We start from the raw sequence: 55,777 nt of genomic DNA, 5'->3' as shown, positions 1-55,777 counted from the left end.
GGTGAGTGGAAGTTCCGCGCGGTGGGCCAGGGGTACGCCTCGGGCCTGCGCGGGATCGCGCTCGACTTCGGCGTCAACGTACAGTGAGGCCGTAAAACGGACTTATCGCACCGATCAACGATCAGATGATCAACGATCAAACGATCAAGAGAACAGAGGGCAGTGCGGGGGTGACCTGACCGGGCCCGGCCCGGTCAGCCGTCTCGGGACCAGGCCGCCCCCGACACGGCCAGAACCCGAAAGGTAGCCAACTCCCGTGTTCCTCCGCACATTCGGCTGGTCGTTCGCGATCACCGCCCTGGGCCTGATCGCGGCCGGACTGCTCTGGGGGGCCCAAGGCTTCGGCATCGTGCTGATCCTCTCCATCCTGGAGATCTCCCTGTCCTTCGACAACGCGGTGGTCAACGCCACGGTGTTGAAGCGGATGAACCCGTACTGGCAGAAGATCTTCCTGACGGTCGGTGTGCTCATCGCCGTCTTCGGGATGCGTCTGGTCTTCCCGCTGCTGGTCGTCGGCCTCACCGCGAAGCTCAACCCCGCGACGGTGATCGACCTCGCCCTGCACTCCAACGCGACCCACGACGGCCTCACCTACGGCCAGTACCTGGAGGCGGCCAACCCGGCCATCGCGGCCTTCGGCGGCGTCTTCCTGCTGATGATCTTCCTCGACTTCGTGTTCGACGAGAAGGAGCACAACTGGCTCGGCTGGCTGGAGCGCCCGCTGGAGAAGGTCGGCAAGCTGGACGCCCTGTCCAGTGTCGTCTCCCTGGTCGCGCTGGTGCTGGCCTCGCGCTTCTTCGCGGCGGAGCACGCCGAAACCGTTCTGCTGGCCGGTGTGCTCGGCCTGATCACCTACCTCGTCGTCGGCGGCCTCTCCTCGATCTTCGAATCGGGCCTGGAGGAGGAGGCCGAGCGCGAGGAGGAGGCGGAGAAGTCCGGCAAGTCGGTCGTCCAGGTGGCCGGCAAGGCCGCGTTCTTCCTCTTCCTCTACCTGGAGGTCCTGGACGCGTCGTTCTCCTTCGACGGCGTGGTCGGCGCCTTCGCGATCTCCAACGACATCTTCCAGATCACCCTGGGCCTCGGCATCGGCGCCATGTACATCCGCTCGCTGACCGTCTTCCTGGTCCGCAAGGGCACCCTGGACGACTACGTCTACCTGGAGCACGGCGCCCACTACGCGATCGGCGCGCTGGCGGTGATCCTGCTGGTCGGGATCAAGTACCACATCCCGGAGATCGTCACCGGCCTGATCGGCGTCGCCTTCATCGGGCTGGCGCTCGCCTCCTCGATGCTGCGCAACCGGCGTGAGGCGGCGGAGGGGGAGAAGGAACTCGTGGGCAGCGGGCAGTAGTCCGCCGCCCCAGCCACCCCCTCGGCCGTAGGGCCGGGGAACGCGACGGCCGCCTCCGGGGATCCGGGGGCGGCCGTCGCGTTGTTCCTGCGGGGGATGTGTGGGCGGGGGCGGGGGTCAGCCCAGCTGCTGCTCGATCGCGCGCAGCTTGCGCTCCAGCGAGTCCAGCTTCGGCATCGACAGGGTGTCGTCGTCGGCCGTCAGGTCGACGGTCGAGCTGCGGTAGGACGAGGTGGAGCCGCTCGTCGAACCGGTGGTCGAGGAGGAGTACGAGCTGTCGGTCGAGGAGTAGGAGCTGCCGGTCGAACTGCTCGCCGAGGACAGCGAGGAGGACGACAGCGAGCTGCTCGCGGAGGAGGTGTAGGACGACCCCACGGCGGCCCGCGGCCGACGGCCGGCGTCCAGCGCGGTGGCGGAGGAGGTGTACGGGTCCTGCGTGGTCGAGGCGGTGCGGTCGCTCTCGGCGGCTAGGGCAGGCTCCGTAGCGGTCTGGCCGTCTCCGGCCGCCGTGAGCGCGGGCACCTGACGCCCGCCGCGGGCCCGGGCGAGCATGCCGCCCTGGCGGGAGATGGCCTTCAGCTCGGCCCGCTCGCGGCGGTCGGCGGAACGGGCGCGCACCTTGGCGTCCAGCTTCGCCTGGCGCTCCTCGCGGACCTCCTCGACCGCCTCGTCCAGGCTGCGGACGTTCTCCAGCAGCATCAGCGACCAGGCCGCGTAGGTCTCGCGCGGGGCGCGCAGCCAGCGGACGATGCGGATCTGCGGCAGCGGACGCGGCACCAGGCCCTGCTCGCGCAGCGCGGCCTTGCGGGTCTGCTTGAGCGCGCGGTCGAACAGGATCGCCGCCGAGATCGACATGCCGGAGAAGAACTGCGGGGCGCCGGCGTGGCCCAGGCCGCGCGGGGCGTGCACCCAGTTGAACCAGGCCGAGGCGATCGCGAACACCCAGACCAGCAGGCGGGAACCGAGCGCGGCGTCACCGTGGCTGGCCTCGCGGACGGCGAGCACCGAGCAGAACATCGCGGCGCCGTCCAGGCCGAACGGGACGAGGTACTCCCAGCCGTTGGACAGGCCCAGGTTCTCGATGCCGAAGCCCACCAGGCCGTGGAAGGAGAGCGCGGCCGCGACGCCGGCGCAGCAGAACAGCAGGGTGTACGAGGAGATTCCGTAGATCATCTCCTTGCGGCGGCGGCGCTCCTCGCTGCGCTCCCAGGAGTCGCCGGCCTCGTCGTTCTTCGAGCTCTTGAATCGCAGCGTCGCCATCAGGATGGCGACGAACAGCAGGGCTGCGCCGCCGACGACGGTCCAGACCAGCTGTATGGAGGTCAGGTTCATTGCGGGTCGGGCCTCGGGTTTCCGCAGGGGACAGGTTCACAGCGCGACACAGGTGGTCAGGTCCCGCGGGGCGGGTACCGCCTGACGGTTCGTTCGTCGCCGCACGACGTGCCCACCGCGCCCGCGCAGGGGCGGACGGGACACCTGTGCGGCTAGACGATATCGCGTCCGAAGGGGCGGCATGTTACGGGAGGGCGGCTTCCGCGGGCCAATCGACCCACCGGTTCGGGTCACGGGCGGGAATCACGGGTGGGCGTCAACGGCTGGGCAGGGTAGGGAAAGAAGGAGTCCGGGTATCCGTCGGCCCGGTCGATGCCCGATCATGGACCGGCGGATCGTCAGACCGCCGCACGGAGGCAGGGGGAGAGGACTGGATGGTCTCGATCTGGGAGTACCTGCGCGGGGACAAGAGCTACACCTTCGACAACCCGGGCGGGCAGCACAAGGTCACGCTCACCAAGTCGGCGCCGCAGCACGCGATCACCGGCTCCGCCGCCACCACCGGCTACCTCTACGTCAACCTGCACTGGACCATGCGCTCGGGCGCCGTCCGGCCGAGCACCCGGGACACCCTCAAACGGCTCTTCAGCCCGCGGATCCTCAGCCCGCTGGAGCCCGACTCGCCGGGGGGCAACGAGCAGCTGAACGTCGACCTCGACCTCGCCTGCATGTACGAACTCTCCGACGGCACCCGGGGTGTGGTGCAGCCGCTCGGTGAACTCTTCGGCGACCTGCGGGAACCGCCGTTCATCAAGCTCAGCGGTGACGACCAGTACGGGGCGCCCTCCGGCGAGACGATGTACGTCAACCTGGAGAAGAAGGACAAGTTCAAGCGGCTGCTGATCTTCGTCTACATCTACGACGGCACCCCGGCCTTCGAGCAGACCCACGCGGTGATAACGATCGTGCCGCAGACCGGGCCGCGGATCGAGATCAAGCTGGACGAACGGGCCCGGGCGGCGCGCTCCTGCGCGGTGGTGCTGATCGAGAACGCCGGGGACAACCAGCTGACCGTGCGCCGCGAGGTGCGGTACGTGAACGGGTTCCAGGCGGACATCGACCGGCTGTACGGCTTCGGGATGCAGTGGCAGCGGGGGTACAAGGGGCAGAAGCCGAGCGGGGGCGGGGACTGAGGTCCCCGGCGGGGCCGCGGGGGTGCGGTGACCGTGGGTGGCGGGGCTGCGGTGCTGGGGGCGTCGGCCCCGCCGGGCGTCGGGCTCGGCGGGGCGGTTCGGTGTGCGGTGATCCGGCGGGGACGGCTCAGTGGGGCTGGAACTGCGGGCCCTGCGGGGGCAGCGCGAACTCCTCGGCGGGCTGGGCCTGGGCCTGGGGCGGTACCGGTGCCGGGGGCTGCGGCGGGACGGGCGGCTGCTGGCCGGTGCCCGGCTGGGGCTGCGGGTAGCCGTATCCGGTGCCGGGCTGGGGGTAGCCGTAGCCGCCGGAGTGGGGGCCCGGCTGGGGCTGCTGGGGCGGGTACGGCTGGTTGGGCTGCGGGTAGCCGTAGCCGGTCGCGGGCTGGGCCTGCGGGTAGCCGTACCCGGTGCCGGGCTGGGCCTGGGGGTAGCCGTAGCCGCCCGATTGGGCGGCCGGCTGGTGGGTCGGCGGCGCGGGCGGGGCCGGCGGGATGTTCGGGGGCACGGTGGGCGGGGCCACCGGCGGGGGCGGGGTGGCCGGCGCGGCGGACGGCGGGGTCGCCGGGCCGTTGGCGGCGGCAGCAGCCGGGGCCGGGGTGGCCGGAGCGACCGGGGGCCGGGCCGGAGGCTGCGCCGGGGACTGCGGGACGGCCGGGCTCAGGGTGAAGGTGCCGGGCTCGGGCCGAGCCTCGGAGCGCGGGTCGGGCAGCGGGGTGGCCCGCGGGTCGACCGCGCCGGTGGGGGTGGCGGTGGAGGCGGGCGCCGGGGTCGGCTGGGCAGCGGCGGCTGCGGCTGCGGCGGCCGCTGCCGCCGCGGCGGCCTCCGCCTCGTCGTCGACCGTGATGCCGAAGTCGGTGGCCAGGCCGATCAGTCCCGAGGTGTACCCCTGGCCGATCGCCCGGAACTTCCAGGAGCCGTTGCGCCGGTACAGCTCGCCCGCGACCAGCGCGGACACGTTCTCGGCGTCCACGATCGCGAACTCGGCGAGCGGAACCGCGCCGTCACCCGTGGCGGCGTCGAACAGCAGCAGCCGCAGCCCCGGGACGGCGCGGAACGAGCCGCCCTCGGAGGAACCGGCCAGCACCACCCGGTCCACCTCCACGGGCAGCTTGGCCAGTTCGACCTCGACCGTGTCGATGATCTCGGCGCCGCCCGCGGTGTGCTGCTTGGGCAGGTGGCGGACCAGGCCGGAGGGGTGGCGGGGCTGGTTGTAGAAGACGAAGTCGGCGTCCGAACGGACCTTGCCGTTGGTGCCGAGCAGCAGCGCGGACGCGTCCACGTCCGGCGCACCGGGCGTGGCGCTCCAGCGCAGCACGGCGCGGACCGCCGCCGCCGGCAGTGCGATGTTGGCGCCCTTGGCCATCACGTGCGTCATAGCGGACCATCCTGCCCGTTCGCCACCCCTTCGGACAACGTGACCGGGACGGTCGGCGTGGGGGCGGACTTTGCCAAGACTTGCGTCGGACCGAGGTTTGCGGCGGGCCTTCCGGTGGGTGGCGGGTGGCCGGTCGGAGTCGGGCGGGGGCTGGGTGGCCGCCGGGCGGCGCCTGCCGGTCGTCCGTGGGGCGATCGCCCCGGGCGGGCCCCGGCGCCCGCCGGATGTTCCGGGAGTTCAGTGCCCCGACGCCGGGAACGGCCGGAACCCGTCCGTACGATGGGCCTTCGAACAGGCCCCCGGAGGCCGGTGGGGGGAGTCCGCCGGCGGTGCGTCCAGGCGGGAAACCGCTGGCCGGAGGCCGTCCGTCCGGTCGGTCAGCCCGCCGTCCAGCCCCGAGGAGAGCACCGTGCGCCATTTCGGCCACCTCGTCGACGACGTCCGTGCCCGGCTGTTCCTGGAGCAGCCGCGGACGTTCACCGCGGCGAGCGAGCCCGCGGTGCTCGCCACTGCCCTCGGCGGCACCCTCTACAGCCCCGCGACCAGGCCCGTACTGGCCGCCGACATCCGCAAGCTGGCCGGACAGGGCGTGGTGTCGATGGTGCTCTGCCTGGAGGACTCGATCGCCGACCACGAGGTGGGCGCGGGCGAGCGCAACCTGGTCGAGCAGTTGTCGGACCTGGTCAATGATTTCACCGACTGCGCACAGGATCACCCGCTTCTCTTCATCAGGGTTCGCACTGCCGAGCAGATCCTCGACCTGGTCGAGCGACTCGGTCCGGCCGTCGGGCTGCTGAGCGGCTTCGTCCTGCCCAAGTTCACCCCGCAGGTCGGCGGCGCCTACCTGGCCGCGCTCGCCGCCGCCGAGGCCGCCACCGGGCGGCGGCTGTTCGCCATGCCCGTCCTGGAATCGCCCGAACTCGCCCACCTGGAGACCAGGCGCGAGCAGCTCTTCGGCATCGCCGAGCTGCTCGCCGAGCACCGCGAACGGGTGCTCGCCGTCCGGCTCGGCGTCACCGACCTGTGCTCCGCCTACGGGCTGCGGCGCTCACCCGACCTCACCGCCTACGACGTGGCCCTGGTCGCCGCCGTGATCGGCGACGTGGTCAACGTGCTCGGCCGGGCCGACGGCACCGGGTACACCGTGACCGGGCCGGTCTGGGAGTACTTCCCGGTGCAGGAGCGGATGTTCAAGCCGCAGCTGCGCCGCACCCCGTTCGCCGCGACCGCCGGCACCGCCCGGGCCTCCGGCGAGGAGGTCCGCCGGAAGATCATCGAGCACGACCTGGACGGGCTCATCCGCGAGGTCGAACTCGACCGCGCCAACGGCTTGTTGGGCAAGACCTGCATCCACCCCAGCCACGTCCCCGCCGTGCACGCGCTGTCCGTGGTCACGCACGAGGAGTACTGCGACGCGCGCGACATCCTGCGGCAGGAGCAGGACGGCGGCGGGGTGCTCCGCTCGGCGTACACGAACAAGATGAACGAGGCCCGGCCGCACCGCGCCTGGGCGGAGCGGGTGCTACTGCGGGCGGAGGTCTTCGGAGTGGCCCGGGAGGACGTGAGCTTCGCGGAGCTGCTGTCGGCCTGCCTGTGCGGCTGACCCCGGCCCCTCGACCCGACGACACGAGCGAACAGATCGATCAGCACCACCGAAGGCGGGACCAGTAGTGAAGAGAGCAGAGACGGCGACGGCAGCGACGGTGACGGCGGTAGCGGGCGGGGCGGGTGCGGCCGGGGCGGGTACGGCCGGTGTGGTGGAGGGCGGCTGGACCGGGCGCTGGGTCGCCGAGCGGGCCGGGATCGCGCTGACCGGATCGGAGCGCCTGCCCGAACTGGTCGGCCTGGCCCTGCGGTCCGGCAACCCCAGGCGGGCCCACCTGCTGGTCTCCAGCGTGCTCGGCAAGCACGTCCCGCAGCGGCCCGCCGTCGTGCACGGCGCCGGGCTCGAACTCGGTCGCCGGGTCCGGGAGTTGCTCGGCCCCGCGGCGGCCGGCCGGGCCGTCGTGCTCGGCTACGCGGAGACGGCCACCGGCCTCGGTCACAGCGTCGCCGACGGCCTGGACGCGCCCTGCCTGCACTCCACCCGCCGCCCCGTCCCCGGGGTGCCCCCGCTCGGCGGCTTCGAGGAGGAGCACTCCCACGCCACCGGCCACCTGCTCCTCCCGGCCGACCCCGAACTCCTCGCGGGCGACGGGCCGTTGGTGCTGGTGGACGACGAGCTCTCGACCGGCCGGACCGTCCTCAACACCATCCGCGAACTGCACCGCCGCCACCCGCGCGGCCACTACGTGGTGGTCGCCCTGGTCGACCTGCGCTCCGCCGAGGACCGGCACCGGCTCGCCGCGGCCGCCGCCGAACTCGGCGCCCGGCTCGACGTGGTGGCCACCGCGAGCGGTGGCGTCGACCTGCCCGAGGACATCGTGGCGCGGGCCGAGCGGCTGATCGCCGCCGTCCCTCCGGCCGCCCCGCCGCCGGCCGTCGAGCCCGCCCCGCTGGTCCGGGTCGAGCTGGACTGGCCCGCCGGGCTGCCGGACGGTGGGCGGCACGGCTTCACGGCGCGGGACCGCGAGCGGCTGGACGCCGTACTGCCCGCACTGGCGGGGCAGGTGGCGGAGGCGCTCGGGGACGGCGCGGGGCCGGTGGGCGGTGCCGGCTCGGTGGATGGTCCTGGCTCTGAGCAGCAGCGGGTTTTGGTGCTCGGCTTCGAGGAGCTGATGTACGCGCCGCTGCGGCTGGCCGAGGCGCTCGCCCAGCGGCTCGGCGGTGACCGCGTCCGCTACTCCACCACCACCCGCTCGCCCGTCCTCGCCGTGGACGACCCCGGCTACGCCATCCGCACCCGGCTGGTCTTCCCGGCCCACGACGACCCGCAGGACGGCGGCTCGCGCGAGCGCTACGCCTACAACGTCGCCCCCGGTGCGGACGGGGCCCGCCGCTTCGACGCCGTGGTGCTGGTGGTGGACGACGTGGCCGACACCCCGGCGCTGCACCAGGGGGAGTACGCGCTGCTGCGCCAGCTGCGGCAGGTCACCGACCGGGTGGTCCTCGCGGTACTCCCCTCGCACCGCCCGGTGCTGCCCGCCGTACCGTCCTCGGTGTCGTCCTCCGTGCCGGCCGCCGCGTCGCCGGCTCCGCTGCCTGCCGCGCTGCCGGCTCCGCTGTACGGGCCGGAGTTCTCCTCCTACCGCCCGGAGGAGGTCGCCTGGCTGCTCAAGGACCTCTCCGACGTGCCGCTGGAGGCCCCCACCGAGGAACGGGAGGAGGCCGTCCAGCACGGCGGCGCCCACTACGCCGAGTCGCTGCCGGTCGAGTACCGCCCCAGCCCCGAGTACCAGGAGCTGTTCCACCAGGCGCTGCGCGGTTCGGCCCGCCGGATGGCGCTCGCCGTCGGCACCGTCGCCGAGACCCTGCTGCGCGAGCGCGGGCCCGGCCTGGTGCTCGCCTCGCTGGCCCGGGCCGGCACGCCGGTCGGCATCCTGGTCCGCCGCTGGCTGGCCTTCGCCCACGGCCTGTCCGTGCCGCACTACGCGGTGTCCATCGTCCGCGGTCGCGGCATCGACCAGGTCGCGCTGCGCTACCTGGCGGCCCACCACCGGGCGTCCGACGTGGTCTTCGTGGACGGCTGGACCGGAAAGGGCGCGATCACCCGCGAGCTCACCGACGCGCTGGCCGGCACCGGCTTCGACCCGGACCTCGCGGTGCTCGCCGACCCGGGCCGCTGCGTCCGGACGTACGGCACCCGGGAGGACTTCCTGATCCCCTCCGCCTGCCTCAACTCCACGGTGTCCGGGCTGGTTTCGCGCACCGTGCTGCGGGCCGGACTGATCGGTCCCGGTGACTTCCACGGTGCCAAGCACTATGCCGAACTCGCGGGCGGGGACGTCTCGGAGGCCTTCCTGACCGCGGTGGCCGACCACTTCGGGGAGGTCCGCGCCCTCGCGGTCCAGGCGGCCGACCGGCTCGCCGCCGACCCGGACCGCACGCCCGACTGGGCCGGCTGGGCCGCCGTCGAGCGGATCAGCGCCGAGTACGGCATCGACAACATCAACCTGGTGAAGCCCGGCGTCGGCGAGACCACCCGGGTGCTGCTGCGCCGGGTGCCCTGGCGGGTGCTGGCCCGGCGCGGCGCGGGCTCCGACCTCGACCACGTACGGCTGCTCGCCGCCCAACGCGGCGTCCCGGTCGAGGAGGTGGACGGGCTGCCGTACAGCTGCGTGGGCCTCATCCACCCCCGCTACAGTCGGGGGGCGACGGGGGAGAGCGGACGGGCCGTGACGGGGAGGGAGTCCTGATGGGTGCAGTGGAAGGTTCGGATGGTACGGGCGGTGCTGCCGATGGTGGCGCGGGTGGCTCAGGGGGCGCGGGTGGCGTGTTGGTGGCCAGCGACCTCGACCGTACGCTCATCTACTCCGAGCGGGCCCTGGCCCTGGGCGGACCCGACCGGCTCGCGCCACGCCTGCTCTGCGTCGAGGTGCTGGACGGGCGCCCGCTGTCCTTCCTGACCGAACGGGCCGCCGCTCTGCTGGTCGAACTGGGCCGCCGGGCCCGCTTCGTACCCGCCACCACCCGGACCGTCGAGCAGTACCGGCGGGTCAACCTGCCCGGGCCGACGCCGACTTACGCGATCTGCGCGAACGGCGGACAGCTGCTGGTGGACGGCGAGCCGGACCGCGACTGGCGCCGCGAGATCACCGCACGGATCGCCGCCGGCGCCGCCCCGCTGGACGAGGTGGTGCGTCGACTCGCCCTGAGCGCCGACCCGGAGTGGACGCACAAACGGCGGGTCGCCGACGAGCAGTTCGCCTACCTGGTCGTCGAACGCGACCGGCTGCCCGACGGCTGGCTGCCCGAGCTCACCGGCTGGTGCGCCGAACGCGGCTGGCGGGTCTCGTTGCAGGGCCGCAAGGTGTACGCCGTGCCGCAGCCGCTCACCAAGAGCGCCGCGCTCGCCGAGGCCGTCCGGCGCAGCGGCGCGCACACCGTCCTGGCGGCCGGCGACTCCCTGCTGGACGCCGACCTGCTGCTCGCCGCCGACGCCGGGTGGCGGCCCGGGCACGGCGAACTGGCCGACGGCGGATGGACGGCGCCCGGCGTCACCGCCCTGGCGGAGGTGGGGGTGGCGGCGGGGGAGGAGATCGCCCGCCGGTTCCTGGCGGCCGCGACCGTCGCCCCCGTCGCCCCTGTTGCCCCCGTCGGCACGGTGGTCGCCGGCTAGCTGTCGGTCAGCCGCCGGTCAGCCGCAGCACCCGCCGCCGCAGCAGCCGCCCCCGCCCCCGCCCCCGCTCGGGGCCTGCTGCGGCGCGCCGCCCGCCGCGCCGGTGACGGCGACGGTGGACAGCAGCTTCACGGTGTCCCGGTGGCCCTGCGGGCAGACGGCGGGGTCGTTGGCCTGGGCCATCGGGCGGCGGAGCTCGAAGGTGGCTCCGCAGGAGCGGCAGCGGAAGTCGTAGCGTGGCATACCGGCAGGGTACCGACCGCGCTCAGCGGTGCTGGCCCAGATCGCCGCGGATCATGTCGATCACCCGGGCCGCCGTCTCCCGTACCGCCGCCAGCTCGGTCAGGAAGTGCCAGTAGTCGGGGTGCCGGCCCGCGGCCTGGAGGGTCTCCAGTGCCCGGTCCAGCCGGGCCACCGCCTCGTCCAGCGGGCCGGCGTGCCGTGGGTCCGGCGCGGTGCGGCCCGCCATCGCCAGGCGCTGGGCGTCCCGGACGGCGAAGCGGGCGCGCTCCACCTCCCGGTTCGGGTCGTGCTGCACCTCGTTCAGCTGCCGCAGCCGGTCGTTCACGGCCTGCACCGAGCCGTCCGCGGTCTCCAGCAGCGCGCGGACCGTACCGATCGCGGCGGTGGCGTCCGCCCACCGTTGCTCGTCCCGGGCCCGGGCGGCCTCGGCGAGCTTGTGCTCGGCGGCCCGGCCCGCCTCGGCGACCTGCTCGGGCACCCGCTGGAGGTCCTGCCAGCAGGCCGTGCTGAACCGGCGGCGCAGCTCGCTCAGCGCCGGATCGACCGTCTCCGCCTTGGTCCCGAGCGCCTGGATCCGGGTCCGTAGGCTGGACACCCGGCGGTCCAGCTCCCGGGCCCGCTCGGGCAGTTGGGCGGCGTCGGCAGTGATCGCCTCCGCCCGCCGCTGCACGTCCTCGGCCCGCTGGAGGGTGGCCGCCACGCCGTGCCGTGCCGCCCCCTCGTTCAGCCGCCCCAGCTCCGGCGCCAGCTCGGCCAGCCGGGCCGCCAGGTCGTCCGCCCGCAGCCCGGCGCCGCGCACCTCGTCCAGCGTGGTGGTCGCCCGCAGCAGCGCGCGCTTGGCCTGCTCCACGGCCGGAGTGACCCGCATCAGCTGCTGCTCGGCGTGCTGGAGGGTCGGCTGGAGGCGGCGCAGGAAGTCGGTCAGCTCGGCGCGGGCCGAGCGGAGCTGGCCCTGCACGTCCACCAGCAGCCGCCGGGCCTGGGCCACCGAACCGGCGTCCAGGTCCTCCCGGTCCAGGTCATGGGCGTCGAGCGCGGCCAGGTAGTTCACCGTGACCTGCTCGACCCGGCCGGAGATCGCCGGCCACTCGGCCAACGCCCGCTGCGCCGCCGCACCCTCCTCGGCCGCCCGGACGGTCTCCACCGCCAACCGGAGCTCGCGCTGCGTCTCCTCCAGCTCGTAGAACGCCTCCTGCGCCGCGGCCCGCGCCTCCCGGGCCTCCGCCCGCACGCCGTCCCCGGCACTCCGCCGCCCCCACCAGCCGCCACTGCCCGCCGACGCCAGCCCGACCGCCCCCAACGCACCCGCCAGCACCACCGGCAACACCAGCGCGTCGCCCAGCGCACTCCCCGCCCGACGCCGCCCCCGCTGCCCGCTCCCGCCGGCCACCGCCACTGCGCGCTCCCTGCTCCGACCCGCTGATCCGCGCCCATTCTCCCCGATCCCCCCGCACCACGGGCAGCCCCCTCCCACCACCCCGCCCCGCCCGCACCACACCATCCCTCCGGACCAGGTACCCTAGGCACTCGTCGTACGCCCGAAGGGCCACGACCGGGGGCGCGTAGCTCAGTGGTAGAGCGCTGCTCTTACAAAGCAGATGTCGGCGGTTCGAAACCGTCCGCGCCCACCCCGTGAACAGCTGGAACGCACACTGCGGCCCAGGTCAGGAGCATGATCCTGACCTGGGCCGCAGTCGTTCCGGCGGTCTTGTCGCCGCCCCGGCCACAGGGCGGACGCGTCCTGGTGGTCGGGGGCTTTCGGCGTTTCGGGGTGGGGGGTTGGGGTGGGGTGGGGTCATTGGCGGGTGGGGGTGGTGCCGGTCATGGTGAAGCGGGGGGAGCACTGTTCGGTGGATCGGTTGTTGGCGTTCCAGACGCAGATCTGCAGGGTGTGGCCGGTGACGGGGAGGAAGCTCGTCTTCGCGGCGCCCCAGGAGGCGCGGAAGGTGTAGGTGAGGCCGTCGCTGCGGGAGAGTTCGGCGACGCAGGTCTGGTTGAGGGAGGTGTTGAGGACGCCTGCGAGGGAGCCGGTGCCGTTGTCGTCCAGCCAGGCGGAGCAGGCGGCGTCGTTGCCGAACCAGCTGGTGTCCGCCTCGGAGCCCTTGACCTGGGCGGGGTCGTCGCTGCCGTTGATGCCGCTGATCGAGGAGGAGGTGACGGTGGGGGCGGCAGCCGAGCGGGTGGCGGGGGCCGTGGTGGGTGGGGTGGCGGGTTTGGGGGTGGAGGCGGTGGAGACGGCGGAGGTGGTCGAGGGCCGCGGGGTCGGGGAGGAGGCCCGGGTGGGGTCGGCCGGGGTGGTCGACGGCGGGGGCGAAGGGTCGGCGGTGGGCGAGGGTGTGGCGCTCGGGCTGGTGGAGGGCCCGGGTGTCGTGCCGGCCAGGGGCTGGACGGTGACCGGCGTGCCGAGGGAGTCCAGGGAGGTGTGGTGCTGTGGGGATGTGTCGGGGCTGAGGGCGTACACCGTGACCGTGCCGAGGGCGATCACGGCGGCGATCGGTAACAGGAACAGGCGCTTGCGCCGGCGGCGGCGGGGTGGTGCGGGGGGAGGGGGCCCGGCGTCGGGTGGCGGGAGCGTCTCCAGCTTGCCGACCGGCGTTTCGGCGAAGGCGCGGCGCGCGTCGATGCGGGCCAGGACTTCGGTCGGCCAGGACGGGGGAGGGGCGGGCAGGTGCGCCTGGGCCGCCTGGACGACCTGGTCGGCGGTGGGGCGTGCGCCGGGGTCGGTGGCGAGGCAGGGCGCCAGGACGGCGGCGAGGTCGGCGTCCACGGCGCGCAGCCGTTCCAGGTCGCAAACGGCGCCGGGCGTGCGGGCCGAGGCGGCGTAGAGCAGGAGCGCCGCGAGTGCGTAGACGTCCGCGGGCGCTGCCACGTCCGCGTCCCCGGCCTGCTGCTCCGGCGCCGAGAAGCCCTGCGTCCCGTAGCCGTCACCGCTCCTGGTGAGCCGCGCCTGGTCCGCGGCGCGGGCGATGCCGAAGTCGATCAGCTTCACGCCGTCGTGCACCAGCATGACGTTGGCGGGCTTGATGTCGCGGTGGGCGATCCCGGCCGTGTGTACGGCCCGCAGTTGGGCGGCCGTCTCGGTCAGCAGGAGCCACAACACCTCGGCGGGCAGCGGCCCGTGCAGTCGCACCGCCTCGTCCACGGTGAGTCCGGGGACGTACTCGGTGGCGAACCACGGGCGTTCCGGCGTGCCGTCGCTCGCCAGCACCCGCGGTGCGACCCCGAACGGCACCCGGTAGAGGAGACCGACCTCCCGTTCGAAGCGCTCGCCGGAGACCAGCCGCGGCCGGACGAGCTTGACGGCGGCGTAGCCGCGGTCCGAGACCCCGAGGTAGACCTCGCCCATGCCTCCGGTGCCGAGCAGGCCGATGACGCTGAAGCTGCCGATCTCCTGCGGATCGCCCGGGCCGAGTGGTTCGGCGACCGCGCTGTCGATCGCAGCGGCTCGCCGGCTGATCGTGCTCACGGCGGGCAGGCTATCGAGCAAGGTCACGCCCGGCAAACAGAGTTGACGGTTCCGCAGATGCCACCCACGCATGCCGGAGGGAGGACCAGTCCTCCCGGAGCGCTCGTACACTCACTGGCGCGAGCCGAGGCGCAGGCATGTGAGCAGAGGTATGTGAGCGGAGGTATGTGAGATGGTGTACGGAAACTTCCCACCCCAGATGCTGCCGCCGGGCAGCCCCTCCGACCGGGTGCCCCCGGCGCCGCCCGGGACGATCTTCGTGATCGGCCCGGAGGGCGGGTACGCCGTGCCGCCGCGCCGGTACACCCTGCTGTTCGGGCGCGACCGCGAGGACGTGCACGTACCGGTCGGCGTCGACGACCCGACCGTCAGCCGTCGGCACGGGGTCTTCAGCTGCGCCGCCGCGGACGGCGACTGGTGGCTGGTCAACACCGGCAACCTGCCGATCGAGCTGCCCGACGGCGTGCTGATGCTCACCGGCCACAAGCGGATCATCGGGCCCGGGTACACCCCGCTGGTGATCAACTCGTCCAAGCGGCGCTCCCACCTGGTGGAGGTCCGGGTCGTGGACGGGGACGACCTGCACCCCCGTGCCACGAGCAGCGCCGAGACCGCCGCCCCCGAGACGGTCTACGCGCTCTCCCCACAGGAGCGGCTGGTGCTCACCGCGCTCGCCCGGCGGTACCTGGAGGGCCAGGAGGCCTTCCCGCTCCCGCTGGCCTGGGAGGACACCGCCCGGCTGGTCAACGCCTCGCCGTACGCGACCAAGTCCTGGACCTACAAGTCGGTCGCCAACACGGTCGAGGACGTACGGGAGCGGCTGCGCCGACGGGGCGTGCGCGGACTGACGCGCGACGAGGTCGGCGAGCCGGTCGGGTCGACGCTCAGCGTCAACCTGATCAGGGAACTGCTGAGAACGGCGACGCTGAACGCCCAGGACCTGGAGTTGTTGATCGACGGGACCTGAGTGGATGTGGAGGCAGGAGTGCGCGCCCCGGTCGACGGTTCGGCCGGGGCGCAACGGTGTTCATCGGGGCGGCTCGGCCTCGGCCTCGGGCTCGCGTTCGGGCGCGGGCTCGGGCGCGGCCTGGGCGTGGTAGGTCACGTGCATGGTGCCGTCCTCCATCGCGAAGACGGCGGCCCGGTCCTCGGCCCTGTTCTGCTGGCGCGGTTGGGGCTGTGGCTGGGGCTGGGGCTGGGGCTGCGGACTCGGTTGCTCGGGGCGATCCGTCGTGTTGGTCACCCGGTTGTTGTCGCCCACGATGAAGGTGCCGGAGACGTCTCCGGTGCGGATGGCGTCGGGGGTGGATTCCGCTGGCATGGGCGGGCCTTTCTCGGTCGGTCGTGCGGAGGTCATGTGCTGCAGTGGGTTTGCAGGCTGTCCAGGGCCGTGTTCGTCGCCGATGCCTGAGTCGACGTGTCGACCGTGTCGCTCTGCCCGTTGCGAAAGGACTGGTACTGGCTCACCATCTGCTGAACGGGACTCAGGATCCTGTTGAGGTCCGATGCTACGGATCTGTCCCGTGCGCGCGACGCGGCCGCCTGTGCCGTGGACTTGATGGAGCGCAGGTCCTTGATGACGGTGTCGATGGCGGAATTCGGCGCGCTTCGGTCGGGAGTGGCGGAGGTCCGTCCCGAGTTGTAGGCCTCCACGGCGTTGTTGTACGAGGTGACCGCACCGTGCGCGGTGGTCGCGTCGGTGTTGAACCGGCCGATCTCTCGGTCCAGCTCCGGCAGCACCGTTGCGCACACGGGATCGACGGATTTCGTCGGGACGACCGGAGGCGGGTACGGTCGTCCGCCGGCCTGGACGGAGCCGGACGTGGCGGCCGAAGACGAGCCGCGGTCCTTGTTGGCGTTGACCGCGGCCCCCACGCCCACCACGGCTGCCAGTCCGACCGCGCAGGCGATGGCGAGGGCGATGCCGCCCTTGGCGGTCGCCGCGCCGGCGGTGGCGAGTGCGGTGTGGCCCGTGCCGGTCGTGGCGGCGCCCGCGGTGTGTGCCGAATGGGCCGCGTGAGTCGAATGGGCCGCGTGCGTCGAGTTGGCCGCGTGAGTCGGGTGGGAGGCGTGCGTTGAGTGGGCGGTGGAGCTGTGCGAGCCCGAGAGGTCGACCTTCGGCGGCGTCGCCTGCGAGGCGGAATGCGCGCCGGGCAGGTGGGTGCCCGGCACCGGCTGTTGGGCGGTGTGGGACAGGTCGATCACCTTCGGTGGAGCCGGCGGGTGTACGGGCGCCGGAGCACCGGAGGCGGGAACCGGGTGGGTGACGGTCGGTGGCTGGACCACGGGGTGGGTGACGGTGGGCGGTTGGACCACGGGGTGGGTGACGGTCGGTGGCTGGACGACCGGGTGGGTGACCGTCGGCGGGCTGACCACGGTGTGTACCGGCCCGACCGGACCCACCGGCCCGACGGGCCCCACCGGCCCCACCGGCGCCATGGCCGTCGTCACCGCCGTGACGGCCTGATGGACCGCCGACTGCGCCTGCAGCGCCATGAGTTCCTGCCAGAGCACCCCCGCCTCGAGCACCAGCGTGGCCGTCTGCGCCACCCGCCCGATCGCCCTGCGGCGGGCGCGTGCCTCGCGCAGGAAGAACTCCTCGCCCGCGCTGTCGCCCGCGCTCTTCGCGGCGGCCCAGCCGGCGCCGAGCAGGCTGCCCCACGCGTCGAACTGCCGGGACAGTGCCAGCTTCGGCGAGGCGGCGCGGGCCAACGCGGCGCCGAGCTGCGGCTGTCCGCTCCGCTCCGCCCGCAGCACCGCGACGTCCAGGGCCTGGAAGTGGGCCGCGACCTGGTCCGGGGTGGTGTCCCGCGACTCGACCCACGCGGTGAGCGCCCGGCAGAGCGGCCCGGCGGGGAACTGCGTCATCCGGCTCTTCAGCACGCACTCGGCGACGTCCGGTGGACACCGGTAGCCGGTCTCCGAGGCGAGCAGCAGACCGTGTCGCACCAGGCCGTCGGCGAGCGCTTCGGCGTCCGGGCGGCCGAGCAGGGTGTCGAGCTGCGGGGCGGCCAACTCGGCGCCGGACAGCGAGCCGAGCAGGTGCAGCAGGTCGCGCTCCGGTGGCCGGAGCCGGTTGAGCAGCGCGGGCAGCAGGGCGGGGAGGTCGGCGATGCTTGGCAGGCGGTTGCCGGTCGCGGTGGACAGCGCGATGCGCCGCAGCCGGAGCGGGTTGCCGTGCAGGGCGTCGCACAGTGCCTCCACGGTCCGTGCTTCGTCGGGCAGCAGTCCGCGGGCCAGGACGGTCTGCACCAGGGTCACCCCGGCCGGGGCCGGCAGTCCGTCGAGGCGGATCGCGTGAACGCCGGTGAGCGCCGAGCGGTGCTGCGAGGTGAAGACGAACGCGGACTGCTCGGCCATGTCGGACAGCCGGCGCAGGTCCTTCTCGTCGAGTCCGACGTCGTCCAGGTAGATCCGTAGCCGCAAGGTCTTCAGGTGCTCCTTGAGCACCTCCAGCGACGGCTTGTAGTTCGGCGCCTCGAAGCCGATGTCGAAGATCGCCTGCGCGAGGTCGTCGGCCGTCCGCCCGCCGGCTTCGACGTAGGCCGCGCCGTCGGGTCCGCCGGGCAGGGTGCGGGCGAGGTGGCGCAGCAGCGCGCTCTTGCCGACGCCGGGGGTGCCCCAGATCTGCACCAACTGGCTTCTCCCGAGCGCCTCCTGCACCAGCCGGAGGTCCCGTTCGCGGCCGATCAGCGGCTCGGCGGCGGACCGTGGCAGGTGGGAGATCCACTGCCGTTTGACCGGATCCGGCAGCGGTCCGGTGTGGACGGTGACGGACGAACCGCTCTCGGCGGTGACGCTCAGGTTGGTCACGGTGTTCCGGTCGCCGACGATCATCGTCCCGGAGACGTCGCGCGCCCGGATCCGCGCGGGACCGCCCGGAGTGCCGTGACCACCGGGAGTGCTGCTACCGCCCGGAGTGCCACTACCGCCCGGAGCACCGTTGTTCTCTGGCATCTGCTTCCCCGGTCCTCTCCAACGCTCGGCTCCCGGCTCTCGGTCATGCTGGCGCCGAGCCGTCGGGGGAACCCGGCGCTTTTAGCTGTTTGGCGGGATCGCCCGCGGATCGGCTGCTCCGGCCGCGACGGTCGCACCGGTCGCGACGGCCGTACCGGCCGCACCGGCTTCCTCGGCCGCGACGGCGATCCGGGCGAGGTGGTCCAGGTCGAGGATCGTGATCCTGCGGTAGCCCGTGACGACCGCGCCCGAGTCCCGCAGCGCCCGCAGGGCCTTGTGGATCGACGACTCCGCCGCGCCGACCAACGTGGCCATCTCCGGTTGTGACAACGGGAGTTGGGCTTCCTTGCGGCCCGGTCGGCCGTAGGTGACGGCCAGGTGGTGCAGGATCCTGGCCAGCCGTCCGAGCACGTCGCAACCGGTGAAGTCGACGATCCGGCCGGTCGCCGTCCGCAGCTTGGCCACCACGCTCGCGTTGAGCGCGAGCCCGATGGCGGGGTGCTGCTTCGTGCACTCCAGCAGTTCGGAGGACAGGATGTAGCGGGCCAGCACCCGGCCGCAGGTCGTCACGGTGCCGCTGCGCGGCTGGCCGTCGATCCCGGCGAGCTCTCCGACCAGGTCCCCGGCCATCCGTACCGCCACCAGCGCCTCCCGGCCGTCCTGCGCGTGCGCGGTGACCTTCACCGTGCCGCCGAGCAGGAGCAGCGCGAAGTCCGAGGTGTCGGCCTCGTGGATGGTGATCTGACCGGCCGGGTAGACCACGCCGTGGCCGAGCCCCAGCAGGACCCGGCGGTCGGCCTCGCCGACCCGGCCGAGCAGCCCGGCCGGCGGCCAGTAGGCCTCGGCCCCGCGCACCCGTGTGTTGCTCATCGGTCACTCCTCCTCCTCGTCCGGCCGAAGCCGGACAAGCCGTATTAGTAGCCGTTCTACCCGAGGACCCCTCCTCTACGATCTCGTCAACCATCTTGTCGGCGCCTCCAGTTCGGCGCCGACGGCACATCGGTCTCCGAGTGCCGGCCCCTGGCGTGACCGCAGCGGGAAGCAGAGGGAACGTGAATCCGAGGTACGAATACCGAGCGCTGTTGGCGTGCGACATCGCGGCTTCCGCGGGCCGCGGGCAGCAGCGGCTGCAGGAGATCCGTGGTGCGCTGCGATCCGTGCTGTCCGGTGCCCTCGACGTCGCGGAGTTGGACCGGCGGGACGTCGCGTACCTGGACACCGGTGACGGCTGCCGGCTGGTCGCTCCGGCCGGGCTGCCCAAGGCCGAACTGCTGGTCCCGCTGCTGCCGGAGCTGAGCGCGCGGATCCGCGGGCACAACCGGCAGGCGGGCCCGGAGGCCCGGTTGCGGGTGCGGGTGGCGGTGCACGCGGGGGAGGTCCGGTTCGATCCGGACGGCATCGTCTCCGGCACTCCGTTCGAGGTGCTCGCCCGGCTGCTGGACGCGGCCCCGCTGCGGCGTGCGGCCGTGGCCGGTCCGGACGGTGCCCCGGTGGCCGCGATCCTTTCGCAGCACTACTACGAGGAGACGGTCGGGCACGGCTACGAGGGGCTCGAAGCCGATGCCTTCACCGCGGCCGAGGTGGTCGTGAAGGAGTACGCCGCGCGGGCGTGGCTCTGGTACCCGGGCAGCCCGGTCGGGCCACGACCCGAGGAGGAAGCGGGGCCGCGGACCGCGGAAACCGGACCACGACCTGTGGAAGCCGGGCAACAGCCGACGGAGGCCGAGCCGCGGACCGTGGAGCAGGTCGTCCGGGCCACCGGGCACGGCACGGTCTTCGCCGTCGCCCGCGGCGTCCAACACATCCGATCCAACGAACGGGGCTGAAACGCCGATGAACGAGGAACTCGCCGAGCTGGCCGCGAGCGGAGCCGCCGCTCTGGTCGCCGCGATGGGCACCGACCTCTGGACGGAGGCGAAACGGCTGATGAGCGGCGTCATCGCCCGGGCCCACGGAGGCCGCCGCAGGGAACTGGCCGCCGCACTGGAGCTGCCGTCGACCACCACGAGGGGAGTGGTCGACGGCGAGGTCGTGGGCTACTGGACCGACGCCCTGGTCCAGTTGCTCGACCGGAACCCGGGTCTCGCCCGGGACGTCACGGCCCTCGCGTCGCTGCGGATCCCGCACCAGCCGGACGTCGCGGTCCAGGTCAACTCCGCGACCGGTTCGGGTGAGGTGTTCGCGGTGCAGCACGGCAACCAGCACTTCGCCGGCGGGCCGAGGTCCCGCGACTCCGGGGACGGGCGATGAGCGGGGGCGACGGCCGGTCGGACGGTCCGACGGACGGCTGGGTGCGGGCGGGGCTGCTCGTCGCCGTCACCGTCGGGGCCCTCGTCGAGGTCGGCACTCCGCACCGGCACTACGGCTGGTTGGTGAACGTGTTGGCCCTCGCGGCGATGGGTGTCGTCGGTGCGGCGGCCGCGCTGGGATCCGAGCTCGCCGTGGCACCGGCCGGGCAGCGGGGTCGGCCCGAACAGGAGCCCCGGGGCTTCGAACGGGAACCCCGGTCCGACCCGGCGGCGCCGGCCTGCCGCTACGTCGCGGGGCCGACCGGGCCGACCGCGCCGACCGCGCCGATTGCGCCGACGGCCCAGCCGGGGAAGCCCCGGCCGTTCCTGCGCGAGCGGCCGACCGACCTGAGCGTTCCCCGCTTCGGTGACGGTGCACGGGCCCAGGGCTTTCCCTGGCTGCTGCCGGAGCGCACGGTGCAGAACGGGATCGCCGCCGACGAGGCCACGGTCGGCGCCCTCGCCATCCGCGCGGCCTCCGTGGTCGGGCCGGGCCACCGGTGCGATCAGCCCGCCGGGCCGCGACAGGACTCCTACCGGATCGGGCGCACCCGGGACAGCCGGTACGCGATCGTGGCCGTGGCCGACGGCCTGTCCAGCGCGGCGTGGTCCGACACCGGGGCCACCACGGCCTCCAGCCGGGCCGTCACCCTGCTGCGCGAGCAGATCGAGGCCGGCGGCTTCGACCGGCTCGACGTCAAGGAGTTGTACGGGCGGGTCGCGGAGTCGGTCGCCGGGCAGGCGGCCGGACGCGGCGTCGGCACCTCGCACCTGGCCACCGTGCTGATCACTGCGGTGATCGCCGAGCCGGACGCGAGCGGCGCGGCCCGGGCGTGGGTCGGGTGGCTCGGTGACAGTTCGGCCTGGATGCTCGACCCACGTGTCCCGCGGTGGCAGTTCGCCGCCGGCGAGGCGAAGGACCGCGAGGGCCCGGTGGTCTCGAACGAGGTCGCCGGCCGGCTGCCGGACACGCCGCACCTGGCCCTGGACGGCTACCTCACGCTGGCCCCCGGTGCCGCCCTGGCCCTGGTCACCGACGGGATCGGCGACGCGTGGGCGGACCGGGCGGGCAACGTCAACGAGTACTTCGCGAACGCCTGGCGCTCGCCGGTCCCGGCCACCCGGTTCACCGCCGACGTCGGCTTCGACGCACCGCAGTGCCTCGACGATCGCACCGCTGTCGTGGTGTGGAACGGCAGGGCGGCATGACCGACCTCCGTCCCGTCGCCGAGGGCGGCGGCGTCCCGGCGGTCGATCCGCGGGGCTGGTCGTTGCCGCGGGCCGTGGGCCTCGGCGATCTCGGACCGCTCGCCGAACCGATCTCCGAGCACAACGGTCAGGCCGTCGCGGTGCGGCCGTTGACGGATCATCCGGGCTGGCTGGCCAAGCTCTACCGGCCGGACCAGCACCCGGAGGACGCCCGGCGGATCGACCTGTTGATCTCGGCGCCGGACACCCTGCCGGAGGCGGAGCGGGCGACCCTGTACGCCGGGACGTGCTGGCCCGCGGCCCGGATCCACGGGCCCGGCAGTCCGGTCGTCGGGTGCGTGATCCCGATGGCGCCCGAGCACTACCGGGCCGAGCTGAGGCGTGGGAAGTTCAGCGAGCGCCGGTTCCTGGAGATCGACTGGTTGGCGAAGTCCGACGAGTCGATCCGGGGCGTCGGCCTGCCGCGTCCCGGTTTCGAGGACCGGTTGGCGGCCTGTCGCCGGCTGACCGAGCTCGCCGCGATTCTGGAGCGGCTGGGCCTGGTCTACTCGGACTGGTCCTACTCCAACGCCTTCTGGAGCCCCGACCGGCGTTCCGTCTACCTGATCGACGTCGACGGCTGCCGGCCGAAGAGGATGCCCGACACCCACCAGCCGAACTGGGCCGACCCGCTCACACCGCCGGGCTCCGACGCGGACCATTGCACCGACCGTTACCGGCTCGGCCTGCTCGTCGCCAAGTGTCTGACCGGCCAGCGCGATGCGCGCGCCTTCTACAGCGTCTCCCTGTCGCCCTGGCCGGACCAGCCCGCCCTCTCCGAGGTGCTGCTGGACATGCTGTTCGCGACCGATCGCGAACGACGGCCCACCGCAGCCCAGTTGAGCCAGGCGCTGAACAACGGGCCCTACCTCAGGCCCGTGCCGCGGCCGACCCGTGGCCCGCTGCCCCCGGTGCCTCCGCTGCCCACGCACCTGGTCCCGCAGCCCGCCGCCGACGCGGTCAGCGCCGACCCGGTCGGCGTTGGCCCGGTCAGCGTTGGGCCGGTCACCACCACGGCAGGCGCCGCCGAGTCGGGTACCGCCAAGGGCGCCCCGGGCGCCGCCGAGCAGAAGGAGGATCCCGCGACCAGCCGGAACGCCCAGTGGGCCTGGGTGGTCGTCATCGCCGTGATCCTGCTCATCGTCATCAGCCTCGCCTCCCATCACTAGCTCAGAGGTGCACACATGTCACTCTGCCTGCCCACCTACGTGGTGATCGACGCGTCCTCGTCGATGAAGCCGCACGAGGCAGTGCTCAACGCGACCCTCTCGCGTCTGCACTACAACCTGGCGACCAATCCGCGCGTCTCGGAGTTCGCCCGGGTCAGCGTGGTCGCCTTCTCCACCGACGTGCACGTGGTGATCCCGATGTCGGACATGGAACAGGTGCCCAACATGCCCGAGGTGATCTGCGGCGGGCGCACGGACTACGGCAAGACCTTCGACCGGCTGCGGGAATGCATCGAGCAGGATGTCAGCAGCCTGCGGGCGCAGCACTACAGCGTGCTGCGGCCGACGGTCTTCTTCCTGACCGACGGCGGTCCGACCGACGCGGGCTGGCGGCAGTCCTTCCGCGAGCTGGTGGACCGGAGCCGGCCGCGCTACCCGCACGTGATCGCCTACGGCTTCGGCGCCGCCGAGCGCGGGGTGCTGCAGGAGGTGGCGACCAAGGCGCTGTTCATCGCCGACGGTACGGACACCGAGTCGGCGCTGAGCGGGGCGATCTCCGGCCTGCTCAACACCCTGATCGCCTCGTCGCAGACCGGTCAGATGCAGATCGCCACCGACGTCAAGGGCTTCGAGTACGTCCAGGTCGCCCAGGAATACGTGGACTGAGCATGGCCACCGACCCCCGTACCCCGGCGCCCCGGGCGCTGCGCGCCTCCGTCGGGCTCTCCGTACTGGCCGCCGTACTGCTCGCCTGCGGCGGCGCGGTCGAGGCGGCGGGCAATCTCCTCGGCCCCTCGACGGCCGGGGGAGGCGGCGGCTCGCACCCGGCGACGCCGGCGCCGGCCCGGCCGAGCCCCGACGTCACCTCTTCCCCCGCTTCCCCGGCCTCCACCGCGGCGTCGTCGCCGAGTTGTCCGCCCTCGCCCTCGCTCTCGTCCTCGCCCCCGTCCACCCTGCTGCCCGAGCCCGCGCCGACCGCCACCACTCCGTCGTCGGCTGCCACCCCGTCGTCCGCTGCCACGAGGAGCCGTTCCAGGCACGAGACCGCCAGAGCGACGGTTCCGGTGCCGGAGAGCCCCGCTGAGTAGCTGCCGGGCTCCGGGCCCGACGGGGGCCGAGCAGTACGGCGGGCAGCACGGCGGGCGACGGCCGGAACACGCCGCACGGCCCGGGGCGGGAGCTCGATCCCGACCCGGGCCGCCGTCGTCCCCTCCCGGGTCCGGCACGGCCCGGCGTCGCTCGGTGTGTCCGCCTCGGTGTCAACGCGTGGTGTGGGCACCGACGTTGAGGTGAGGTCCGGCCGCGGCTTGAGGGTGCCCCGGGGTCCGGGGCCGGTGGCCTGCTGTGGTAGGAGGGACGGGTGACTACCAGGGCTTTCGATGCGGTGCTGTGTGATGTGGACGGTGTGATCCGGTTCTTCGACGGGGCCGGGGTGGCCGCGCTGGAGCGGGCCGCCGGGGTGGAGGAGGGGAGTACGGCGGCGGTCGGGTTCGCGCCGGTGAACGACCTGCCCTTGCTGCTGGGGCGGATCGGCCGGGCGGAGTGGGTGGACTCGATCGCGCGCGGGCTGGCCGGCCGGGTGTCGGAGGAGGCGGCCCGGGGCCTGGCGGAGGCGTTCGCGCACTCGCCGTTCTGGGCGGACGAGGTCGTGGTGGAACTGCTGCGGCGGGTGCGGGAGCACTGCCGGGTGGTGCTGGTGACCAACGCGACGGTGTGGCTGGACGAGGACCTGGCGCGCCTGGGGCTGACGGACCTGGCGGACGAGGTGGTGAACAGCTCCCAGGTGGGCAGCGCGAAGCCGGACCGCCGGATCTACGAGATAGCCGCCGGGCGGGTGGGGGCGAGGCCGGAGCGGTGCCTGTTCGTCGACGACCGGCAGGAGAACGTGGACGCGGCGGTGGCGCTGGGGATGACCGGGCTGCTCTACCGGGGCCCGGAGGACCTGCGGCGGGCGCTGGCACCGCTCCTGGGGTGACGGGCGCGGGAGACCCTGGCCGGTCTGCTGGGCGAGTGGCTCGCCGGCGGGTGGCGGGGCCGCAGGTGCCGGGCGAGGATCGGGGGGACCGTACGGACCCCTGAGGGCGGTGGGCGCGGATGGCGGAGCGGACGGGGGAGACGGGGGAGACCCGGGCGCAGCTGTCGGCGCGGTTGAACTGGCTGCGGGCCGCCGTGCTGGGTGCCAACGACGGCGTGGTCTCGACGGCCGGGATCGTGACCGGTGTGGCGGGCGCGGCCGGGTCCCGCGCCGCACTGCTCGCAGCCGGGGTGGCCGGGCTGCTGGCGGGGGCGATGTCGATGGCGGCCGGCGAGTACGTCTCGGTCAGCACCCAACGGGACACCGAGCGGGCCGCGTTGGCGAAGGAGCGGCGCGAGCTGGCCGAGGACCCGGAGGGGGAGCTCGACGAACTGACCGACTACTACCGGGACAGCGGGCTGACCGACGGGCTGGCCCGGGAGGTGGCCACGGCGCTGACCGAGCGGGACGCGCTGGCGGCCCACGCGCAGACCGAACTCGGCATCGACCCCGAGGCGTTGACCAATCCCTGGGAGGCGGCGCTGGCGAGTGCGGCCGCGTTCACGCTGGGTGCGCTGGTGCCGCTGCTGGCGGTGCTGCTGCCGCCGGAGTCCTGGCGGCTGGGGGTGACGGTGGCCGCGGTGGTGCTGGCGCTGACGGCCTCGGGGTGGGCGAGTGCCCGGCTCGGCGGGGCGGGGCCGGGGCGGGCGGTGGCGCGCAACGTGGCGGGCGGGCTGCTGGCGATGGCGGTGACGTACAGCGGCGGGGTGCTGTTGGACCGCCTCAGCAGCTGACGGGCTCTGCGGGCCGACGGGTTCCACCGGCCGACGGGCTTCACGGGCTCCACCGGCCGACGGGCGAGCCCAGGCCTCGGGCCGGGCCCCGGGCGGGATCCGGCTCGACAGGCGGCCCGGCGCGCCCTGTGTTTCTGTGGCTGCAAACCGCTTGGAAGAGGTGAACCACCGTGACGATGCCCCCGTTCGGATCGAGCGACCCGTTCTCCGACCTGCTCAGCCGGTTCTTCGGGATGAGTCCGCTGGCCTCCCCGCCCGCCGTGCAGCGGGTGCCGATCGGGCGGCTGCTCAGCGAGTCCTCCCAGGAGCTGCTGGGGCTCGCCGCGCAGCGTGCGGCCGAGGACGGCAGCAGCGACCTGGACACCGCGCACCTCGCTTGGGCGGCCACCCGGGTGGAGCCCTCCCGGCGGATGCTGGAGCGCGCGGGCATCGACCCGGACCAGCTCTCCGGGGACCTGGAGCACGCGCTGCCCTCCGGCAACCCGGAGGCGCTGGACGGGCGGCCCGCGCTGACCCCGTCGGCCAAACGCGCGCTGCTCGCGGCGCACGCCCGTTCGCAGGCGGCCGGCGCCTCGTACATCGGCCCGGAGCACATCCTCGGTGCGCTGCTGGAGCAGGAGCGGTCCGGTGCGGGGACGGCGCTGCGCAACGCGGCGCCCTCGCAGGAGGCGTTGAAGTCGGTGCTGGACGGGCGCGGCACGGGCGGCGAGCGCAGCAGCACGGGCGGGCACCCGAGCGACACCCCGACCCTCGACGAGTACGGGCAGGACCTCACCGAGGAGGCGCGCGGGGGCCGGCTGGACCCGGTGGTCGGGCGGGCCGAGGAGATCGAGCAGACCGTGGAGATCCTCTCCCGGCGGACCAAGAACAACCCGGTGCTGATCGGCGAGCCGGGCGTCGGCAAGACCGCGATCGTCGAGGGGCTGGCCCAGCGGATCGTCTCCGGGGACGTCCCGCAGAGCCTGCGGGGCAAGCGGGTGGTCACCCTGGACCTGACCGCGCTGGTGGCCGGCTCCAAGTACCGGGGCGAGTTCGAGGAGCGGTTGAAGAAGGTGATCGACGAGGTCACGGCGGCCGAGAAGAGCGTGATCCTGTTCCTGGACGAGCTGCACACCGTGGTCGGCGCGGGCGGTGGCGGCGAGGGGTCGATGGACGCCGGGAACATCCTCAAACCGGCCCTGGCGCGCGGGGAGTTGAGCGTGGTCGGCGCGACCACGCTGGACGAGTACCGCAAGCACGTGGAGAAGGACGCCGCGCTGGAGCGCCGCTTCCAGCCGGTGCTGGTGCCGGAGCCGAGCGTCGAGGAGACGATCGAGATCCTCCGGGGGCTGCGCGACGCGTACGAGGCGCACCACCAGGTGCGGTTCACCGACGAGGCGCTGGACGCGGCGGCGACCCTCTCCGACCGGTACGTCAGCGACCGCTTCCTGCCCGACAAGGCGATCGACCTGCTGGACCAGGCCGGCGCCCGGGTGCGGCTGCGCAGCCTGAGCGGCTCCACCGAGGCGACCTCGGTGCAGGACCGGATCACCAAGTTGAAGCGGGAGCTGGACGAGGCGGTCGCGGACGAGGAGTTCGTCCGGGCCGCCAACCTCAAGTCCGAGCTGCGGCGCACCGAGGACGAGCTGGCGGCGATCGCCGAGTCCCGCGAGGAGGTCGTCGACGTGACCGCCGACGACATCGCCCAGGTGCTCTCCTCCCGCACCGGCATCCCGGTCGCGGAGCTGAACGCGACCGAGAAGGAGCGGCTGCTCAAGCTGGAGGACCACCTGCACGAGAAGGTGATCGGCCAGGACGAGGCGGTCACCGCCGTCGCCCAGGCGGTGCGCCGCGGCCGCGCCGGGATGGGCGACCCGGACCGGCCGACCGGCTCCTTCCTCTTCCTGGGGCCGACCGGCGTCGGCAAGACCGAGTTGGCCAAGGCCCTGGCGGCGCTGCTGTTCGGCGACCCGGACCGGATGATCCGCTTCGACATGAGCGAGTTCCAGGAGAAGCACACCGTCTCCCGGCTGGTCGGCTCCCCGCCCGGGTACGTCGGCTACGAGGAGGCCGGGCAGCTGACCGAGGCGGTCCGCCGCAAGCCGTACAGCGTGCTGCTCTTCGACGAGGTGGAGAAGGCGCACCCGGACGTCTTCAACCTGCTGCTCCAGGTGCTGGACGACGGGCGGCTCACCGACTCCCAGGGGCGTACGGTCGACTTCCGCAACACCGTGGTGATCATGACCAGCAACATCGGCTCGCAGCGGATCCTGGACCACTCGGGCAACGTGGACGAGATCAGGGACGACCTGATGCGGGACCTGCGCCAGCAGTTCCGGCCGGAGTTCCTCAACCGGATCGACGAGGTGATCGTCTTCCACGCGCTCACCCGGAAGGACCTGCTGTCGGTGGTCGACCTGCTGCTGGAGCGCAGCCGGCGGCGGCTGCGGGCCCAGGACGTGCGGCTGGAGGTCACCGAGGCGGCCAAGGAGTACCTGGTCAACCGCGGCTACCAGCCGGAGTTCGGGGCCCGGCCGCTGCGCCGGACGATCCAGTCGGAGCTGGACAACCGGATCTCCAACCTGCTGCTGGACGGGACGGTGCGGGAGGGGGACACGCTGATCGCGGACGTCGAGGACGGGGAGCTGACGGTGACGCTGGCGCGGCCGGAGCCGTCGGCGACCTTCGCGGAGGCGGAGGAGAAGGCGCAGGCGGGGGCGGAGGCCGAGGGGTGAGGCGGAGCGGTGAGACGGAGGGGTAAGAGCAGGCCGACGGGTTCGGGCGTACTCCAGCGGGAGTACGCCCGAACGCCACTGGTGGAGGACGCGCCGGGGCCGGGCACGGGTCTAGCCTTCCGGGCATGATGCCGCCCACGTCCCCACCGCCGGAGCAGGGGCCGCCCTCCCCGGAGGCGCCGCCCGAGCCGTGGCGCCCGCCCTGGGCGCGCGGGGCCCGCTCGGGCCTGCCGGTGCGACTGGCGGTGGCGGCCGCCGTGGTCCAGGTGGTCGGGTCGGGAGTCGCCGCCCGCCACCAGGCGGGCCGGGCCCCGCTGGACGCCGTCGGCTACCTGCTGTTGCTGCTCGGCCCGGCGCTGCTGGCGGTGCTCGGGCGCCGTCCGGTCGCCGCGGTGGCGGGGACGTCGGTGGTGACCGCCGGGTACCTGGCCGCCGGGTACCCGTACGGCCCGGTGTTCGTGAGCTGGGTGATCGCCTGCTGCTTCGCGATCGGCTGCGGACACCGCCGGGCGGCCTGGACGGCGGTCGCCGGGGTGTACCTGGTGCACGTCCTGGTGTCCTTCGTCCTGCCGGACGGCTGGCTGCGCGCCGCCAAGCCCCGATTCGTCTGGCAGGTGGAACTCGGGCTGCTGGCCTGGCTGCTGCTGATGCTGGCGGTCGCCGAGCTGATCCGCTTCCGGCGCGAGCGGATCGCCGCCCACCGGGCCTACCGGCAGCAGCTGGAGCAGCGCCGGGCCAACGAGGAACGGCTCAGGATGGCCAGGGAGTTGCACGACATCCTGGCGCACAGCCTGTCCCTGATCAACATCCAGGCGGGGGTCGCGCTGGCGCTGCTGGACCGGCGGCCGGCGGAGGCCCGCACGGCGCTGGTCACCATCAAGTCGACCAGCAAGGAGGCGCTCGGCGAGGTCCGCCAGGTGCTCGCCACGCTGCGCGGGCCCGACGCGGCGCCGCGCGGGCCGGCCCCCGGGCTGGGGCGGCTGGACGAACTCACCGAGCAGGCCGACCGGATGGGGCTGACGGTCGAGGTGCACGAGGACGGCGTCCGCCGCCCGCTGTCCGCCACCGTCGACCTGACCGCCTTCCGGATCGTCCAGGAGGCGCTGACCAACGTGATCCGGCACTCGGTGGCCCGGGAGGCGGTCGTGGTGCTGGACTGGCGGGACACCGCCGTCCTGGTGGTCCGGGTCGAGGACCCGGGGCCCGCGGTGGTCGCGGACGCCGGCGGGTCCGGCAGCGGGCTGGTCGGGATGCGGGAACGCGCCTCCGCGTTCGGTGGCACCATCACGGCGGGGCCGCTGCCCGGCGGCGGCTTCCGGGTCCGGGCGGAGCTGCCGACACCGAAGGCGGAGAGCGATTGATTCGGGTACTGCTGGCGGATGACCAACTGCTGGTCCGGGCGGGCTTCCGGGCCCTGCTGGACCTCCAGGACGACCTCACCGTGGTCGGCGAGGCGGACGACGGCGAGGCGGCGCTGCGGCTCGCCCGCGAGCTGGTGCCCGACGTCGTGCTGATGGACGTCCGGATGCCCCGGATGGACGGGCTGGAGGCCACCCGGAGGATCGCCGGGGACCCAGCGCTGTCCTCCGTACGGGTGGTCGTGCTGACCACCTTCGAGCTGGACGAGTACGTCTTCGAGGCACTGCGCTCGGGGGCGTCGGGCTTCCTGGTCAAGGACACCGAACCGGCCGACCTGCTGCGGGCGATCCGGGTCGCGGTGGCCGGGGACGCGCTGCTCTCGCCGGGCGTGACCAGGCGGCTGATCGGCGAGTTCGCGGCCCGCTCCAAGGGGCCGGAGACGGCTCCGGAGGGGCTCTCGGACGTCTCGGCGCTGACCGAGCGGGAGCGCGAGGTGCTGGCGCTGGTCGGGATGGGGCTGTCCAACGAGGAGATCGCCCGGCGGCTGGTGGTCAGCCCGCTGACGGCGAAGACGCACGTCAGCCGGGCGATGGTGAAGCTCGGGGCCCGGGACCGGGCGCAACTGGTGGTGCTGGCCTACGAGTCGGGGCTGGTGCGGCCGGGCTGGCTGGGCTGAGGCCCCGCGGCCGGGGCGGGACGGATTTCGGGCGCGCTTTCGCGCGGCTACTTCCGGCCCGGCGTGGCGCGGGGCCTGCGTACTCTCCCGGGAGTACTCCAAGTGCCGCTGCTGGTAGGACGCGTGATGAGGCCCCTCGGCGGGACGCTCAAGGCACCTCGGGAAGACCCGGGGCCGTGGAGCCGACCGCGAGGAGATGAACCGTGATGAACACGCAGCTGGCGGAGCAACTGGCGGACTGGCACGGGCCGGGCGCCTGGATCCTGCTGGTGCCCCTGGTCTGGATCGCCGTGGTGGTCCTGGTGATCGCACTGCTGCGCCGGACGGTCTGGCGGCGGCGCGGCGCCTGCGGGTTCGGGGCCGGCGCCCCGGGCGGCGCGGAGCACCCGCTGGCCGTCCTGGGCCGCCGCTACGCCGAGGGCGACATTGACGCCGAGGAGTACCGCGCCAAGCGGGCGGTGCTCACCGAGCCGACGCGGGACGGCCCCCGGGGCGGTGGCGCCGCGTGACCACTCTCGACGCCGTGCGCGGCACCGCCGCCCGGGCCGCCGACGCCGTGAAGGTCCACGGCGTCGGCGGGGGCCGGCCGCCGGGGTCCGGCGGATCAGCCCACCGTGACCTGCGGGAACACCTCCCGCAGCAGCGGGTCCGGCAGCCCGCGCTTGCGCCACTCGCGCGGGTAGCCGAGCGAGACCTCCTCGAACGGGACGCCGTCGTAGGAGGTCTTGCGCGGAATGTGCAGGTGCCCGTAGATCATCGCCGCGGTGTTGAAACGGCGGTGCCAGTCGGCGGTCAACTCGGTGCCGCACCACTGGGCGAACTCGGGGTACCAGAGGACTTCGGTGGGGTGGCGGACCAGCGGGTAGTGGTTGACCAGGACCAGCGGGACGTCCGGGTCGCAGGCCGCGAGCCGCTGTTCCGTCAGCCGGACGCGCTCACGGCACCAGGAGTCGCGGTCCGGGAACGGGTCCGGGTGGAGCATCCGCTCGTCCGCGCAGACGATGCCGCTCTCGTACGCGGCTGCCAGGGACTCCTCCTTGGTGGTCGTCCCCGGGGCGCGGAAGGTGTAGTCGTACAGGAGGAAGAGCGGGGCGATCCGCACCGGACCGGCGGGGCCCTGCCAGAGCGGGTACGGGTCCTCGGGGGTGACGACGCCGAGGGCGCGGCACAGTTCCACCAGGTGGTTGTAGCGGGCCACGCCGCGGAGCTGGACCGGGTCCTCGGGGTGGGTCCACAGCTCGTGGTTGCCGGGGGCCCACACCACACGGGCGAAGCGGTCGGCGAGCAGGCCGAGCGCCCACTCGATGCTGGTGGTGAGTTCGGCGACGTCACCGGCGACGAGCAGCCAGTCGTCGGGGTGGGTGGGCCGGAGCTTCTCCACCAGGTCGCGGTTCTCCTGGTAGGAGATGTGCAGGTCGCTCACCGCGAGCAGCCGCCCGCCCCCGCCCGCCCCGATGGGCCTCGGCTGTGCGTCGCTGCGGATCTCGGTACTCACTCCTGCCCCCTGTGGTCACCCGGCCGATGTGGCCACCCTACGTGGCGGGCGGGGGTCGTGGGCAGGGTTGACATGATCGGCTGTCCGGCCCGGGGCGTCCGGGAGTTGAAGCCGGTCAGGAGCCGAGGTCGATGAGCACGCCGTGGGAGGTGGCGGTGGTGACGGCGAGGATGGCCAGCGAGGCGATGCCGAGGGCCAGTCCGAGGAAGGCGCGGCCCCGGCGGCTGGTGCCGCGGACCAGGGCCAGGGTGGCGAGGGTGACGGCGATCGGGCCCAGCACGAGGTTGAAGAGCAGCAGGCCCGGGAGGCCGAGCAGGAAGGAGGCGACGGCCAGGTTGTCGGCCTCGGCGGTGCCCTGACGCTCGTCGGCGGCGCGCCCGGCGGTGCGCTCGGTGGTGCGCTCGGAGCTGCTACGGCCGGTGGCGGCGCGGCTGGTGATGGCGCGGCTGGTGACGGCGTGGTCGGTGACGGTGCTCATGGCGGTGGCGGTCCTCTCGGCGGTCGACGGGAGTGGACGGTGCGGCGGACTCAGCGGTGCCGCAGGCGGGCGACGCCCTCGCGGGCGCCGAAGGCGAGCAGCCAGGCGGAGATGGCGGCGGAGGCGGCGAGGAACACCGGGAGGGGGAGGTGGGCGGCGGTGCCGATCAGGACTCCCATGGCGACCAGTGCGGAGAACAGGATCACGGCTGGCTCCTTCGGCTGCGGATGCGGCGGCTGCTGCTGCGCCGATTTCGGTTGACAAGTGTTCACTGACTTCGAGGCCCACTGTACGCCCGGCTGGCCAAGTTCGGCAAACGACTGTTTACTGAATGGCGTGAATCACACCGTGGGGGCCAGACAGGCCCAGAAGCAGCAGAGTCGGCGGGCCTTGCTGGACGCCGGACTGCACCTGCTGGCCGATCAGAACCTGGCGAGCCTGGGCGTCCGCGAGGTCACCCGGGAGGCGGGGCTGTCCCCGGCCGCCTTCTACCGGCACTTCCCGGACCTCGCCGCCCTCGGCGTCGCCCTGGTCGAGGAGTCGCTGGCCAGCCTGCACGTCATGATCCGCGCGGTGCTCGCCGAGGCCGGCGGCGCCGAGGAGCTGATCGACCGGGCGGTGGACGTGATCCAGCGGCACGTCCGCGACCACCAGCCGCACGTGCGCTTCCTGTCGCGGGAGCGGCACGGCGGGGTCCGGCAGGTGCGCGAGGCGATCGACGCCGAACTGGGCCGCTTCGCCGCCGAGGTGGGCTCCGCCCTGGCGCTCCAGCCGGTCTCGGCGGGCTGGAGCGAGCAGGACCTGCGGATGCTGGCCGAGCTCTACGTCGACCACATGGTGTCGACGGCCTCCGCCTTCCTGGAGGCCCAGGAGGCGGACCCCGCCCGCGAGCAGCGGATCGCCGCCACGGCGCGCTCGCAGCTGCGCCTGATCAGCCTCGGCCGGCGGTACTGGCAGGGGAGTTGACCGCGGCGGGGTCCTGACCGCCCGCCCGGGCGCCGGGGGCACGGTCCGGGCGCCGTCCGGGCTCCGGGCCGGCGGTTCCTGACCAGGGGTGTTCTCTTGGTCCGGTTTTGACTCTTGACAGTAAGTCATGTCCGCGACAGCTTTGGGGGACCCCCACACCGAGAGGTCTCTCATGAAGAAGCCGCTCATAGGCATGCTCGCCACGCTCCTGGTCGCGGGCGCCACCGCCCTCGGCGGTGCCGCCCCGGCGCAGGCCGCTGCTCAGGCGCAGGTCACCGCCCCGACGGAGGCCACCGCCCAGGCCGAGGGCTCCGCCCCGGCGGCCAAGGCGGCCGCGGTCAACTTCGCCGGGACGGTCGCGCTCAGCAACTGCTCCGGCTCCCTGGTGCGGATGCCCGGCTCGGCCGCGACCGACCCGGCCCTGGTGCTCTCCAACGGCCACTGCCTGGAGTCCGGCATGCCCGGCCCCGGCGAGGTCGTCCTCAACCAGCCCTCCAGTCGGACCTTCACCCTGCTCAGCTCGACCGGTGGCCGCCTCGCCACCCTGCGTGCGAGCAAGGTGGTCTACGGCGCCATGACCGACACCGATGTGTCGATCTACCAGCTGAACACCACCTACGCCTCGATCAAGTCGAAGTACGGGATCTCGCCGCTGACCATCGCCGACACCCACCCCACCCAGGGGTCGGACATCCGGGTCGTCTCCGGTTACTGGAAGAAGATCTACTCCTGCTCGATCGACGGCTTCGCCTACCAGTTGAACGAGGCCGACTGGACGTTCAAGGACTCGGTCCGCTACACCTCGGGCTGCAACGTGATCGGCGGCACCTCCGGTTCGCCGGTGGTCGACGCCTCGACCGGTCTGCTGGTCGCCGTGAACAACACGATCAACGAGAGCGGCGAGTCCTGCACCCTGGACAACCCGTGCGAGGTCGACGAGTCGGGCGCGGTCACGGTGCACCAGGGCATCGGCTACGCCCAGGAGACCTACGGCATCCCCGCCTGCTTCGCGCCCGGCAACCGCCTCGACCTCACCCTGGCCGGCTGCACCCTGCCCCGCCCGTAGGCCCCGCCCGTAAGCCCTGGCCCGACCCCGCAAGCCCCGGCCCGCCCGCACCGCACCCCCTCGGCGGGCGGGCCGGCCGGCGGGACCTCCGGGCCGTCGACGGAACCGCAGCAACCCCCTTGACCAGCACCTTTCCCCGATGGGCCACCCGCGACCAGGCGGGTGGCCCATTCGGCCGTCCGCCGGGCGGCCGCCGCACCACCCGCACCGCAGAGTAGTGCCGACGAGGCGCGTCATGTCCGCTGACCAGATGGAGAGTTGATGACCACCAGGCTCAAGAGGCTGCTGGTATCCGTCCTGCTGATACCGATGTTCGCGATCGGGGGCCTGGCCGTCCCGGCCTCGGCCGACACCGGCCGCGGGGCCGAGGCGTCCGGGGCCGCGCACGGCCGGAGCCCCGCCGACGACCCGACCGCCGACATCAAGGACCGCCTGGCGGCGATCCCGGGCGTGACGATCACCGAGGAGAAGCCCACCACCACCGGCCACCGCTACTTCCTGGCCACCTACACCCAGCCGATCGACCACTTCCGCCCCTGGCTGGGCACCTTCCAGCAGCGTTTCAGCGTGCTGCACCGCGGCTACGACCGCCCGACCGTCTTCTACACCAACGGCTACACGCTGGGCACCACGCCGTCCCGCACCGAGCCGACCCGGCTGGTGGACGGCAACCAGGTCTCCATCGAGTACCGGTACTTCACCCCCTCCCGCCCCGAGCCGGCCGACTGGTCCAAGGCGGGCATCCGCCAGCAGGCCGCCGACTCGCACAAGCTGGTGACCGCGCTCAAGCGGATCTACGACCAGGAGTGGCTCTCCACCGGCGCCAGCAAGGGCGGCATGTCGTCGACCTACTACCGCCGCTTCTACCCGGACGACGTGGCCGGCACGATCGCGTACGTCGCGCCGAACAACACCGACGTCAACGACTACGCGGCCTACACCGAGTTCTTCCGCAACGTCGGCACCCCGGAGTGCCGCGCCAAGCTGAACGCCGCCCAGCGCGAGCTGCTGGTGCGCCGTGACCGCCTGGAGCCGCGCTACATCGCCGACAACAAGACGGCGGGTTCCACCTTCAACACCCTCGGCACCCCGGACCGCGCCTACGAGGCCGGCGTGCTCGACGTGGTCTGGGCGTTCTGGCAGTACAGCCTGGAGTCGGACTGCGCGAAGGTCCCGGTGGCCGCGACCGCGACCGACGACGAGCTGTACGCGTGGTACGACGCCCAGTCGGGCATCACCGGCAACAGCGACCAGTCGCTGGCGAAGTACACCGCGTACTACTACCAGGCTGCGACCGAACTGGGCGCGCCGTTCTTCGACGTCTCGTACTTGAAGGACCAGCTGCACTACGACTACAAGGAGCTCTACTCGGCCCGCTCCTACGTGCCGAAGGAGATCCCGACCGTCTTCAACCCGAAGGCGATGCCCGACATCGACCGCTGGGTGAAGCGCGAGGGCGAGCGGATGATGTTTGTCTACGGCGGCAACGACCCGTGGGGCGCCAAGCCGTTCCACCTCGGCCGGGGCAGTGACGACAGCTACGTCTACGTCGTGCCCGGCGGCAACCACGGCTCCAACATCGGCAAGCTGCCGGCCGACCAGTCGGCGGAGGCCACGGCCAAGGTGCTGGAGTGGGCCGGTCTGGGCGACCAGGCCGCCGCCCGCTCGCTCGCCAAGTCGCCGCAGCCGGGGGCGCCGTTCGGGCCGCTGGACGTCGAGGGCCAGCGCCTGGAGCAGGAGCGCCGCCCGCTGTAGCGCCGCGTAGCCCGGAAGCAGAACCAGGAGGCCGCCCCGCCCGGGGCGGCCTCCCGTCGTTCCCGCCCTTCCGGGTTCCCGTCCCTGCCCCTGCCGCTGCCTCCGCCACCGCCGTCCCCGTCTCCGCCCACCCCCTCCCCGAAGCAGTGAATCGGTGCTTCAATGCTTCCATGGCCTACCGACGCACCCCCGCCGTCCAAGCCCGTCTGGACGCCCAGCGCGAGGCAGTGCTGCAGTCGGCGGTCGGCCTGCTCGCCGAGCGCGGCTACGGCGGCTGCACCATGGCCGCCGTGGCGGACCGCGCCGGGATCGCCACCGGCAGCCTCTACCAGCACTTCGCCAACAAGGCCGAGCTGTCCGTGCAGCTGTTCCGCCGGGTGGTCACCCGCGAGATGGCCGCGGTGAACGCCGCCGTCGCGCTCCGGGACACCCCGCGGCAGCGGATCGCCGCCGTGGTCGAGACCTTCGCCGCCCGCGCCCTGCGGGCCCCCCGGCTGGCCTACGCGCTGCTGGTCGAGCCCGCCGACGCGGTGGTGGACGCCGAGCGGCTGGTGTTCCGGCGGGCGTTCCGGGACGTGATCGCCACCGAGATCGCCGCTGGCGTGGCGGCCGGTGAACTCCCCGAGCAGGACCCGGTGCTGACCGCCGCCGCCCTGGTCGGCGCGGTCGGCGAGGCCCTGGCCGGCCCACTCGCAGCCGAGCCCTCCAACCCCCGGCCGTCCGACCCCCGGCCCTCCGAGCCCCGTTCTTCCGACCCTCAGCCCTCCAACCCCCAGCGGGCCACCACCGAGGTGGTCCCCGCCCTGGTCTCCTTCACCCTGCGTGCCCTGGGAGGACGCGATGACAGCGACGCATGAGGTCACCAACCAGGTGCCCCTGCCGTACGGACACGACACCGCCGCCGATCCGACCCTGCTCGCCGCCCTGCACCGGGCCGGCGCCGGCTGGGCCGAGCCCGAACTGCGCGAACTCGGCCGCCTGGCGGGCTCCGAGCAGGCCGCCGACTGGGGCCGGCTGGCCAACGAGAACCCGCCCGTGCTGCGCACCCACGACCGCTTCGGCCACCGGATCGACGAGGTCGAGTTCCACCCCTACTGGCACGAGCTGATGCGCACCGCCGTGTCCTACGGCCTGCACGCCGCGCCCTGGCGGGACGACCGGCCCGGCGCCCACTCCGCCCGCGCCGCCAAGTTCTTCGTCTGGGGCCAGGTCGAGGCCGGTCACACCTGCCCGATCTCGATGACCTACGCCGCCGTCCCGGCTCTGCGCCAGAACCCCGTCCTGGCCGCCGAGTTGGAGCCGCTGCTGGCCGCCACCGAGTACGACTACGGCCTGCGCGAGCCGCACACCAAGCGCGGGCTGATCGCCGGCATGTCGATGACGGAGAAGCAGGGCGGCTCGGACGTCCGCACCAACACCACCACCTCCGTCCCGCAGTCCGACGGCACCTACCGGCTCACCGGGCACAAGTGGTTCACCTCGGCCCCGATGTCCGACCTCTTCCTGACCCTCGCCCAGGCCCCCGGCGGGCTCAGCTGCTTCGTGCTGCCGCGCGTCCTCCCGGACGGCAGCCGCAACCGGCTGCACCTGATGCGGCTCAAGGACAAGCTGGGCAACAAGTCCAACGCCTCCGCCGAGCTGGAGTACGACGGCGCGGTCGGCTGGCTGGTCGGCGCGGAGGGCCGGGGCGTGCCGACCATCATCGAGATGGTCAACATGACCCGCCTGGACTGCACCGTCGGCGCCGCCTCCGGGATGCGTTACGGCGCCACCCGGGCGGTCCACCACGCCCTGCACCGGCGGGCGTTCGGCAAGGCGCTGGTCGACCAGCCGCTGATGCGCAACGTGCTGGCCGACCTGGTGGTGGAGTCCGAGGCGGCCACGGCCGTCGCGATGCGGCTGGCCCACGCGACGGACCTGACCCTCGCCGGGGACGGGAACGAGGCGCTGGTACGGCGGTTGGGTCTGGCGGTGGCCAAGTACTGGGTCTGCAAGCGCGGCCCGGCGCACTCCGCCGAGGCACTGGAGTGCCTGGGCGGCAACGGCTACGTCGAGGAGTCCGGGATGCCCCGGCTCTACCGCGAGGCACCGCTGGTGTCGATCTGGGAGGGCTCCGGCAACGTCGCCGCCCTGGACGCCCTGCGCGCCATGGCCAAGCGTCCGGAGACGATCGAAGCCTTTCTGGGCGAGCTCGACGCGGCGGCCGGGGCGGACCGCCGGCTGGACACGGCCGTCGCCGGACTGCGCAAGCAGCTCAGCGACCTGACCGACCTCGAGTACCGCACCCGGCGGCTGGTCGAGTCGATGGCCCTGGCCCTCCAGGGCTCGCTGCTGGTCCGGTACGGCAGCCCGGCGGTGGCCGACGCCTTCTGTGCGAGCCGGCTCGGCGGCGACCACGGCGCCGCCTTCGGCACCCTGCCGTCCGGCGTCGACACCGCCGCGATCATCGACCGCGCCCGCCCGGTGCCCGCGTGAACGACCAGGAGGCCGCAGGCGTACGGGAGTTCTGGCAGGAACTGGGCCTGCCCGGGCTGATCGACGTGCACACCCACTTCATGCCGAAGAACGTCCTCGACAAGGTCTGGGCGTACTTCGACGCGGCCGGCCCACTGGTGAACCGCCCCTGGCCGATCACCTACCGCGAGGCCGAGGAGCAGCGGGTCCAGCGGCTGCGGGACTTCGGCGTCCGGGCGTTCACGTCCATGCTGTACCCGCACAAGCCGGGCATGGCCGGCTGGTTGAACGCCTGGGCCGCCGAGTTCGCCGCCCGCACCCCGGAGTGCCTGCACACCGCGACCTTCTTCCCCGAGCCGGGGGCGGCCGGCTACGTGGCCCGCGCGATCGAGGACGGCGCCCGGGTGTTCAAGGCGCATCTCCAGGTCGGCGGTTACGACCCGACGGACGACCGGCTGGACGAGGTCTGGGGGCTGCTCGCCGACACCGGCACCCCGGTGGTCACCCACTGCGGATCCGGGCCGGTGCCGGGCAAGTTCACCGGCCCCGGCCCGATCGGCGCGGTGCTGGACCGGCACCCGGGCCTGGTCCTGGTGGTCGCCCACCTCGGCATGCCCGAGTACCGCGACTTCCTCGACCTGGCCGAGCGCCACCCGGCCGTCCGAGTGGACACCACCATCGCGTTCACCGACTTCGCCGAGGCCGACGCGCCCTTCCCGCGCGACGAACTGCCGCGCCTGCGCGGGCTCCGGGAGCGCGTCCTGCTCGGCAGCGACTTCCCCAACATCCCGTACCGGTACGTGCACCAGCTGGAGGCGCTGGCCGGGCTGGGGCTGGGGGAGGAGTGGCTGCGGGCGGTCTGCCACGACAACGCGGCCGCGCTGTTCGGTCTCACCTGAGGTCTGAGCCCGAGCGCCCACCCCGACCCGAAGCCCCACCTGAGGCCACACCCGAGGCCTCACCCGACCGCCCGCAGCACTTCCACCGCGTCCGCGTGCAGTCCGGGCGCGGCGGTGAGGAAACCGTCCGAGCCGGCCGTCCAGGCCGACCCGGCGGTGTCCGTCACCGTCGCGCCCGCCTCGCTCGCCACCAGGGCGCCCGGCAGCAGGTTGCCCGCGTCCTGCCCGTACTGCCAGAACAGCGCCAGGTGCCCGGAGCCGACCTGGGCCACCTGGAGCGCGGTCGGGCCCAGGTTGCGCACCGCGAGCACCGCGCCCGCCATCGCGGACAGCGACTCGCCGGCCCGGCGCAGCGCCACCGGGTCGGCGGCCACCAGCGGCGGCTGGCTGGTGGCCGCGACGGTGGCCGCCAACTCGCGCTCCAGCGGCGCGATCGGCCGCCCGTCCAACTGCGCCCCGCCGCCCAGCACCGCCCGGTAGGTCCGGCCCGCGCCGAACAGCTCCGGGGCGTGCACCACGGCCAGTACCGCCGCGCCGTCGCGCACCAGCGTGGCCGTCACCGCCCAGTGCGGCTGCCCGAGCAGGTACTGCACCGCGCCGTCGGTCGCGTCGCAGACCCACCACTCGCCCTCGGCGGGCACCGAGCCGTCCAGTTCCTCCAGCACCCACCCGGCCTGCGGGCGCAGCGCGGTGAGCCGCTCGCGCAGCTCGGCGGCGGCCGGACCGTCCAGCTCGGCGAACCGCGCCATCGCCTCCTCGACCGTCCGCCCCGGGGTCGGCTCGACCGGCCGGGCCGCCGCCAGCCCCGCGCCGACCTCGCGCACCGCCGCCTCCACGGCCTCCGTCAGCGCCCACAGCTCCGCGACCTGTCCGTCCATGTCCCGTCCGTCCATGTCCCGTCCGTCCATGTCCTGCCTCCTCGATTCCGCCCCGGTCAGCCCCGGTCCGCCCTGGTCCGCCCCGACCGGCGCGTTCCGGCCGGGCAGGACAAGGAGTACCGTCAGGACTGCCGAACAGGACGCAGAAGCGGCTTCGAACGACGGAGATCGGACACCATGGACCTCACCACGACGGATCCGGACACCGTGCTGGACACCCTGGACCGCCGCCTGGTCTGCGCCCTCCAGGTGGACGGACGGGCCGAGCCCGGCCGGATCGCCGAGGTGCTGGGCGTCTCCGCCCGGACGGTCACCCGCCGGCTGGGCCGGATGCGCGAGGCCGGAGTGCTCCGGGTGGTGCGGCTGCCCGACGTCGAGGACGCCGCCGTGGGCGCGCTGCTGCTGCGGGTCCGGGTGCTGCGCGGCCGGGTGGACGCCCTCGCCCGGGCGCTGGCCGACCGCTCCGACGTGCCCTTCGTCGACGTGATGCTCGGCGGCCACGAGGTCGGCGCCGTGATGCTGAGCGACGCCCACGGCCGGGACCGCCTGCTGTACGGGCAACTGCCCGCGACCGGTGCCGTCGTCGAGACCACCACCCACGCCGTCCTGCACGCCTTCGCGGACGCCGGGCAGTGGCAGGCCGGCTGGCTGACCGACCGGGAGGCCGCCGCGCTCGCCCGGCCGCTCGCCCCGCGCCCCGCCGTGCCCCCGCCGCTGGACGACCTCGACCGCGCCCTGCTGGGCCGGCTCGGGCAGGACGCCCGGCAGTCCCACGCGGTGCTGGCCGGGGCGGTCGGCGCGCCCGAGTCGACCGTACGGCGCCGGCTGCACCGGCTGGACGGGCTCGGCCTGCTGCGCACCCACGCCACCGTGGACCCCCGGCTGCTCGGCATGGCCGTGGACGCCAACCTCTGGCTGGACGTGCCGCCCGGCCGGCTCGCCGAGGTCGGCGCCGAGCTGGCCCGCCACCCGCAGGTGCACGGCGTCTTCGCCACCAGCGGCCCGACCAACCTGCTGGCCACGCTGTTCTGCCCGGACCACGGCGGCCTCTACCGCTTCCTCACCGACACCCTGGGCCCGCTGGGAGTCACCCGCGCCGAGACCACGATCACCGCCCGCGCGGTGAAGCGGGCCGGGGTGCTGCTGGACCGGCCGGCCCGCGGACGGTGAGCGCGCGCCGGGCACCCTGGCCGGGGGCCTTACCTGCGGGGTAATCGACGTGTACGGTCCGGCCCGGCAGGGTGGAGGCACCCGGTCGGGCGGTCGGCGCCACCGGGACACCACCCCGGTCAGGAGACGATCCGCATGCCCGCGAACGCGCCCCTCGTCACCCCCGTCCGGTCCGCCGCGGCGTTCTCCCCGTGGACGGTCCGCGGGGTCCTGGCCCTGGACGCGGTGGTCACCACCGGGAACGGCCTGGCCTATCTGGCCCTCGCCGGGCCGCTCGGCAGCCTGTTCGGGGTCGGCCTCCCCACCCTCCTGGTCCTCGGGCTGCTGCTGACCTGCCACGGTCTGGTGGTCGGCGCGCTGGCCGCCCGCCGCCCGCCGCGGCCTGCGGTGCTGGCGGTGGTGGGGATCAACACCGGGTGGGTGCTGCTCAGTCTGGTCGCGCTCGCCGCCCGGTTCGCGCCGACCGTGTCCGGCACGGTCTGGATCCCCTTGCAGGCCGCCGCCGTGGCGCTGTTCGTGGTGCTCCAGCTCGCGGCCCTGCGCCGCAGCGGCGCCCGGCGGTAGGGCCGGGCTGCCGGTCTGGGCTGCCGACGCGGGCCGCCGTGGTGGGCTACCGTGGTGGGCTACCGGTCCGGGCCGACCACGGACTGCAGGTGCTGCACGGTCTCCTGGTCGGCCGGCAGGAAGGTCTCCAGGGCCAGTTTGGAGACCGTCACGTCCAGTGGCGTGTTGAAGGTGGTGACGGTCGACAGGAAGGAGAGCACCCGACCGTCGTGCCGGACCCGCAGCGGCAGCGCGAAGGGGTTCCCCTCGTCGGCGGCCTCCGGGGCCGGGTCCTCCTCCGGTTCGGGGTAGCCGAGTACCTCCTCGTACAGCCGCCGCAGTGGCTCGGCGTGGATCCCCGGCTCCAGCCGCTCCTCCAGCCGGCTGAGCAGGTGCCGCCGCCACTGCCGGAAGTTGACGATGTGCGGTGCCAGCCCGTCCGGGTGCAGGGCGACCCGGACGGCGTTGAACGGCGGTCGGAGCAGCTCCGGGGCGACGCCGTCCAGCAGCAGGGCGAGCGAGCGGTTGGCCGCCAGCACCTGGAAGGTGCCGTCGATGACCACGGCCGGATACGGGTCGTGGGCGGCGAGCAGCCGTTCGACGCCGCCGCGCAGCGCGTCCATGGACGGGGCGTCGAGCGGTGTCTCGGGGTAGTGCGGGGCGTAACCGGCCGCCAGCAGGAGGGAGTTGCGCTCGCGCACCGGGACGTCCAGCTGCTCGGCCAGGCGCAGCAGCAGCTCCCGGCTCGGCCGGGCGCGGCCGTTCTCGACGAAACTGAGGTGCCGGGCCGAGGAGTTCGCCCGAAGTGCCAGTTGGAGCTGGCTGAGCTGCCGCCGCTCCCGCCAGCCGCGCAGCAGCGGTCCGACGCCGGTTCCTGTCGGGCCGCCCATGCCCGCCATGATCGTCATGGGCAAGGACGGTACTCGAACCGACCCCGTCCGCGGGAGGGGGCCGGGAGTTCGGGTGCCGGGTTCGGACAGCGGCGGGTCAGGCGCCGGTGGTCGAGCCGGGGCGGATCACCATCAGCACCACGACCACCGCCCACAGCAGGTTGAACACTCCGGCGGTCATCGGCAGCAGCCGCAGGCCGCTGACGGCCTTGGTGCGCTGCTCGTCCGCCGGGTCGAGGCCGAGCGCGTCCACGGCGGCCTGCTGGCCGGGCAGCACGAAGAGCAGCAGCGAGAGCGCGGCGACCGCGGTGAGCACCATGGAGGCGATCAGCCAGGACTGGCCGAGCACGTCCATCACCTGGGCCAGGCCGATGCCCAGCACCGGCACCGCGACGCCGAGCAGCGCGTAGACCTGGGTGATCCGGTGCAGGACGCGCAGCACGCCCGCGTCCGAGGCCTGGTCCGGGCCGCCGGCCAGGGCGGCCTTCGCCCGGCGCGGGAACATGCTGACGGCGACCGCGACCGGGCCTATGAACAGGACCGACGCGAGGACGTGCAGGCTCAGCAGGAACTTGGCCATGGCGGGGCACCCTTTGATCCGGTGGGCAGCTGGGGGTCGGCGGGCGTGCGCGCTCGGCGTGCCCACGACCAGGCACGCTAACACCGCTTATTCACCGGCCCCGCGCTCGGGTACCCGGCCCCGCGCTCGGCCGGCCCGGCCCTGCGCCCGGGTATCCGGCCCGGTGCCCCGCTCAGCCCGCCGGGACCAGCTCCACGATCCGCGGCGGGGCGGTGCTGACGGCCGCGACGGCGGCACCCTGCCCGGGGTCGGTCCAGTCGAGCAGGTGGAGGTCCTCGAAGCGGCTGCGCAGCGGGGCGCCGGGCGGGACCTCCAGCGGCAGGGCGGAGAGGTCGACCTGCCCGAGGGTGTCCAGGGTGACCCGCCCGATCTTGATCAGCGACTCCTTGCGCACCCACTGCCGCAGGAACGCCCGGTCCGGCTCCGGCGCCGCCTCGACCAGGGCCAGCTCGGCCGGGGCGAGCACCCGACGGGCCACGGCGCGCAGCGAGCCGCCCCGGCCGGCCAGCTCGACGTCCACGCCGACCGGGCGGCGGCCCGCACCGGCCGCGACCACGCCCCGGGTGTGCGACAGGGTGACCTCCACCCCGGGGTGGTCGGGCAGGTAGGGCTTGCCGTGGTCGGCGAGGCCGCAGTCCGGGCACTCCTGGGCGAGCACCAGCCCGGCGACCGGTACGCCGAGCAGTCGGGCGGCGCAGAGCCGGACCAGGACGTGCCCGGCGACGAAGTCGGCCCGCCCGGACTCCTGCCGGAAGCGCGCGGCGCGCGCCCGCTCGATCTCGGTGAGCAGGTGCTCGCCCGCCTCGGGGTGCCGCAGTACGGCGTCGGCGGACGCGACGGCGACGAGCGGCGCGTCCTGCTGGGCCTCGGTGGTCATGCCCTCCAACCTAGTCCGCCCCGTGGCCGGGCGGGGAGCCGGACCCCGGGCGGAGAGCCGGACCCCGGGGGGGAGCGGCCGTGGTCCCGTCGGGCGGGCCGGGCCGACCGATGGGTCGTCCGCAGGGTGTGAATAGTCCGTTTTAGGATTGAATGTCTCTGATCTATGGGATCGTCAGGAGATATGACGGAACCTGGCAGGTCATCCGGCCTGCCCTTTTCTCTGCGCGGAGGAATTGTCGATGGGTCAGGCCACCGGTTCGCCGGGTCACCGAGCGACCGCCGTGAGAAGAACACCCGCCACCGGCCGTCGCCGGGCCGTCCGGATCGCCGTGGCGACCGCCGTCGCCGCCGTGCCGATGGCCGCCGTGCTGACGGTCGGTTCGGCCGCCCCGCTCGCCCCGCCGCTGGGTGCCTGCTCCGGCCCCGACTGCCCCGCCACCTGGCCGCCGGCGAACAACGGCGACTTCACCGGGCGGGACGCCACCATCAACGTCTTCACCGGCGGTGACTACACCGTCAACGGCCGTGCGGCCGAGGCCGAGGGCAAGATCGTCACGCTGGGGAACCTGACCGTCGACAAGAACGGCGGCGGCGTCTACAATATGGGCGTGGTGGGCGTCGGCTCGCGCGTCGTACCGCCCAACGGCAGTGACTTCGTCACCAGTGGCGGCAACGTCGACGTCAGGACCGGCAACTCGATCCTGATCGGCGGTAGCGACTCCCACGGGCCCGCCTTCGGCAACCTGCGCCACGCGGGCAGCGTCACCGGCACCGTCAGCATCGACCCCACCGGCAAGTCGATCCAGGACCCGAACGCCGCCGCGCCCTACCAGGACGTGTTGACCCAGATCGAGGAGGTCTCCGACTGCGTCGGCCGGGCCACCGCGACCGGCACCGTCGACGTCTCCTCCAGCCAGGCCACCTTCACCGGTGACGGCGTCAGCATGAAGCAGGTCTTCAACGTCAGCCAGAACCTGGCCTCGCCGAGCGGCGGCCAGATCGGCCTGGTCTTCAACAACATCCCGGCCGGGGCCACCGTCGTGGTGAACATGCTCGGGGACAGCCCGATCATCAACACCTACACCGGCACCGGCCTGGCGGGCGACCAGACCACCGACATGCGCTCCAAGCTGATGTACAACTTCCCGACCGCGACCTCGCCGCAGATCCTCGGCAGCGCCCAGTTCCAGGGCTCGGTCATGGCCGGCAACCCGGGCAGCACCACGACCCTCGCCCAGCCGGGCATCAACGGCCGGGTGTACCTCGCGGGCAACCTGATCCACACCGGTACGGGCGGCTACGAGATTCACAGCTACCCGTTCGACGGGGATCTGCCGGACTGCCGGGTGACGCCGAGCCCGTCGCCGACCTCACCGAGTCCGACCTCACCGAGTCCGACCTCACCGAGTCCGACCTCCCCGTCCCCAACGTCCCCGTCTCCGACCTCGCCGTCACCGACGTCCCCGAGCCCCACCTCCCCGCGCCCGACGTCCCCGTCCCCGACCTCCCCGAGCGCGAGCACCACCTCGGCGTCGGCCAGCGCGTCCACGTCGAGCGCGGGCCCGGCCCCGACCAGCCACCACCCGACGAGCCACCACCCCACCAGCCACCACCCGACCGGCCACCACCCCGGTGGCGACGGCGAGTTGCCCTCGACCGGTTCGGGTGACGCGCCGGTGGTCTTCGGCCTGGCCGGTGTCGGCCTGCTCGGCCTCGGTGGCCTCGCCGTGCTGGCCGCCCGCCGCCGCGGCCGCCACAGCTAGCACCCCTAGCACCCCGGCCAGTACCCCTCGGGCCGCCCGCCTCCGTGGCCGGGCGGCCCGAGTCGTGTCAGTGCCCCGACCGGTACCCGGCGAGTCCGGAGGTGAGCAGGTCGAAGGCCCGTTCCACCGCCGTCCTGACCCGTTCCCGCACCTCCTCGGCCGGCTCCCCGGCGACCATCGCCCGCCGGATCTCGCCGAGCACCGCCCGGTGGGCCCCGGCGACGGCGCCGGCCACCACCCGGGGGAGCGGGTCCGCCGGTCCGGCGCCCGACTCCTCGGCCAGGGCGGCTGCCAGGGCCGCTTCGGAGCGTTCGCCGAGTTCCAGCAGTCGGGCCCGCAGGGCCGGGCTGTCCGCGATGATCCGCCAGAACGTGGCCATCCGGGGGGTGAGCCCGATCGTCGGCTCCCCGTCGGCGAGTCCCGCCAGCAGGTCGGCCCGGACGGCGTCCACGGCGGAGCTGCCGGCCGGCCGTCGGCGGACCACTTCGGCGAGGTGGCCGACGACCGCGTCCTGCCGGTCGAAGAACAGGTCCTCCTTGGTCGGGAAGTAGTTGAACACCGTGTTGGGCGAGACCCCGGCGGCCCGGGCCACCTCGGCCACGGTGACCCGCTCGAAGCCGTGCTCGGCGAACAGGCCCATGGCGGTGTCGGCCAGGAGTTCCCGGGTCTGCTGCTTCTTGAGTTCGCGAAGTCCCATGGCCGCATCCTAGCGCAAAATCATGGAGTCACTTAAAACTTGCAGTGACACCAAAAATATCCGCTACGGTGTCGCCATGACCTTCACCTTCGGCATCTACCCCGGTGGACTGCTCGGCGACGAGACCGGGATGATCCAGCCCGCCCGCCCCGACGATCCTGCGGAGATCACCGCTGCTCTGCGCGAACTCCAGGGCGAGGCGGCAGAGTTGCTCGTGCGCGCCTACCGCCTGTACCCGGACGGCGCGCACACGCCTGAGCGGCCCGAGCAGTACGCCGCCGACGGGCGGAAGCTCGACCTCGTGCTCCAGTACCGAGAGCTCAGCGGGGAGTTGGCGGGCTGGCTGGACTTCGTCCGGCGGACCGTCCGGGCCGAAGGCCCCCGCCTCGCGCTCCTGCAGATCTGCGAGGAGCCCAACCTCGACCTGCCCGTCCTCGACGGCAGCATCCCGAACGTCCGCCGGGCGCTGGTCGAGGGCGTCGTCGCGGCCAAGGAGGAGGCGCTGGCCTGTGGTTACGACCACCTGGCGGTCGGCTTCAACGCGGTGCCCTCGTTCGACCCCGCCGACACCTTCTGGCCGGAGCTGGGGCGGCTCGCCGACGAGCGCTTCCACCGCGCCCTGGACTACGTCGGCCTGGACTTCTTCCCGGACGCCTTCCGCCCCGTCCCGGAGGGCCGGATCGCGGACGCGGTGCGGGCGGTGCTCACCGGCTTCCGGAACGACGCGCTGCCCCGGGCCGGGATCGGGCCGGCCGTCCCGCTGCGTATCTGCGAGAACGGCTGGCCCACCGGTCCGGGGCGGAGCGAGGCCCGGCAGGCCGAGGTGGTGGAGCAGGTGGTCCGGGCGGTGGCCGGGCTGGCCGGTGAACTCGCCGTCCGGAGCTACTCGTTCTTCTCCCTCCGGGACGCCGACAGCGCCGGCCCCGGTCCGTTCCACCACTTCGGACTGCTCCGCGACGACTGGACGCGCAAGCCGGCCTTCGACGTCTACCGGAAACTGATAGCGGAGTTGACGATCGGTCGGTCCAGCGAGTGAGCGAAGGGCCCCTGCCTCCGGTCAGGTCACCTCGCCCCGGCGGGAGAACCGTTCCTCCCGCCACTCGCCGCTCGCCAGCACCTCGGCCAGCTGCTGCGCCGCGTCCCACACCTCGGTGTACGAGAGGTACAGCGGGGTGAAGCCGAAGCGCATCAGGTCCGGTGCGCGGAAGTCCCCGATCACCCCGCGCGCGATCAGCGCCTGGACCACCGGGTACCCGTCCGGGTGCCGCAGCGCGACCTGGCTGCCCCGCCGGGCGTGCTCGCGCGGGGTGACCACCTCGATCCCGTCCAGGCCCTCGACCAGCGAGACGAACAGGTCGGTCAGCGCCAGGCTCTTGGCCCGTACGGCGGCCAGGTCGGCCCGCTCCCAGATGTCCAGGGAGACCTCCAGCGAGGCCTGGCCGAGCAGGGAGGGCGAGCTGGTCAGGAAGCGCCCGATGCCCGGCTTGGGGTCGTACCCGGGCTCGAAGGCGAACGGGCGGGCGTGCCCGAACCAGCCGCTCAGCGGCTGTCGCGGACCGGCCGCCAGGTGCCGCTCGGCGACGTACAGGAAGGCCGGCGAGCCGGGGCCGGAGTTCAGGTACTTGTAGGTGCAGCCGACCGCGAAGTCGGCGTTGGCGGCGCCGAGTTCGACCGGCAGTGCGCCCACCGAGTGGCAGACGTCCCAGATCATCAGGGCGCCCGCGGCCTGTACCCGGGCGGTGATCCCGGGCATGTCCAGCAGCTCGCCGGTGCGGTAGTCCACGTGCGAGAGCACCACCGCGGCGACCTCGCCGTCGAGGTGCCGGTCCAGCTCCTCGGGGCGGATCAGCACGCTGCGCCCGTCCTCGACCAGGCCGGTCACGCCCTCGGCGATGTACAGGTCGGTCGGGAAGGCCTCGACGTCGCCGAGCACCGTGCGCCGCCCCGGGCGGAGCCGGAGCGCGGCCGCGAGCACCTTGAACAGGTTCACCGAGGTGGTGTCGCAGACGACCACTTCCGCCGGGTCGGCGCCGATCAGCGGCGCGATCCGCCGCCCCAGCCGGTACGGCTGCTCGAACCAGCCGGCGTCGTTCCAGCTGCGGATCAGCTCCCGGCCCCACTCCTGCTCGACCACCCGGGCCACCCGCTCGGGCGTGCGCACCGGCAGCGCGCCCAGTGAGTTGCCGTCCAGGTAGATCACCCCGTCCGGCAGGGCGAACTCCTTGCGGAACGCCGCCAGCGGGTCGACGGCGTCCAGCGCCGCGCAGTCCTCGCGCGTGGTCATGCCCGTTCTCTCCTTCGCCACCGGCTCGGTCACAGCTCGTCCCGGATCGTCCACAGCTCCGGGAACACGTCCTGCTCGGCTGCCTTGCGCAGCCAGGTCAGTCCGCTGGAACCGCCCGAGCCGGGCTTGGCGCCCATGGTCCGCTTGACCGAGCTGAGGTGCCGCTGGCGCCAGCGGGTGACCCGCTCGGCGACGTCCAGCAGCGCCTCGGCGAGCGGCTGGAGGTCGGCGAACTCCGGCTCGGTGTAGACCCGGCGCCAGGCCGCGGCGACCTCCTCGGAGGGCCGGTAGCGCTGCTCCGAGGCGGCCGCGGGCACCGCCAGGCCGCGGCGGGCCAGCAGGCCGAGCGCCTCGTCGTACAGGCCGGGGGAGCGCAGCGCCTCGGCCAGTTCGGCCTGGGTCTCCGGCATCCCCTCGTACATGTTCAGCAGCGCGGCGTTCTTGTTGCCGAGCAGGAACTCCAGGTGCAGGAAGGCCGAGGACTGGAAGCCGGAGGCCTCGCCGAACAGGGCGCGGAAGGAGTTGAACTCCTGCGGCGTCATGGTGGCCAGCAGGTCCCAGGACTCCACCAGCACGTCCTGGACGTGGGTGCCGCGGCGCAGCGCGGCCCGCGCGGCGGTCGGGTCGTCCTCGCGCAGCGCCTGCCGGGCGATCGTCCACTCGTGCCGCAGCAGGTCGAAGAGCAGCTCCATCACCTGGGTGGTGACGATGAAGGACAGCTCGGCCGGCTCCTTGCTGCGCGGGTGCTGGAGGCTGTGCAGCTCCTCCAGGCGCACGTACTGCGCGTACGGGGTGCCCCGACCCGGTCGGCCGTCCGCACCGAACGACAGGTTGGGTGTCTCCACCGTGTCGTGCCCCATCCCGATCCCTCCTGCTCCGTCCGGGCCGCGTCGCCCGGGTCCGGTGGAGCGGACGGATGTCCTGGTTCCACCGGGGAGCCCATTGTGCGGCGCCGTGGTCCCCCGCTTGAATGGCCGACGAGCACCGCAACAGGGCTTCGGGTTGTCGTTCGCGAGGCGTTCGGTCGATCTGCTTTACGAATGAAAAACCGCTGATCACCCGCTGATCACACCCGCTGATCACCACCGCTTCGGGAGCCCCCATGGACGCCGTCGACCGCCGACTGCTGGCCGAACTCCAGGCCGACGCCAGACTCTCGTACAACGAACTCTCCCGCCGGGTGAGCCTGTCCGCACCCGCGGTGGCCGAACGGGTCCGCCGTCTGGAGGCGGACGGCGTGATCAGCGGCTACCACGCCCATGTGGACCCCACCCGGGCCGGGCTGCCGATCACCGCGCTGGTCCAGGTGCAGTGCTACGGCCCGCGCTGTGTGCTGCGCGACCCCGAGGTGGCGACCTGGCCGGAGGTGCTGCAGCTGCACCGGGTCACCGGCGGGGCCTGCTGCGTGCTGCTGGTCGCGGTCGCCACCATGGCCGAGTTCGAGGCGCTCTGCGACCGGCTCGGCGGGTACGGGCCGCCGGCCAGCTCGATGATCCTCTCCAGCCCGGTGCCCTGGCGGCCGCTGCTGCCGAGCTGACCCCGCCCGGGTCCGCCGGCCCGAGCCCGCCCGGTTTCGCCCGCCCGAGCCTGCCCGCCCCGGCGATCGGCCTCCGGCTGGCCTTGACGCGGACGTCAAGGAGTAGGTTCCTCGGCATGCCGAACGAGCGCCACATCCTGCTGCTGCCGGGGAGCCTGCGGGCCGGCTCCGCCAACGAGGCCGTGCTGCGCACCGCCGCCGCCGTGGCCGACGATCTGCCGGGCGTCCGGACCACGTACTACCCGGGCCTGGCCGGGCTGCCGCACTTCAACCCGGACCACGACACCGACCCGCTGCCGGAGCCGGTGGCCGCGCTGCGGGCGGCGATCGAGGCGGCCGACGCGCTGCTCGTCTGCACCCCCGAGTACGCCGGGACGCTCCCGGGCTCCTTCAAGAACCTGCTGGACTGGACGGTCGGCGGGATCGAGATCTCGGACAAGCCCGCGGCCTGGATCAACTGCGCCGGGCCCGGCCGCGGCCTGGGCGCCGAGGCCACCCTGGGCACCGTCCTGGGCTACACCGGCGCGGCCGTGCTGGCGGAGGCCTGCGTGCGGATCCCGCTGGACCGCGGCGCGGTCGGCCCGGACGGGCTGGTCGCCGATCCCCTGGTGCGGGGGCGGATCGGCGAGGTGCTGACCCGCCTGGCGGCCGGCTGAGCGACCGCCCGAGCCCCTGCCGCGCCCCCCGCCCGTGCCCAGCCCCGCGCCCCCCGCCCGGGCGCTCCGGCTCAGTGCCCGGCGGGCAGCGGCACCCCGAGCCCGGCCAGGCCCTCCAGGAAGAGCTCGACGCCGACCGCTGCGAGCAGCAGCCCGAGCAGCCGGGACGCCACCTCCAGCGAGGTGCTGTGGGTGCGCTTCATCAGCGGCGCGAGCACGGCCACGCAGAGGTAGTTGAGCACCGCGACGGCCACGTACGCCCCGGCGACGGCCGCCTTCCAGCCCCAGTTGTCCTGGTTCAGGGAGGCGACCAGGACGGCGGTGATCGCGAGCGGGCTGGCGATGTACGGCAGCAGCAGTTCGCGGATGCCGTCCGCGAGCGGGTTGGCCAGGTGCTCGTCGTCGTCGCCGGTCGCGCCGAGGTGCAGGCCGAAGACCAGCGCGACGGCGTAGACGAAGAAGATCGCCCCGCCGGCGAGCTGCAGCGACTGGTCGCTGATGTGGAAGAGCGTGGTCACCTCGTCCGCGCCGAAACCGAGGACCAGGCCGATCAGCGCCGAGACGGCCGTGCTCCAGGCGGCCAGCCGCCGGAGCTCCCGGGTGCTGCGGTCCCCGGCCAGCCTGGCGAAGGTCAGCAGGGTCTTCGGCGGGCCGACCACGGCGAAGAAGGTGATGAAGGCGCTGCCCAGGTTGAAGACGAACATGGGCCCAGCATTCCTTGTCGCGGTCGGATTCGCCCGGATGGCGGCCCCGGGTCGAGCCGGCGGGCGCTCTCGGGTGCCATGGAGGTACGTACGACCACTCCCCTGGCGGAAACGAGGATGCGACATGTGCCTGAACCGTAGGGACCTGGGCCTGCTGGCCCTGCGCAGCGCGGTCGGCGGAGTGCTGATCGCGCACGGGACCCAGAAGCTGTTCGGCTGGTTCGGTGGCGGCGGCCTGGAGGGCACCACCCAGGCGATGGACCACATGGGCTTCCACCCGGCCCGGGAGAGCGCCATCGCGGCGGGCCTCGGCGAGGCGGGCGGCGGGGCGCTGCTGGTGGCCGGGCTGGCCACCCCGGCGGCCGGTGCGGTGGTGGCCGGGACGATGGCGGGGGCCGTGGCGGTGCACGCCCCGGCGGGCTTCTTCGCGATGTCCGGCGGCTACGAGTACCCGGCGTTCCTCGGCGCGACCGGCCTGGCGATCGGCCTGGCCGGCCCCGGGCGGTACTCGCTGGACCACCTGACCGGGCACGTCTTCGACCGGCCGTGGGTCGGCACGCTGGCCTTCCTGGCGAGCGCGGCGGGCGCGTACGGGGTGGTGGCGCGCCGCCGGCACCTGGTGCGGCTGCGCGAGGAGCGGGCCGCGGTGGAGGCGGACGAGCAGGAGGGCTCCGGGCTGTCCTGAGGCCCGTTCCGGAGGGCCGGGCCCTCACCCGGAGGCACCACCCCTGCTGGCGGGGTCGGCGGGCGGCTCGGAGGGTGGGCGGGAGGTGTGCCGGGCAGCCCGGCGCCGGAAGGAACGAGGACCCGCATGGACCGCCAGCCGCTCACCCGAGCCACCTCCGGGCCGCGCCGCACCGCACAGCGCCCGACCGTACCGACGAACCGTCACCATCGGCTGGCCGCAGGGGTGTTGGCGGTGGCCGTGCTGGGTTCGGCGGTGCTGGCCGGCTGCTCCTCCGGCAAGAGCGCGCGCGGTGAGGCCTCCGCGGCGGCCGGGGAGGTGCAGAAGGCGGCGAGCGCCGCCGCCTCCGCCGCGTCGGCGCTGGCCTCGGCGGCCGGCGGGGTGGGCGGGCTGCTCGGCTCGGCGCAGGCCGAGGCCTCGGCGGCGGTCTCGGCGGCGTCCTCGGCGGTCGCCGGGATCAAGGGCGGGCTGGACGCCAAGGGGGACGTCTCGGTCGGCGCGGTGTCGACCGGTTCGGACGGCAAGCCGCAGGCGCAGCTCACCGTCACCAATCACGGGCAGGAGTCGTACCGGTACGTGGTCCAGGTGAACTTCACCGACGGGAGCGGCAAGCTGCTGGACGCGACCGCGGTGACCGTCCAGGACGTGGCGGCGGGCCAGAGCGCCCAGGCCACCGCGCAGGCCAACCGGGAGCTCAGCGGCACGGTGAAGGCCGAGGTGGCGAACGCCGTCCGGTTCTGAGCGCCGCCGCCGCGGTTCCGCGGGCCGCCGTTGCGGGGCGGGTGCGGAACCTTAAGCGGGTCTCAAGGCCAACGGGACCCCTTGACGGGGGAGTTGGTCTAGTCCATTTTTGTTCCCCAGGTGCAGGGAGCCCCTGAACCGGCGTCACCGGCCTCGTGCCGGGGGCGCCGGTTCGGCACATCCCGGTGTCCGTCATGGCCTGTCCGCTCGATTCCCACCCCTGATCTGTCATGTCCCGGTCGTCCGGCCCCACCCCGGACGCACCCCACCGGGCGACGGAACCCCCACACCCAGGAGTCATGCACCCATGCTGCGCTCACGCATTGAAAGGGCCGGGACCCCGGCTCCGGACGGGCCCCGCCGGCGCCGCCCGAAGAGCCTGGCCGCCGTCGCGGCCGGCACCACCGCCTCCCTGCTGCTCGGCGCGGGCCTCGCGCTGTCCGGCGGCGGCGCGGCCAACGCCGCGACCACCAACTCCACCGGCGCGACCGCCACCAGCGGCGGCATCAAGGTCGCCTACTACGACCAGTGGTCGGTGTACGCCAACGCGTACTACCCGAAGACGATCCAGGACACCGGCGTGGCCGGGAAGCTGGACTACATGATCTACGACTTCGCCAACATCTCCCCGACCGACCTGGGCTGTTTCGAGGCGACCAAGGCCGCCGACACCAACGACAACAACCCCAACGCCGGTGACGGCGCGGCCGACGCCTTCGCCGACTACCAGAAGAGCTTCGGCGCGGACATCTCGGTGGACGGCGTCGGCGACGTCTGGAACCAGCCGATCGCGGGCAACTTCAACCAGCTCAAGAAGCTCAAGGCGAAGAACCCCAACCTCAAGGTCCTGCTGTCGATCGGCGGTTGGACCTACTCCAAGTACTTCTCGTCGGCGGCCGCGACGGACGCCTCGCGCAAGCACCTGGTCTCGTCCTGCATCGACATGTTCATCAAGGGCAACCTCCCGTCCGACGCCGGCTACGGCGGTCCGGGCACGGGCAAGGGCGTCTTCGACGGCATCGACATCGACTGGGAGTACCCGGGCGGCGGCGGCCACACCGGCAACATCTCCAGCCCGGCCGACAAGCAGAACTTCACCCTGCTGCTGCAGGAGTTCCGCAACCAGCTGGACGCCCAGGGCAAGGCCGACAACAGGACCTACGCCCTGTCGGCGGCGGTCGGCGCCGGCCAGGACAAGATCATGAACGTCGAGACCGACAAGATCGGTCAGTACCTGACCTTCCTCGACGTCATGACCTACGACATGCACGGCGGCTGGGACCCCCAGGGCCCGACCAACCACCAGGCCCCGCTGTACTCCGGCCCGAACGACCCGTCGACCCCGGCCAAGCCGGGCAACGGCAAGTACTCGATCGACAACGCGATCAAGGCGTGGACGGTCGGCGACGCCCAGTACGGCATCCCCGGCGGCTTCCCGGCCAACAAGATCAACATGGGTGTGCCGTTCTACTACCGCGGCTGGACCGGCGTCCAGAACAACGGCAGGAACGGCCTCTTCCAGCCCGCCACCGCCCCGGCCGCCGGCGCCGCGATGTCCGGCAACGTCCCGGGCATCCAGATGTACAAGGAGCTGACCGGCTTCGTCGACAACCCGTCCAAGACCTTCTGGGACGACGACGCCAAGGCCGCCTACTTCTACGACGGCAACACCTTCTGGAGCGGTGAGAACGCCAAGTCCATCCAGGCCAAGCTGGACTACGCGCACTGCAACGGGCTCGGCGGCTCCTTCGCCTTCTCGCTGTACGACCTGGGTACCAACACCACCCTGTTCGACACGATGGTGAACGCCACCAACGGCTCCGCGGCCGGCTGCCCGGCCCCGCCGACCGGCAGCCCGACGCCGACCCAGACCCCGACCGGCACGCCGACCGGGACCCCCACCGGGACCCCGACGGGCACCCCGACCGGCACGCCCACCGGGACTCCGACCGGCACCCCGACCACGCCGGCCACCTGCTCGGCCGCCCCGAGCTGGGACCCGAACGCCACCTACGCGGCCGGCGGCACCAAGGTCTCCTGGAAGGGCCACTACTACACCAACAAGTGGTGGACCAAGGGCGAGGACCCGGCCCAGAGCGGCCAGTGGGGCGTCTGGACCGACAACGGCCCCTGCTGACCCGCTGACCTGCTGACCGCTGACCTGCTGACCGCCCCGAGGCCCGACGGACCCCGCGGCACCTGAACGAACGACGGAGTCCGGGGGGGCGGGGGGGGGCACCCCCGGGGGGGGGGCCCTTCGTTCCTCGGCCCCGGCCACGAAGGCTTTCTCTGGCCAGAACCCCGAACCCGGGTTCTGAAA

53 protein-coding genes and 1 tRNA gene (1 of these 54 cut by a window edge) are annotated in these 55,777 nt (G+C 73.5%); 35 read left to right on the top strand and 19 right to left on the bottom strand.

The window, feature by feature from the left end; genetic code table 11:
• Positions 1-87, top strand: partial view of a TerD family protein gene (locus ACZ4W5_RS28230; protein ID WP_360228469.1) — the final stretch only. 492 nt of this gene lie to the left of the window's left edge; 87 of the gene's 579 nt are visible here — the last part of the coding sequence; the start codon falls outside the window, past its left edge; the stop codon is at positions 85-87.
• Between the two features lie 169 nt (positions 88-256).
• Positions 257-1,351, top strand: a complete 1,095-nt coding sequence (locus ACZ4W5_RS28225; RefSeq protein ID WP_360228466.1) for a DUF475 domain-containing protein — start codon at positions 257-259, stop codon at positions 1,349-1,351.
• Between the two features lie 117 nt (positions 1,352-1,468).
• Here the strand turns inward: ACZ4W5_RS28225 and ACZ4W5_RS28220 are convergent, their stop codons facing one another.
• Positions 1,469-2,683 (bottom strand): DUF2637 domain-containing protein, encoded by a 1,215-nt coding sequence (locus tag ACZ4W5_RS28220; protein ID WP_465657699.1) that lies wholly within the window; start codon positions 2,681-2,683, stop codon positions 1,469-1,471.
• 374 nt (positions 2,684-3,057) lie between these two features.
• On the opposite strand from ACZ4W5_RS28220, the gene ACZ4W5_RS28215 reads away from it, so the two are divergent.
• Positions 3,058-3,816 (top strand): Tellurium resistance, encoded by a 759-nt coding sequence (locus ACZ4W5_RS28215; RefSeq protein WP_360228460.1) that lies wholly within the window; start codon positions 3,058-3,060, stop codon positions 3,814-3,816.
• Positions 3,817-3,943: 127 nt separating this feature from the next.
• On the opposite strand, the gene ACZ4W5_RS28210 is transcribed toward ACZ4W5_RS28215, so the two are convergent.
• A complete protein-coding gene (locus tag ACZ4W5_RS28210) occupies positions 3,944-5,191 on the bottom strand; it encodes a TerD family protein (RefSeq protein ID WP_465657697.1) in 1,248 nt (415 codons plus the stop codon).
• A 409-nt stretch (positions 5,192-5,600) separates the two neighbouring features.
• On the opposite strand from ACZ4W5_RS28210, the gene ACZ4W5_RS28205 reads away from it, so the two are divergent.
• The 3 genes from ACZ4W5_RS28205 to ACZ4W5_RS28195 all read left to right on the top strand — a co-directional run bounded on the left by ACZ4W5_RS28205 (position 5,601) and on the right by ACZ4W5_RS28195 (position 10,409).
• Positions 5,601-6,794, top strand: a complete 1,194-nt coding sequence (locus ACZ4W5_RS28205; RefSeq protein ID WP_465657696.1) for an HpcH/HpaI aldolase/citrate lyase family protein — start codon at positions 5,601-5,603, stop codon at positions 6,792-6,794.
• 151 nt (positions 6,795-6,945) lie between these two features.
• Positions 6,946-9,486: a phosphoribosyltransferase gene (locus ACZ4W5_RS28200; protein WP_465657702.1), complete on the top strand. Its 2,541-nt coding sequence runs from the start codon at positions 6,946-6,948 to the stop codon at positions 9,484-9,486.
• An 80-nt stretch (positions 9,487-9,566) separates the two neighbouring features.
• Positions 9,567-10,409, top strand: coding sequence for an HAD family hydrolase (locus ACZ4W5_RS28195; protein ID WP_465657701.1), 843 nt, complete (start codon positions 9,567-9,569; stop codon positions 10,407-10,409).
• A gap of 18 nt (positions 10,410-10,427) precedes the next feature.
• Here ACZ4W5_RS28195 and ACZ4W5_RS28190 read toward each other — a convergent pair whose 3' ends face one another.
• Together ACZ4W5_RS28190 and ACZ4W5_RS28185 are read right to left on the bottom strand one after the other, a co-directional pair.
• The gene (locus tag ACZ4W5_RS28190) at positions 10,428-10,652 is read right to left on the bottom strand and encodes an FmdB family zinc ribbon protein (RefSeq protein WP_360228451.1); all 225 of its coding nucleotides are present in this window, start codon (positions 10,650-10,652) and stop codon (positions 10,428-10,430) included.
• A gap of 22 nt (positions 10,653-10,674) precedes the next feature.
• On the bottom strand, positions 10,675-12,048 hold the full coding sequence (locus ACZ4W5_RS28185) for a coiled-coil domain-containing protein (protein WP_465657695.1): 1,374 nt from the start codon (positions 12,046-12,048) through the stop codon (positions 10,675-10,677).
• Positions 12,049-12,208: 160 nt separating this feature from the next.
• Here ACZ4W5_RS28185 and ACZ4W5_RS28180 point away from each other — a divergent pair.
• Positions 12,209-12,280, top strand: a tRNA-Val gene (locus tag ACZ4W5_RS28180).
• A 167-nt stretch (positions 12,281-12,447) separates the two neighbouring features.
• On the opposite strand, the gene ACZ4W5_RS28175 is transcribed toward ACZ4W5_RS28180, so the two are convergent.
• The gene (locus ACZ4W5_RS28175) at positions 12,448-14,118 is read right to left on the bottom strand and encodes a serine/threonine-protein kinase (RefSeq protein ID WP_465657694.1); all 1,671 of its coding nucleotides are present in this window, start codon (positions 14,116-14,118) and stop codon (positions 12,448-12,450) included.
• A gap of 172 nt (positions 14,119-14,290) precedes the next feature.
• On the opposite strand from ACZ4W5_RS28175, the gene ACZ4W5_RS28170 reads away from it, so the two are divergent.
• Complete coding sequence (locus tag ACZ4W5_RS28170; protein ID WP_465657692.1) at positions 14,291-15,085, top strand: FHA domain-containing protein; 795 nt, start codon at positions 14,291-14,293, stop codon at positions 15,083-15,085.
• 60 nt (positions 15,086-15,145) lie between these two features.
• Here ACZ4W5_RS28170 and ACZ4W5_RS28165 read toward each other — a convergent pair whose 3' ends face one another.
• The 3 genes from ACZ4W5_RS28165 to ACZ4W5_RS28155 form a co-directional block, all read right to left on the bottom strand.
• Entirely contained in the window at positions 15,146-15,439 is a 294-nt protein-coding gene (locus tag ACZ4W5_RS28165) for a hypothetical protein (RefSeq protein ID WP_465657690.1), read from the bottom strand.
• Between the two features lie 32 nt (positions 15,440-15,471).
• On the bottom strand, positions 15,472-18,075 hold the full coding sequence (locus tag ACZ4W5_RS28160; protein WP_465657689.1) for a hypothetical protein: 2,604 nt from the start codon (positions 18,073-18,075) through the stop codon (positions 15,472-15,474).
• An 81-nt stretch (positions 18,076-18,156) separates the two neighbouring features.
• Positions 18,157-18,945, bottom strand: a complete 789-nt coding sequence (locus ACZ4W5_RS28155; protein ID WP_465657688.1) for a Crp/Fnr family transcriptional regulator — start codon at positions 18,943-18,945, stop codon at positions 18,157-18,159.
• A gap of 212 nt (positions 18,946-19,157) precedes the next feature.
• Here ACZ4W5_RS28155 and ACZ4W5_RS28150 point away from each other — a divergent pair, with 212 nt between their 5' ends.
• The 12 genes from ACZ4W5_RS28150 to ACZ4W5_RS28095 all read left to right on the top strand — a co-directional run bounded on the left by ACZ4W5_RS28150 (position 19,158) and on the right by ACZ4W5_RS28095 (position 30,846).
• Complete coding sequence (locus ACZ4W5_RS28150; RefSeq protein ID WP_465657686.1) at positions 19,158-19,901, top strand: hypothetical protein; 744 nt, start codon at positions 19,158-19,160, stop codon at positions 19,899-19,901.
• Positions 19,902-19,908: 7 nt separating this feature from the next.
• The gene (locus ACZ4W5_RS28145) at positions 19,909-20,325 is read left to right on the top strand and encodes a hypothetical protein (RefSeq protein ID WP_465657685.1); all 417 of its coding nucleotides are present in this window, start codon (positions 19,909-19,911) and stop codon (positions 20,323-20,325) included.
• Positions 20,322-21,572: a protein phosphatase 2C domain-containing protein gene (locus ACZ4W5_RS28140; RefSeq protein WP_465657683.1), complete on the top strand. Its 1,251-nt coding sequence runs from the start codon at positions 20,322-20,324 to the stop codon at positions 21,570-21,572. Before ACZ4W5_RS28145 ends, ACZ4W5_RS28140 begins: the two co-directional genes overlap by 4 nt.
• Entirely contained in the window at positions 21,569-22,780 is a 1,212-nt protein-coding gene (locus tag ACZ4W5_RS28135; protein ID WP_465657682.1) for a serine/threonine-protein kinase, read from the top strand. Before ACZ4W5_RS28140 ends, ACZ4W5_RS28135 begins: the two co-directional genes overlap by 4 nt.
• Before the next feature lie 15 nt (positions 22,781-22,795).
• A complete protein-coding gene (locus tag ACZ4W5_RS28130; RefSeq protein ID WP_402483731.1) occupies positions 22,796-23,446 on the top strand; it encodes a vWA domain-containing protein in 651 nt (216 codons plus the stop codon).
• Positions 23,447-23,448: 2 nt separating this feature from the next.
• Entirely contained in the window at positions 23,449-23,868 is a 420-nt protein-coding gene (locus tag ACZ4W5_RS28125) for a hypothetical protein (protein ID WP_465657680.1), read from the top strand.
• 272 nt (positions 23,869-24,140) lie between these two features.
• Entirely contained in the window at positions 24,141-24,755 is a 615-nt protein-coding gene (locus tag ACZ4W5_RS28120) for an HAD family hydrolase (protein WP_360228412.1), read from the top strand.
• Positions 24,756-24,874: 119 nt separating this feature from the next.
• Positions 24,875-25,588, top strand: a complete 714-nt coding sequence (locus ACZ4W5_RS28115) for a VIT1/CCC1 transporter family protein (protein ID WP_360228409.1) — start codon at positions 24,875-24,877, stop codon at positions 25,586-25,588.
• Positions 25,589-25,764: 176 nt separating this feature from the next.
• A complete protein-coding gene (locus ACZ4W5_RS28110; protein ID WP_465657700.1) occupies positions 25,765-28,302 on the top strand; it encodes an ATP-dependent Clp protease ATP-binding subunit in 2,538 nt (845 codons plus the stop codon).
• Between the two features lie 125 nt (positions 28,303-28,427).
• The gene (locus tag ACZ4W5_RS28105; protein ID WP_465657678.1) at positions 28,428-29,663 is read left to right on the top strand and encodes a sensor histidine kinase; all 1,236 of its coding nucleotides are present in this window, start codon (positions 28,428-28,430) and stop codon (positions 29,661-29,663) included.
• Entirely contained in the window at positions 29,660-30,337 is a 678-nt protein-coding gene (locus tag ACZ4W5_RS28100; protein ID WP_360228400.1) for a response regulator transcription factor, read from the top strand. Before ACZ4W5_RS28105 ends, ACZ4W5_RS28100 begins: the two co-directional genes overlap by 4 nt.
• A 206-nt stretch (positions 30,338-30,543) precedes the next feature.
• Complete coding sequence (locus ACZ4W5_RS28095; protein ID WP_402483739.1) at positions 30,544-30,846, top strand: SHOCT domain-containing protein; 303 nt, start codon at positions 30,544-30,546, stop codon at positions 30,844-30,846.
• A gap of 95 nt (positions 30,847-30,941) precedes the next feature.
• Here ACZ4W5_RS28095 and ACZ4W5_RS28090 read toward each other — a convergent pair whose 3' ends face one another.
• The 3 genes from ACZ4W5_RS28090 to ACZ4W5_RS28080 all read right to left on the bottom strand — a co-directional run bounded on the left by ACZ4W5_RS28090 (position 30,942) and on the right by ACZ4W5_RS28080 (position 32,516).
• The gene (locus ACZ4W5_RS28090; protein WP_465657676.1) at positions 30,942-31,832 is read right to left on the bottom strand and encodes a metallophosphoesterase family protein; all 891 of its coding nucleotides are present in this window, start codon (positions 31,830-31,832) and stop codon (positions 30,942-30,944) included.
• A gap of 115 nt (positions 31,833-31,947) precedes the next feature.
• Positions 31,948-32,310, bottom strand: a complete 363-nt coding sequence (locus tag ACZ4W5_RS28085) for a DUF4190 domain-containing protein (RefSeq protein ID WP_360228391.1) — start codon at positions 32,308-32,310, stop codon at positions 31,948-31,950.
• A 50-nt stretch (positions 32,311-32,360) separates the two neighbouring features.
• On the bottom strand, positions 32,361-32,516 hold the full coding sequence (locus ACZ4W5_RS28080) for a hypothetical protein (protein WP_375887834.1): 156 nt from the start codon (positions 32,514-32,516) through the stop codon (positions 32,361-32,363).
• 130 nt (positions 32,517-32,646) lie between these two features.
• Between ACZ4W5_RS28080 and ACZ4W5_RS28075 the strand changes: the two genes are divergently transcribed.
• From ACZ4W5_RS28075 to ACZ4W5_RS28050, 6 genes are all read left to right on the top strand, one after another.
• Positions 32,647-33,276 (top strand): TetR family transcriptional regulator, encoded by a 630-nt coding sequence (locus tag ACZ4W5_RS28075; RefSeq protein WP_360228386.1) that lies wholly within the window; start codon positions 32,647-32,649, stop codon positions 33,274-33,276.
• Positions 33,277-33,448: 172 nt separating this feature from the next.
• Positions 33,449-34,342, top strand: coding sequence for a trypsin-like peptidase domain-containing protein (locus ACZ4W5_RS28070; protein WP_360228383.1), 894 nt, complete (start codon positions 33,449-33,451; stop codon positions 34,340-34,342).
• Positions 34,343-34,603: 261 nt separating this feature from the next.
• Positions 34,604-36,097, top strand: a complete 1,494-nt coding sequence (locus tag ACZ4W5_RS28065; RefSeq protein ID WP_465657673.1) for a S28 family serine protease — start codon at positions 34,604-34,606, stop codon at positions 36,095-36,097.
• Positions 36,098-36,267: 170 nt separating this feature from the next.
• Entirely contained in the window at positions 36,268-36,954 is a 687-nt protein-coding gene (locus tag ACZ4W5_RS28060) for a TetR/AcrR family transcriptional regulator (protein WP_465657671.1), read from the top strand.
• Positions 36,938-38,572, top strand: coding sequence for an acyl-CoA dehydrogenase family protein (locus ACZ4W5_RS28055; protein WP_360228374.1), 1,635 nt, complete (start codon positions 36,938-36,940; stop codon positions 38,570-38,572). The genes ACZ4W5_RS28060 and ACZ4W5_RS28055 overlap by 17 nt, the downstream gene beginning before the upstream one ends.
• On the top strand, positions 38,569-39,450 hold the full coding sequence (locus ACZ4W5_RS28050; protein ID WP_360228371.1) for an amidohydrolase family protein: 882 nt from the start codon (positions 38,569-38,571) through the stop codon (positions 39,448-39,450). The genes ACZ4W5_RS28055 and ACZ4W5_RS28050 overlap by 4 nt, the downstream gene beginning before the upstream one ends.
• Positions 39,451-39,509: 59 nt before the next feature.
• Here the strand turns inward: ACZ4W5_RS28050 and ACZ4W5_RS28045 are convergent, their stop codons facing one another.
• On the bottom strand, positions 39,510-40,358 hold the full coding sequence (locus ACZ4W5_RS28045) for an inositol monophosphatase family protein (protein ID WP_360228368.1): 849 nt from the start codon (positions 40,356-40,358) through the stop codon (positions 39,510-39,512).
• A 147-nt stretch (positions 40,359-40,505) separates the two neighbouring features.
• Between ACZ4W5_RS28045 and ACZ4W5_RS28040 the strand changes: the two genes are divergently transcribed.
• Both ACZ4W5_RS28040 and ACZ4W5_RS28035 read left to right on the top strand, forming a co-directional pair.
• Positions 40,506-41,498 (top strand): Lrp/AsnC family transcriptional regulator, encoded by a 993-nt coding sequence (locus ACZ4W5_RS28040; protein WP_465657669.1) that lies wholly within the window; start codon positions 40,506-40,508, stop codon positions 41,496-41,498.
• Positions 41,499-41,633: 135 nt separating this feature from the next.
• A complete protein-coding gene (locus ACZ4W5_RS28035) occupies positions 41,634-42,062 on the top strand; it encodes a hypothetical protein (RefSeq protein WP_465657667.1) in 429 nt (142 codons plus the stop codon).
• Positions 42,063-42,121: 59 nt separating this feature from the next.
• On the opposite strand, the gene ACZ4W5_RS28030 is transcribed toward ACZ4W5_RS28035, so the two are convergent.
• The 3 genes from ACZ4W5_RS28030 to ACZ4W5_RS28020 form a co-directional block, all read right to left on the bottom strand.
• Complete coding sequence (locus tag ACZ4W5_RS28030) at positions 42,122-42,949, bottom strand: helix-turn-helix domain-containing protein (protein WP_465657665.1); 828 nt, start codon at positions 42,947-42,949, stop codon at positions 42,122-42,124.
• A gap of 79 nt (positions 42,950-43,028) precedes the next feature.
• Entirely contained in the window at positions 43,029-43,511 is a 483-nt protein-coding gene (locus tag ACZ4W5_RS28025) for a DUF2269 family protein (protein WP_360228356.1), read from the bottom strand.
• Between the two features lie 172 nt (positions 43,512-43,683).
• Positions 43,684-44,388 (bottom strand): 4'-phosphopantetheinyl transferase family protein, encoded by a 705-nt coding sequence (locus ACZ4W5_RS28020; RefSeq protein WP_465657663.1) that lies wholly within the window; start codon positions 44,386-44,388, stop codon positions 43,684-43,686.
• Between the two features lie 283 nt (positions 44,389-44,671).
• Here ACZ4W5_RS28020 and ACZ4W5_RS28015 point away from each other — a divergent pair, with 283 nt between their 5' ends.
• The gene (locus ACZ4W5_RS28015; protein ID WP_465657661.1) at positions 44,672-46,153 is read left to right on the top strand and encodes a choice-of-anchor A family protein; all 1,482 of its coding nucleotides are present in this window, start codon (positions 44,672-44,674) and stop codon (positions 46,151-46,153) included.
• 67 nt (positions 46,154-46,220) lie between these two features.
• Here the strand turns inward: ACZ4W5_RS28015 and ACZ4W5_RS28010 are convergent, their stop codons facing one another.
• Positions 46,221-46,850 carry a TetR/AcrR family transcriptional regulator gene (locus ACZ4W5_RS28010; RefSeq protein ID WP_465657659.1) on the bottom strand — a complete coding sequence of 210 codons (630 nt, stop codon included), beginning with the start codon at positions 46,848-46,850 and terminating at the stop codon, positions 46,221-46,223.
• A gap of 76 nt (positions 46,851-46,926) precedes the next feature.
• Here ACZ4W5_RS28010 and ACZ4W5_RS28005 point away from each other — a divergent pair, with 76 nt between their 5' ends.
• Positions 46,927-47,886, top strand: a complete 960-nt coding sequence (locus tag ACZ4W5_RS28005) for a hypothetical protein (RefSeq protein ID WP_465657658.1) — start codon at positions 46,927-46,929, stop codon at positions 47,884-47,886.
• Between the two features lie 21 nt (positions 47,887-47,907).
• Here ACZ4W5_RS28005 and kynU read toward each other — a convergent pair whose 3' ends face one another.
• Together kynU and ACZ4W5_RS27995 are read right to left on the bottom strand one after the other, a co-directional pair.
• The gene (kynU, locus tag ACZ4W5_RS28000) at positions 47,908-49,134 is read right to left on the bottom strand and encodes a kynureninase (RefSeq protein ID WP_465657657.1); all 1,227 of its coding nucleotides are present in this window, start codon (positions 49,132-49,134) and stop codon (positions 47,908-47,910) included.
• A 29-nt stretch (positions 49,135-49,163) separates the two neighbouring features.
• Positions 49,164-49,994 carry a tryptophan 2,3-dioxygenase gene (locus ACZ4W5_RS27995; RefSeq protein WP_465657655.1) on the bottom strand — a complete coding sequence of 277 codons (831 nt, stop codon included), beginning with the start codon at positions 49,992-49,994 and terminating at the stop codon, positions 49,164-49,166.
• Between the two features lie 242 nt (positions 49,995-50,236).
• Between ACZ4W5_RS27995 and ACZ4W5_RS27990 the strand changes: the two genes are divergently transcribed.
• Complete coding sequence (locus ACZ4W5_RS27990) at positions 50,237-50,671, top strand: Lrp/AsnC family transcriptional regulator (protein WP_030288688.1); 435 nt, start codon at positions 50,237-50,239, stop codon at positions 50,669-50,671.
• A 116-nt stretch (positions 50,672-50,787) separates the two neighbouring features.
• A complete protein-coding gene (locus ACZ4W5_RS27985; RefSeq protein WP_465657653.1) occupies positions 50,788-51,327 on the top strand; it encodes an NADPH-dependent FMN reductase in 540 nt (179 codons plus the stop codon).
• Between the two features lie 71 nt (positions 51,328-51,398).
• Here ACZ4W5_RS27985 and ACZ4W5_RS27980 read toward each other — a convergent pair whose 3' ends face one another.
• Entirely contained in the window at positions 51,399-52,031 is a 633-nt protein-coding gene (locus tag ACZ4W5_RS27980) for a MarC family protein (RefSeq protein WP_360228332.1), read from the bottom strand.
• A gap of 124 nt (positions 52,032-52,155) precedes the next feature.
• Here ACZ4W5_RS27980 and ACZ4W5_RS27975 point away from each other — a divergent pair, with 124 nt between their 5' ends.
• From ACZ4W5_RS27975 to ACZ4W5_RS27965, 3 genes are all read left to right on the top strand, one after another.
• On the top strand, positions 52,156-52,716 hold the full coding sequence (locus tag ACZ4W5_RS27975; RefSeq protein ID WP_360228329.1) for a DoxX family protein: 561 nt from the start codon (positions 52,156-52,158) through the stop codon (positions 52,714-52,716).
• A 126-nt stretch (positions 52,717-52,842) separates the two neighbouring features.
• Positions 52,843-53,457: an FxLYD domain-containing protein gene (locus ACZ4W5_RS27970; protein ID WP_465657651.1), complete on the top strand. Its 615-nt coding sequence runs from the start codon at positions 52,843-52,845 to the stop codon at positions 53,455-53,457.
• Between the two features lie 307 nt (positions 53,458-53,764).
• Complete coding sequence (locus tag ACZ4W5_RS27965) at positions 53,765-55,594, top strand: glycosyl hydrolase family 18 protein (protein WP_465657649.1); 1,830 nt, start codon at positions 53,765-53,767, stop codon at positions 55,592-55,594.
• Positions 55,595-55,777: the final 183 nt, after the last annotated feature.

It is taken from the genome of Kitasatospora sp. NPDC029367 (genome assembly GCF_055569135.1).
This window is presented reverse-complemented; position numbering and strand designations above follow the sequence as displayed.

Coding starts and splice junctions, on each gene's coding strand:
- ACZ4W5_RS28220 (WP_465657699.1), bottom strand. CDS start 2,683: ATGAACCTGACCTCCATACAGCTGGTCTGGACCGTCGTCGGCGGCGCA.
- ACZ4W5_RS28215 (WP_360228460.1), top strand. CDS start 3,058: ATGGTCTCGATCTGGGAGTACCTGCGCGGGGACAAGAGCTACACCTTC.
- ACZ4W5_RS28210 (WP_465657697.1), bottom strand. CDS start 5,191: ATGACGCACGTGATGGCCAAGGGCGCCAACATCGCACTGCCGGCGGCG.
- ACZ4W5_RS28190 (WP_360228451.1), bottom strand. CDS start 10,652: ATGCCACGCTACGACTTCCGCTGCCGCTCCTGCGGAGCCACCTTCGAG.
- ACZ4W5_RS28170 (WP_465657692.1), top strand. CDS start 14,291: ATGGTGTACGGAAACTTCCCACCCCAGATGCTGCCGCCGGGCAGCCCC.
- ACZ4W5_RS28165 (WP_465657690.1), bottom strand. CDS start 15,439: ATGCCAGCGGAATCCACCCCCGACGCCATCCGCACCGGAGACGTCTCC.
- ACZ4W5_RS28160 (WP_465657689.1), bottom strand. CDS start 18,075: ATGCCAGAGAACAACGGTGCTCCGGGCGGTAGTGGCACTCCGGGCGGT.
- ACZ4W5_RS28155 (WP_465657688.1), bottom strand. CDS start 18,945: ATGAGCAACACACGGGTGCGCGGGGCCGAGGCCTACTGGCCGCCGGCC.
- ACZ4W5_RS28145 (WP_465657685.1), top strand. CDS start 19,909: ATGAACGAGGAACTCGCCGAGCTGGCCGCGAGCGGAGCCGCCGCTCTG.
- ACZ4W5_RS28140 (WP_465657683.1), top strand. CDS start 20,322: ATGAGCGGGGGCGACGGCCGGTCGGACGGTCCGACGGACGGCTGGGTG.
- ACZ4W5_RS28135 (WP_465657682.1), top strand. CDS start 21,569: ATGACCGACCTCCGTCCCGTCGCCGAGGGCGGCGGCGTCCCGGCGGTC.
- ACZ4W5_RS28130 (WP_402483731.1), top strand. CDS start 22,796: ATGTCACTCTGCCTGCCCACCTACGTGGTGATCGACGCGTCCTCGTCG.
- ACZ4W5_RS28125 (WP_465657680.1), top strand. CDS start 23,449: ATGGCCACCGACCCCCGTACCCCGGCGCCCCGGGCGCTGCGCGCCTCC.
- ACZ4W5_RS28115 (WP_360228409.1), top strand. CDS start 24,875: ATGGCGGAGCGGACGGGGGAGACGGGGGAGACCCGGGCGCAGCTGTCG.
- ACZ4W5_RS28110 (WP_465657700.1), top strand. CDS start 25,765: ATGCCCCCGTTCGGATCGAGCGACCCGTTCTCCGACCTGCTCAGCCGG.
- ACZ4W5_RS28105 (WP_465657678.1), top strand. CDS start 28,428: ATGATGCCGCCCACGTCCCCACCGCCGGAGCAGGGGCCGCCCTCCCCG.
- ACZ4W5_RS28095 (WP_402483739.1), top strand. CDS start 30,544: ATGAACACGCAGCTGGCGGAGCAACTGGCGGACTGGCACGGGCCGGGC.
- ACZ4W5_RS28085 (WP_360228391.1), bottom strand. CDS start 32,310: ATGAGCACCGTCACCGACCACGCCGTCACCAGCCGCGCCATCACCAGC.
- ACZ4W5_RS28070 (WP_360228383.1), top strand. CDS start 33,449: ATGAAGAAGCCGCTCATAGGCATGCTCGCCACGCTCCTGGTCGCGGGC.
- ACZ4W5_RS28065 (WP_465657673.1), top strand. CDS start 34,604: ATGACCACCAGGCTCAAGAGGCTGCTGGTATCCGTCCTGCTGATACCG.
- ACZ4W5_RS28060 (WP_465657671.1), top strand. CDS start 36,268: ATGGCCTACCGACGCACCCCCGCCGTCCAAGCCCGTCTGGACGCCCAG.
- ACZ4W5_RS28055 (WP_360228374.1), top strand. CDS start 36,938: ATGACAGCGACGCATGAGGTCACCAACCAGGTGCCCCTGCCGTACGGA.
- ACZ4W5_RS28045 (WP_360228368.1), bottom strand. CDS start 40,358: ATGGACGGACGGGACATGGACGGACGGGACATGGACGGACAGGTCGCG.
- ACZ4W5_RS28040 (WP_465657669.1), top strand. CDS start 40,506: ATGGACCTCACCACGACGGATCCGGACACCGTGCTGGACACCCTGGAC.
- ACZ4W5_RS28035 (WP_465657667.1), top strand. CDS start 41,634: ATGCCCGCGAACGCGCCCCTCGTCACCCCCGTCCGGTCCGCCGCGGCG.
- ACZ4W5_RS28030 (WP_465657665.1), bottom strand. CDS start 42,949: ATGACGATCATGGCGGGCATGGGCGGCCCGACAGGAACCGGCGTCGGA.
- ACZ4W5_RS28025 (WP_360228356.1), bottom strand. CDS start 43,511: ATGGCCAAGTTCCTGCTGAGCCTGCACGTCCTCGCGTCGGTCCTGTTC.
- ACZ4W5_RS28020 (WP_465657663.1), bottom strand. CDS start 44,388: ATGACCACCGAGGCCCAGCAGGACGCGCCGCTCGTCGCCGTCGCGTCC.
- ACZ4W5_RS28010 (WP_465657659.1), bottom strand. CDS start 46,850: ATGGGACTTCGCGAACTCAAGAAGCAGCAGACCCGGGAACTCCTGGCC.
- ACZ4W5_RS28005 (WP_465657658.1), top strand. CDS start 46,927: ATGACCTTCACCTTCGGCATCTACCCCGGTGGACTGCTCGGCGACGAG.
- kynU (WP_465657657.1), bottom strand. CDS start 49,134: ATGACCACGCGCGAGGACTGCGCGGCGCTGGACGCCGTCGACCCGCTG.
- ACZ4W5_RS27995 (WP_465657655.1), bottom strand. CDS start 49,994: ATGGGGCACGACACGGTGGAGACACCCAACCTGTCGTTCGGTGCGGAC.
- ACZ4W5_RS27990 (WP_030288688.1), top strand. CDS start 50,237: ATGGACGCCGTCGACCGCCGACTGCTGGCCGAACTCCAGGCCGACGCC.
- ACZ4W5_RS27985 (WP_465657653.1), top strand. CDS start 50,788: ATGCCGAACGAGCGCCACATCCTGCTGCTGCCGGGGAGCCTGCGGGCC.
- ACZ4W5_RS27980 (WP_360228332.1), bottom strand. CDS start 52,031: ATGTTCGTCTTCAACCTGGGCAGCGCCTTCATCACCTTCTTCGCCGTG.
- ACZ4W5_RS27975 (WP_360228329.1), top strand. CDS start 52,156: ATGTGCCTGAACCGTAGGGACCTGGGCCTGCTGGCCCTGCGCAGCGCG.
- ACZ4W5_RS27970 (WP_465657651.1), top strand. CDS start 52,843: ATGGACCGCCAGCCGCTCACCCGAGCCACCTCCGGGCCGCGCCGCACC.
- ACZ4W5_RS27965 (WP_465657649.1), top strand. CDS start 53,765: ATGCTGCGCTCACGCATTGAAAGGGCCGGGACCCCGGCTCCGGACGGG.